Genomic DNA, 54,782 nt, shown 5'->3' on the forward strand with positions numbered 1-54,782 from the left:
GTGGTGGTGGCGGGCAGGGTGATCACGGTGGTGGTCGGCGCGGCGGTGGTGCAGGACGCCGGTACCGGCCGCATCATCCAGCTCACGGTGGCCACCACGGCTACGCCGGTCAGTGCCGTCCACAGCCAGGGCCTGCCATTTCGGACCTCTTCGTGTCCCGTGCGGTGCATGGCCGCTCCCCAACCTCCGAATTGATGTTTGCTGCAACGATGCTGACTGCTATCAGGAAACCAGCCGGACGGGTCGTGCCGGACTCGAATCGGAAACTCGAAAGGCAGGAATCGGCGTGTCACCGGCGTGTCCTGGATCGAACGCAATCGCCCCGAACTGCGTATAACCGGGTACCTGCCCCCTCAGGAAAGCCCCCGACATGACTCAGCTCGCGCCGTTCTATCGACAAGTCCAATCCCACTACGACCTGTCCGACGAGTTCTACGCGCTGTTCCTCGACCCCTCGATGACCTACAGCTGCGCCTACTTCAGCAGCGACGACCTGACCTTGGAACAGGCCCAGCTCGCCAAGATCGACCTCGCGCTCGGCAAACTGCGCCTGCAACCCGGTATGACGCTGCTGGACATCGGCTGCGGTTGGGGCGCGACCATGCTGCGCGCCGCCCAGCGGTACGACATCCAGGTCATCGGCCTGACCCTGAGCCGCAACCAGTACGAGCACACCCGCGCCCGCATCGCCGCCCTCGGCCCCAATGCCGAAGTGCGCCTACAGGGTTGGGAGGAATTCGACGGCACCGCCGACCGCATCGTCAGCATCGGCGCCTTCGAGCACTTCCGTAAGGAGCGCTACACCGAATTCATCACCCGCTGCCACCGCATGATGCCCGCCGACGGCCGCCTCCTGCTGCACACCATCATCGGCCGCAGCCTCGCCGAACTCCGCGCCGCCAACATCCCCGTAACCCGCGAAGACGCCCTCTTCCACATCTTCATCAAACGCGAGATCTTCCCCGGCGGCCAACTCCCCCAAGCCCCCGAAGTCCCCCGCCTGGCCGCCACCGCCGGCTTCCACCTCCAGCGCACCCACTCCCTGCAACCCCACTACGCCCGCACCCTCGACCACTGGGCCGCCGCCCTGGAACAAAACCGAGACCGCGCCATCGCCCTCACCTCCGAGGAGGTCTACAACCGCTACCGTCGCTACCTCACCGGCTGCGCCGACTACTTCCGCACCGGCCACCTCGACGTAGTCCAATTCACCCTCGTCAAGTAACCCGGAAAGCCCGCGAATGCCAGGAATTCGCGGGCACTTCCGCCGCGCCCTCGGTCGGTCGCTCGAACAGCGAGCGGCCCTCGCTCTAGCCAGGCTGCGCCTTCCCTTGCGAGTAGAACGCGTATCGCATTCGAGTAGTCCGGTACGCGTTACCGCAGTGCATCTTTCGTGCACGATCGGTGCTTGTCCAATCCAGGACGGCAAAGGGGGAGGAAGTACTCATGCCAAACAAGATCGACATTCTGTTGAACAATGAAGTGCGCCAATCGGTCAAACAGCCGAGCGTGATCGATACGGTGCACGATCTCCAACGACATCTGGGCGATCTGAAGCCGCTCATCTCAGCCAACGCCCAAACTTCCATCAATGACCGATATGCCCAGTCCCCAGGCCTTTTCGGCTCGGCGATAGGCGGGCTGCGAGAGTTCGGCAGGTTCTACTATCAGGAGTACGAGAAGGGTCTGATCGCGAGCAAGGGCTATCAGATCATCGTCGGCGAACCCGCCGCCACCTCGGTCACCGGCGCGATCTATCAGCATCTGCTGTTCATCGGTGGTATCGACTACTTCGGTCTGCCGACCACGGACGAACAGCCGACCGCGAGCGGAGGACGCTACAACGACTTCGACAAGGGGTCGATCTACTGGCGGGGCGATCTGGGCGCCCATGAGGTTCACGGCTGCATACGAGATCGATGGCTCGCCGAAAACGGACCTCGCGGCAATCTCGGATTCCCGGTATCCGATGAGGAAGCGATGCCACTGGGATCGGGCCTCGACCGCATCAGCCATTTCGAGCGCGGCGCCATCGCCTGGTCGAATGCGGCAGGCGAGTCTACCGTCGTCCCCAATTCGATCCAGGTGTGGTTCATGGGGATTCATTGCCAGACCGAGTCTGACGAGGCGTCCGTATCCGATGAGCCCTATCTGCTCATGAGCTGCATTCCGGTCGGTGCCGACAAGGCACCCGCAAGAGTGGAGTTGGCCGAATTCGATGACGTCGACAGCGGGGGAACTTATTCGAAGACCACACTCCTATATCAGGGACCCGCACGGGATCTGGTGCTGGCCGTGAAGATCCGGGAGAAGGACGAGGGCGATCCGAATGCGTTCAAAGGAGTCTTCGCAGCCGCGATCCAGAAGGGCATCGAAGCCGGAGCCACGGCCGCCGGCGGACCCGCGGGGACAGCGATCGCCAGTGTGGCCGGGCCGGTTGCCGAACTCCTCGGTGGGAAACTCTCCGAACTGACCGGCGCTGCCGACGACGATGTCGATTCCTTCACCGCCATACTGGATTACGGCACACTCGCGCATCTTGTGGCCACGCTGGAAACCGGCGAGGTGCCCCATGACCTCATGTATGTGAAGGGCAGCGATTCCGAGGGCAGATACGAAATCTTCTTCAAGGTTGTCGCGGGCTAGACCGAAAACGTTGTCAGCACGCCACATGAACTCCGGCCGGAATTCGAACTCCGGCCGGAGACGCGCCGTTACGGGACGAAGAAGGTGGCGAGGCCGGGAGTGGTGGTGCCGCCGGTGGCGGGGGTGAGGACGAGGGCGAGCTGGCCGGGGCCCGGGGTGAAGGTGGTTTGGGCGGGAATGCCGTTGAGGCCGTTGGAGAGTTGGGCGGTGCCGGTGGTGCCGGTGGTCAGGTTGAGCCATTGGACGGTGGAGACGGGGTAGCAGCCCCAGCCCGCCGGCATGCCGCCGGTGATGGTGACGGTGCCGGGCTGGTTGCCGACCACGGCTACGCAGTTTCCGGCCATGGAATCGAAGCTGCCGTTGGGGTTGCCGAAGGGGGCGGGGTTGATCTGGAAGCGGATGGTTGCCGGGTCGGCGGTCGCGGTGGTGGCGATGGGGAAGGTCGCGGCGGCGAGGGCGGTGGTGGCGAGGGCGAGCTTACGGGCGAAATTCATGGGTGAACTCCTGCGGCGCTGGGATCCCGACCTGAATGCGGTCGAGGATACCGACTGGTTGCTCGGAGGTCAGGGTTCGGCGCCGAGGGCGGTGCGGAGGAAGTCGACGAGTTGGGCTCGGACTCGGTCCTGGGTGAGGCCGTCGGAGCCGGCGTGGAGGGCGGACATGAGGGCGGAGACGAGGACCGAGAGGAGGACTTCGCCGGCGATGTGGGGGTCCAGGGCGGGGTCGAGAAAGCCTTCGCGGATGCCGTGCTCGACCTTGGTCATGGCTTGGTCGCCGTAGCTGCGGGCGTTGTGGAGGCAGCGATCGATGACGCGGTCGTCGATCGAGGAGGCTTCCAGGAGCAGGAAATTCACCAGGCCGGGTTCGCCGGCGACCAGGTCGTAGCAGCGATCGATGACGCGGGCGTAGCGGTCGCAGAAGTCGGTGAGGGAGTCGGCGGTGGACTCGCCTTCGGGGCCCAGGAGGCGGTCCTTGATGAGTTCGAAGGCGTGGTCGATGACGGCGTCGAGGATGTCGCGCTTGTTCTCGAAGTAGTTGTAGAAGGTGCCGTGGCTGACGCCGGCGGCGGTGGCGATGTCGTCGACGCCGACCACTCGGAAACCGCGGGTGGTGATGAGATCGTAGGCGGCCTGGACCAGGGCGGTGCGGCGGGCTTCGGCGCGGGCGGCCCGGCGGGTCACGGGTTGGGTGCCGGTCATCAGGCGATGCCTCGCACCCGCAACGACTTCTCCAGCAGCGCCAGCACGGCGGTCGCGCTGTGGGCGCGGATCTCCGGATTGCCCGCCCCGCGCAGCTCGCGCATCATCCAGGGCAGCACCAGCATCAGGATGGTGTGGGCCAGTACGTCGGCGTCGATATCGGCGCGAATCCATCCGGCGTCAATGCCGCGGGTCAGCTCGGCGGCGACCAGGCTGGCGGCCATCGCCTCCAATCCGAAGAGCCGCTGGGACAATTCGGCGTCGATGGCGCCCGCCTCCACCAGCAGCAGGCGCATGAACCGCGGATCGCTCTCGATCAGATCCTGCACCCGGCCCAGTCCCGCGCGCACGCCGTCCAGCAACTCGGGGACACTGGACGCGCTGCCCACCAGCAGATCGATCCGGAGCGACGCGAGCAGCTGCTCGACGCCGAAATCGATGACGTGGTCCAGGATTTCGCGTTTGCTGCCGAAGTAGCGGTAGATGGTGCCCTGCCCGACCCCGGCACGCGCCGCCACCGCGGAAATGGCGGTGGCCCCGTAACCCTGGGCGGTGAACACCTCGTAGGCGGCTTCGATGATCTGCCGGCGCCGCCGCAGCGGAAGCTGTCGCTGCGGCGGCCGGCCGGTGCGCGGGCTTATTTCGCGGCCCCGCCCTTCGTGTCACCGGCGTCCTTCGGGCCGTAGTCCACGACCAGCCACTCGCCGCCGTTCTTCGCGACCGTCACGGCGAGCAGATTCGGCTTGGTCGCGGCCTCGGCCTGCTGGATGTTCTGGGTGCGCTGGGTGGCGAAGACGGTGACCGCGTACTGGTCGTTGCCCTTGGCTTCCACCGAGGTGCCGAGGACATTGCCGGTGGCGACCACCTGGGCCTCGGTCATGATCTTGGTGAGGGTGTCGTGGACTTCGGTGTAGCGCTTGGTCAGTGCGTCGGAGGTGCCGCGCTGCACATTGTCGAAGAAGGCGGGCAGGTTCTTGTAGTCGTAGGTCAGCGACCGCAGCGCGTAGTCCTTGGCGACCTCGGCGGCCCGATCGCGATCGGCCTGGGCGGTGCGGGTGGTGTCGAGGTCGCCGGCGGCGCGGAACCAGCCGATGCCGAGCACGATCGCCAGGACCGCGAAGGCGGCGGCCGTGGCCACCAGCACGGGGTACGCGCGATCCCGGAAACTCTTGGTGGGCAAGGATTCCCGCGTCGGCATAGCGGACGCCACCGGCACGGTCGTGCTCCCGGCTTCCGGCACGGGGGGCACCGTCACGGCACCGATCTCCGGCACGGCGGACACGGTCCCGGCCTCGACCTGCGGCGCGACGGGTTCCGTCTCGGCCTTGTCCAGCACCACGGCGGTCTCGGCGGTTTCGGTGACGTCCGGAGTCTGCTCGGTCTCACTCATGATGGTCTTCTCTCTATCGAGGAACGTTGATGCCGATATGCGCCGCCCCGTCACCGGGGAACACCGTGGCCAGCAGATCCACGATCGATCCGGCGTCCACGCGCAGCGGTTTGATCGCGACGGTCGAGGGCTGCAGGGCGGTGGCGATGAACCCCAGATCGGGCCCCGTCAATTGCAGATACGAGTCGATCCGGGTGACCAGCGGCCCCAGCGGATCGTCGAAGATGTTCTCGCCGATGTAGGAGTAGTTCTGGAACGCACCGATGATGTGCAGCAGTTCCGGCAACGCGGTATCGATATCCCCGGCCGCCGCGCTGATGGTCGGCGCGCGCCCGTCGAACCGGTCACCGAGCGTCTGCACGTTCGAGTACAGCCGCGCGATCGCGGCGCGCTTGTCCCGCAACAGATTCGCGGTCGAGGTGAGCGCCTTGGTCAGGTTCGCCACATCCGCGTCGCGCCCCTCGAACCCGGCCGCCACGGTGGTGGCCAGATGCTGGATGCGGCTCGGATCCAGTTGCGCGGTCAGCGCGTCCAGTTTGGCGAGCGCGTCCCCGACGGTGGTGGCGATCTTCACCTGCCGCTGCGGCACGATACTGCCGTCGTGCAGGAACGGCCCCGCGGTCCCGGTCGGCCGGAAGTCGAGGAACTGCTCCCCCGCCGCCGACAGATTGGCGATCTGCACGGTGCTGTCCACCGGAATCCGGTATTTGGCGTCGTATTCCACCCGCACCGCCAAACCCTTTGCGGTGGCGCCGATTTCCCGCACCTTGCCGATCGGCAGCCCGCGCAGCGTCACCTCGGAGGTCTTCATCAGCCCGCCCGAGGAATCGATCAGCACGGTGACCGTGTTCAGGTCGCGGCGCGGGTCCAGATTCAGCACGCCGACGGCCATATAGCTGCCGCACACCAGCGTCAGCACCATGAGCAGGATCAGCGAGACCGGCCCGGAGAGTGAGAGTTTCATGGCACCATCCCGATGGAGCGCAGTGTGGTGACGAGCTGGTCGGCCTGTACGTCGGCGGCGACGCCGCGCACCCGCACATCCGGCGCGTTCAGGAACGGAATCAGCTTCTCGCGCAACAGCGTGTAGAACGCGTCGGTGTTCTCGCGCAGCGTGATGTCCGAGTACGCGATGGTCAGCGCGGTCGGCGCGAGCACCTGCACGATGGAGTGGAAGTCGCCCACGTGCGGCAGCAGCAGCTCCCCGGCATTACCGGCCAGCCCGCCGCCGCTGATGATCAGCTTGACCACGTTCAGCAGCACATCCGACAGACCCGCCGCGCGCGCCGGGCCGTAGGTGAGGATGGTGTCCACCGATCCACGCCCGGCTTCGAGTTTCGCCGAGATCTGTTGTGCCGAAGCGAGAATGCTGTCCAGCTCGGCGGTGTGCCCGGCCATATCGGCCAGCGCCGCCCGCCCCGCCCGGTTGATCCGGTCCAGTTCGGCCGGATCGGCGGGGAAGGCCGCGTTGACGTCGCTGATCAGCTGCTGCATATCGCCCCAGCGCCCGCCGGTGATGATGTTGGACAGCGCCCGCAGAATGTCCTCCACATTGGTGGCGGCCACGGTCTGCGACACCGGAATCACATCGCCGTTGCGCAGGAATCCGGTGTCGGAGTTCTTCGGCGCCTCCAGCGCGATGTGGATATCGCCCAGAATGGTGCTCTGCCGCAGTTCCGCCGTGGTGGTCTTGGGCAGTTTGGCGTCGCTCTTGATCTGCACGGTGGCGACGGCGGTGCTGCCGATCAGGTCGATGTGGTCGAGCATGCCGACCTCGACGCCGTCGGCGATCACCTTGGCGCGGTCGGGCAGGTTCAGCACCGACCCGAATTCGATACGCACGCTGAAGGTTTCACCGCTGGGGTAGGTGCCCGGGATCGGAATGTCGGTGGCCTTCACCCCGCACCCGCTGACCAGCAGCGTCACCGCGGTGAGCGCGGGCAGCAGGCGCAGGGCCAGTCGTGTGTGCTTCATCTATCCCCCCGCCTTCGGCAGCTGTGCGGCCAGCGGCGGCAGCACCGCCAGCAGCGCGGCGATATCGCCCTGGTGTTCCTGGACGAAGCTGTGCGCCTGCGGCAGCCACAGGTCCAGGAACGCGTACACCTGGGTGTCGTATTTGGCGACATTGCGGGCGATCACCGGCAGGAATTCGACCGCGATATCGACCGCGCCGGCGAATTCGGTGGAGAAGTCGCCGATCAATTGCAGTCCGGCGCGCAGATTGTCGAGCACCTGCGCCATATCCGGCCAGTTGGTCACGAACATGGTGGTGAGGGTGTCGAGGTTCTCCACCAGCCGCCGGAACACCACATCCTTCTGCTCCGGGTCGCCGACGATCGCCGAAAGTCGTTGCAGCAGTTGGTTGAACTGCTGCCCGGTGCCGTCGATGGCCTGGTCGGCGGCGGTCAGGGTCTGGTTCAGCAGCGCGTCGGCGGGCTGTCCCTGCCCGGTGGGGCCGCCGGTCAGGTCACCGGCGATCTTGCCCATGGCATCGAGCGCCTGGCTGATGCCGATCGGAGTCTTGGTGCGCTCCAGGGGAATACATTTCCCGGTGTCGAAGCGGTCGCCGCCGGTGTACGGCTTGGTCAGCTCCACGTGCCGGTCGGTCACGATGGAACTCGACATGGTGACCGCCTGGATGTCGGCGGGCAGTTTCACCTTCTTGCCGACGCTCATGGTGACCTTCATGCGGTCGCCCTGCGCCTCGATCTTGGACACGGTGCCGACCTCGACGCCGAGCATGGTGACGCTGTTGCCCTCGTAAAGACCTACGGTGTCGGTGAATTCGGCGCAGACGCTCTGTTTCGCATCGCCCGAGGACTTCGCCCACGTCACCCCGCCGGCGACGGTCGCCGCCACGACGACCGCGGCCCCGGCGGCGAGTGCTGTTCTACCCCAGCTCATGTCAGCACGCCTTGCCCTGGTAGGGAATGCACACCTGCACGCCGGCGGCCGGTTGCGCGACCGAAACCTTGGTGCCCAGTACGCCATTGAGTTTGGTGATCACATCGCGCAGCCCGTTGATCACGATGTCGAGCCGGTTCGGGTCCTCGAACACCTTCGAGAACAGCTGCTCGAACTGGGTGACGGTGGGCTCGATGCTGTCGCCGTAGGCCATGATCGGCCGGTCCAGCACGATGAGCAGCCGTTTGACCAGGTTGAACAGCCCGACGATATCGTCCTTGCGATTGCCGAGCTTGTCGGCGACCTCCCCGAGCTGTTTGACGAAATCGGCCAGCACCGCCTTGTCGTCGGCGATGGCGGCGATGTACTCGTCCGACACCTGCAATGCCCCGTCGAGCTGGCGGGTGCGGTCGGCCAGCAGTCCGGTCAGCTCATTGGCATTGGTCAGCACGCTGCGCAGGGCATCGGGCTGATCGGTGAGCGCCTGGTTCAGCTCGCCGATGGTGGCGCGCATGGTGGTGGCGTCGACCTGGCTGAAGACCGGGGTGCCCTTGTCGAGGATGTCGCTGAGCTCGAACGGGGTGGCGGTGCGCTCGGGCGGAATGTGCTTGCCGCCCAGCGCCTTCTCCCCCGCCGGGGCCAGCGCCAGATAGTGCCCGCCGATCGGCGTCAGCATCTTCACCTCGACCGCGGACAACTCCCCCACCCGCACCTCGGTGCTCACGGTGAAACTGACCTCGACATGGTCATCGACCAGTTCGACGGCCCGGATCTTGCCGACATTGATCCCGGCCACCCGGACCTCGTCCCCGGCCCGGGCCCCGCCGGAGATCTTGAAATCGGCGATGTAGGTGCGCTGCCCGAACGGGATCACATACAGTGCCCCCGCCGCCAGCAACAGCACCCCGCACACCGCGACACCCGCGATGCCCCAGCGCAATTGCCGCGGCTGGTCGCCACGACCGGCCAGCAGTTCCCGAATCAGTTCCCCGAAATAAGCGATCAAGCCCTTCACTTGCACACCACCAGATCTTGGGTCGAGAGCACCGCGCCCACCACGGCCGGCAGCGCGGCTTCGCCATTGGTGCAGGTGATGCGCGGCTGTACGCCATTGCCGGGGACCGCGTTGTTGAGCCCGGTCACCACCTGCGGGGCGATGGCCAGCAGGTCGGTGAGCTGGTTGGTCTGCGGCACCAGGCGGCGGATGAAGCTGTCCATCGGACCGTAGGCGTAGTCGTAGGCGTCGCGGGCTTCCTCCAGCACCGGAATCAGTGGCCCCAGTACGGCATTCGCCCGGTCCACGGCATCGAGCATGGTCTGTTCCTTGCTGGTGAACTGGCGCAGGATGCCGGCCAGCTGTTGCACCAGATCGCCCACGGCCTGGGACTTGCCGCCGAGGGAATCGGCCACCAAGCCCAGGTTGCGGATGAGCAGCACGATGACGGCTTCGCTGTTGCGGGCCTGTTTGGTGAGCTTGTCCAGGTCCGCGAGCACCGGGCCGATACCGGAGCCGTCACCCTGGATGACGCGCAGCAGGTTGGTGCCGAACTGGTTGAGCTGCCCGGGATCCAGTGTCTCGAACAGCGGTTTGAAACCGTTGAACAGCTTGGACACGTCGAAGCTGGCGATGGTTCGCTCCAGCGGAATCGTCGCTCCCACTTTCAGTTTCGCGCCCGGCTTACCTTCGGTGAGCAGCTCGACATAGCGCTGGCCGATCAGATTCTGGTAGCGCACAGCGGCTTTGGTGTTCTCGTAGACGGGCCGCGATTCGTCCACGGTGAAGTGCACGCGGGCGCGGGTGCCGTCCAGTTCGACGGTTTCCACCTTGCCCACCGCGACGCCGGACATGCGCACCGAATCCCCGGCGAACAGGCCCGAGACATCGGTGAACACCGCGTCGTAGGTGACCTTCTCGCCCGGGATGGGCGTGCGCAGGGCGGTCACGATGAACACCGAGCAGGCGGCCACGATGAGCAGGAACACCGTCAGTTTGACGGCGGATTTGCCGACTTCGTTCATTTCCCCCCTCCCAGCGAATCGGCCAGGTACGGCATGTTCGTCGCGATGAGTTCCACCTGCAGCTGGACGTGCCCGTCCACGGTGGGGAACGCCTCGTTCATGGCGCGCAGCAGATTCGGCACCCGGTTGTAGGCCGGGGCCACGGTGCCGATGGAGATCGCGATGGGCACCGCCAGATCCAGCACGCCCGACAGCACCGGCTTCAGGTTCGGGTTGTTGGTGGCCAGCAGCTTCGAAATGCCTTGCAGCACCGCCTCGTCCACGCCTTCGGTGGCTTTGTTGGTGCGCGCCCGGTTCTCGGCCTCGCCGAAGTAGGCGCTCTGTTCCAGCACCGCGAGAATGGCGTGCCCGGCCGACGGCGTCAGATCCCGGAACGCCCCGGTCATATCCGCGCCGATCTCCAGATAGTGCGACAGCGGGGCCTGCTGACCGTCGGCCAGCATGCGTGCGGTCTCGAAGAACGATTGCAGCACCGGGCCGATGGCGGAGGCATTGTCGAGCATGAGATCTACCAGCCGCCGCACGGTCTCGGAATCGAGTACCTGGGTGAGCTTGGCCGCGCGCCGGAACACCCCCGCCACGGTGGCATTGGTGGCGTTCTCGCCGATGCTGAGGATGCTGTGCTCCTTCAGCTGCGCGCCACCGCTGCCGGCCACCAATTCGATGGCGCTGGAACCGAATACGTTCGAGGAGGTGAACCGCGCGGTCACGTCGTCGGTGAGCGCCGACGCCTGATTCCGCTCGATCTCCACCTTGATCCGCTGATGCCCGTAGCCGATGGTCTCCACCTCGCGCACGCTGCCGATGGCATAGCCGCGGAACTTCACCTCCGCGCCCGGCGCGAGACCCTCACCGAGCGTGGCCGCGTCGATGGTCAGCTGGAACCGGTCCGCGAAAGAGCCCTTCGCATAGGAACTCACCACCAGCGTCACCGTCACGATGACCACGGCGATGACGAATCCGCGCACCCGCAGCGCCCACGGTCCGGCCGCGCGGCCGGAATGATCCTTGAATACCGCCATGACTACCCCGAGATCCGGATGCCGACGTCCAGGCCCCAGATCACGATCGTCAGGATCATGTCCAGGATGACCACCAGCACCAGGCTGGCGCGAATGGCGCGACCCGAGGCCCGGCCCACGCCCTCCGGGCCGCCGCTGGCGTAGAAGCCCTGGTAGCCGTGGATGAGAATGATGGTGACCACGAAGATCGTCGCCTTGATCAGCGAGGCGATCACGTCGCCGGGTTGCAGGAAGGCGTCGAAATAGTGGTAGTAGGTGCCGGAGGACTGCCCGTGCAGCACGTTCACCACGGTCGCGCAGGACAGGTACGACAGGATGAGCGTGAGCAGGTGCAGCGGCACGATGGTGATCACGCCGGCGATGACGCGGGTGGTCACCACGAACGGCATGGGCCGCAGGCCGATCGCCTCCAGGGCGTCGATCTCCTCGGAGATGCGCATGGCCCCGATCTCGGCGGTCATGCGGCAACCCGCCTGCGCGGCGAAGCCGATGGCGGCCACCATCGGGGCCATCTCACGAGTATTGGCGTAGGCCGAGACGAAGCCGGTGAGCGGCCCCATGCCGACCATGTTCAGCGCGGTGAAACCCTCCACGCCGATGGAACCGCCGACCGCGATGCCGAGGAAGGCCAGCACCGCCACGGTGCCGCCGCCCACGATGATCGCGCCGGAGCCCCAGGTGATGTCGGACAGGATGAGCATGGTCTGGCGGCGGTACACCCGCAGCGTGTGCGGGACGGCGGCCAGCACCTCGTAGACGAAAGTGGCCTGGTGCCCGAGGGATTCGAAGACGCCCATCGGCGCCTGCACGCTCTTGCCGGCCAGTCGGCCGACCTCGCCGAGCGGTTGATAGCGGGCGGGTACTTGAGTCATCAGCCCACCTGCGTCGGGATGAACATCGAAACCAGCTGGGTGATCACCAGATTCACGCCGAAGGCGGCGATCACGCCGATCACCACGGCCGCGTTCACGGCATTGGCGACGCCCTTCGGACCGGAGGTGGCCTCGAGTCCGCGCTGGCACGAGACGATCAGCACGATCACCCCGAAGATGATGGATTTCACGATGGCCACGGCCAGATCGCTCATTTTCGCGAACGCCGCGAAGGCGCTCAGATAGCTGCCGGGCGTGACGCCCTGGAAGCCGACCGCGATCACGTAGCCGGTGAACACGCCCATGAAGATGATCAGCATGCAGAGCAGCGGCGTGAGCGCGATCATGGCCGCCAGCCGCGGCGCGACGAGCCGCCGGATCGGGTCGATTCCCATGGTGCGCAAGGCATCCACTTCATCGCGGATGGTGCGCGCGCCCAGATCCGAGGCGATGGCCGAACCGGCCGCGCCGCCCAGCAGCAGCGCGGTCACCATGGGCGCGCCCTGCCGGATCACGCCGAGCCCGCCGGCCGCGCCTGAGACAGAGCTCGCGCCGACCTGCTGGGTCAGGCTGCCGACCTGGACGGCGACGATGACGCCGAACGGAACCGCTACCAGCACAGCGGGAATCGCGGTAACGCTGACGATGAACCAGCCCTGTTGTAGCGTCTCACGCCACGGATGCCGCAGTTTCACGATGTCGAGCACCAGGTAGCGGAAGGCCGCCACCGCCAGCTGCAGCGTTCGCCCGAATGTCCGCAGCCCCGAGAGCACGAACTCGACGGCCGGCCGTACGTACGGCTCGGGCCCCCGAATGACCTTGTCGACCAATGTCTACCACCCCACGTCCCCACTGTGGTCGAGGTCGTACCGGCGCTCCTGTCCGCCGGTATCGACTGGCCGAGACAGTAATACACATTTCGGACTGACGTGTCAGTCTTCACGAATATTGTTGCTCGGCTTGACCTTGCGAGCGTTTCTGGTGCAAAATGCCCAGCTCAGCGGGATATGGATGGTGAAATGCGCTGCTTCAGCAAGCGATCAGCAAAAGAGAATGCCGCCGAACCGACTGTCTGGTTCGACGGCATTTCAGTTATTGCGAGGGGTTAGCTCGTCAGCTGTCCCAGAGGGATATCGGCAGCGTCCGGCGCGAGCCCGGCGGTGATCGATTCCCGGGCGGCGCGGAAGTCCGCCGGGCAGCCGACGGCGACCGCGCCGACCACGCGATCCGATCGGGCGGCTAGCACCATGAACTTGCCCTCGGCGACCGAACCACGAAGCAGCAGTTCGTCTTCCGGGGCGATGCGGCCCGCGAACTGGAGGTTGACCCCGTACTGCATGGACCAGCCCCAGGGGATCTCCAGGGGGCCGGGAGCCAGGCCGAGCATCGACCGCGCGACGGCGGCGCCCTGGGCCTGCGCGCTGTTCCAATGCTCCTCGCGCCGATGGCCGCCCAGCTCCGGGTCGAACCGGGCGGCGACATCGCCCGCGGCGAAGACGCCGGGAGCCGAGGTCCGGAAGCGCTCGTCCACGCGGATTCCGTCCGAGACATCCAGACCGGCGGCGACCGCCAGGGCCGTATCGGGAACCGAACCGATGGCGACCAGCGCCGCGTCGGCGGTCCAGGTCCGGCCGTCGACGGCGGTCGCGAGCACGCCCGCGGGGGTGTGCCGGAACGCGTCCACGGGGGCCAGATCGGCGAGCAGGACTTCCGAGTGCAGCTCGACGCCGTTGCGCGCGTGCATATCTCGATAGAACTCGCCGACCACGGCGGGCGCGACGCGATCCAGCGGACGCCGGGCGGCGTCCAGCATCGTCACCCGGGCGCCGAGGGCGCGGGCGGTGGCGGCGACCTCACAGCCGATCAGCCCGGCGCCGACGATGAGCAGCGACTTGTCCGCCACCGGGGCGTCCGGCGGCGCGTCGCCAGGCCCGGCGGAGACATAGCGGCCGGAGGTTCGCCCGGTGATCGCGAACCGCAAGGCGTCGGTGTCCGCACTGCCCCGCAATGTGTGCAGTACGGACCGGCCGTCCGCCGCCACGCCGTCCGACTGCCGGGGCAAGGCGCGCGGACGCGCGCCGGTGGCCAGCAACAGGCTGTCGTACCCGAGCTCGGAGCCGTCCGTCAGCCGCACCCGCGCGCCCGCCACGTCCACGCTCGCCACCGCCGTCGCGGTGCGGATATCGACGGCGTGCGCATGCCAGAAGTCGGCCGTCTGCAACAGCATCCGGCTCTCGGTGGCGGTGCCGGCGAGCAGTTCCTTGGACACCATCGGGCGGCGGTACGGCAGCCCGGATTCCGCGCCGAGCAGGACGATCTCGCCGGTGTAACCCTCGGTGCGCAGGGTGCGGGCGGCGGTCGCGCCCGCCACGCCCGCACCCACGATGACGATGCGCTCACTCACGCGCGACTGACCTCGACCATCTCGAAATCGACCTTGGCCGCGCCGCAATCGGGGCAGGACCAGTCCTCGGGGATGTCGGCCCAGCGGGTACCGGGGGCGATGCCGTCCTCGGGCCAGCCGAGTTCCTCGTCGTACTCGAAGCCGCACTGCAGGCAGCGGAAGAGTTTGTAGTCAGTCATGGGGGTGTCCTGTGTCGGCGGAAACGGATTCGAAGTCGAGCTTTTCCCGCACGCCGCAGTCCGGACAGCACCAGTCGTCCGGAATCGAGGACCACGGGGTGCCGGGCGGGAAGCCTTCGCGGGGTGCGCCTTTCGCCTCGTCGTAGACGTAATCGCAGACGGGGCAGCGGTATTCGGACATCAGTGGGCTCCGTACCGCGCCAGCACGCGATCGCGCTTGCCGGGCTGGATGTTCACGCGGGTGATATCGCCGCTGTAATGCTCGAGCACACGGTGATCCATCACCTTGCGCCAGAGTGGCGGGAGGTATGCCAGACCGATCATGGAGGCGTAACCGCTCGGCAGATTCGGCGCGCCGTCCATACTCCGCAGCGTTTGATACCGACGCGTCGGATTCGCGTGATGATCGCTGTGCCGCTGCAGGTGGTACAGGAAGATATTGGTGACGATGTGGTCGGAGTTCCAGCTGTGCTCGGGCGTGCAGCGCTCGTAGCGGCCGCTCGCCGTCTTCTGCCGCAGCAGACCGTAGTGCTCGAGGTAGTTCACGGTCTCCAGTAGTGAGAAGCCGTAAACCGCTTGCAGCACCAGGAACGGCAGCACCGCCGGCCCGAAGACCGCCGCGAGCACGCCCCACAGCACCACCGACATGAGCCAGGCGTTCAGCACGTCGTTGTGAATCTTCCACGGGCGCTTGCCCAGTCGCTCCAGGCGCTTGGCCTCGAGCTCCCACGAACTGCGCAGGCTGCCCCAGACGCTGCGCGGCAGGAAGCTCCAGAAGGTCTCGGCGAAGCGGGCGCTGGCGGGATCCTCGGGGGTGGCCACCCGTACGTGATGGCCGCGATTGTGCTCGATGTAGAAGTGCCCGTAGAAGGTCTGTGCGAGGGTGATCTTCGACAGCCAGCGCTCGAGTTCGTCCTTCTTGTGGCCGAGTTCGTGCGCGGTATTGATGCCGACGCCGCCCATCACGCCGATGCTGAGCGCGAGCCCGATCTTGGAGAGCAGGCTCAGCCCGCCGTCGATACCGAGCCAGGACAGGTCGCCCGCGGTCCACAGATAGCTCGCGAACACCAGGCTGAGCAGCTGGAACGGAATGTAGACGTAGGTGCAGTACCGGTAGTACTTGTCGTTCTCCAGGTACTCCATCACCTCGTCCGGGGGATTCTGCCCGTCCGGCCCGAAGAAGCGGTCCAGCAGCGGCAGCAGTACGTAGACCAGCAGCGGGCCGATCCACCACCACACCGATGCCAGCGGCGCACTCCAGCTGAACTGGTTGAACGCCCACACCAGGGCGGCGGCGAGAAATATCGCGGTCGGTGGCACCAGGCCGAACAGCCAGAGGTAGCGCTTGCGGTCACGCCACTGCGGTAGTGCGCGCGACTCCTCGATTCGAGACGTCGTCATTGTCGATCTCCTGAGCGTTTACACTTCTTGTCGAAGTGTATCCAGTAGATACACTTGTCCTCGGAATGTCAACGGACGAGACGAAAGGGCAGCTCATGTACGCTCTTCAGGTGGCCGACACGCCGAACTTCCAAACCGAGATGCGTCAATTGCTGCGCGAGCGGATCATCGAGACCGCCCGCCGCGTGGTCGTCACCGAAGGCTGGGGCGCGGTGAACATGTCCCGCCTCGCCAAGGAAGTCGGCGTCAGCCGCCCGGTCATGTACAAGGAATTCGCCAACAAACACGACCTGGCCGAAGTGGTGATCCGTCAGGAGGTCGACGTCTTCCTGCTCGGCATCGCGCAATGCCTGGCCGCGCACCCCGTGGATTCGACCGCCGGCATGATCGCGGCGGTCGACTTCACGCTGCGCACCGGCGCCGACAACACCCTCCTCAAAGCCGTCCTCAGCGGCCGCACCGGCGCCGACACCAGCCTGCTCCCGGTCCTGATGACCGAACCCGAACCGGTCCTAGGCCGCGCCATCGAAGCCGTGGCCGCGGCCCTGCGCCTCCAATACGAATTGGCCACCATCTCCGACGCCGACCTCGCGGCAGCCTCGGAAACCCTTGTCCGCCTGGCCCTGAGCCACCTCTTCCAGCCCATCGGCCCCATCGAGCGCGCGGTCGATCAAATCGCCACCGTCATCAAGGCCGTACTGGCCCCCGCCCTTGGTACTCCGCCAGCAGCCTGAGATACCGAGCCTCCTTCTCCCCCAGCATTTCCCGAGCCTGCCGCAATCGCTCGATATCCGCGTCCAGGATCGCCCCGTACTCACGGATCACCGCCAACCGCTCCGCCACCTGACTCACCGTCAGCGGTTCAGTCATTCACGGCCTGGATGCGCTGGTAGGTCTCGTCTGTGAACACGTAGGTCTCCGGATCGGCGACGGGGTTGGCCCGTCTATTCTCGTTCAGCCCGTCCAGTCTCCGCATCTCGTCGACGCCGAGTTCGAAGCCGAAGAGGTCGGCGTTGGCGCGGATATGCGCTGCGGAAGTCGAGCGCGGGATCACGCACAGCCCATGCTGTACATGCCAGTGCAGGACTACCTGGGCGGCCGACTTCCCGTGCGCTGCCGCGATTCGCTCGACCACTGGATTACGCAACAGCTCGCCGCCTTGCATGAGGGGACTCCAGGACTGCACCGCTATGCCGCGGTCCGCGCAATAGCGCCGCAGGTCGTTCTGTGCCACGAAGGGATGCAGTTCCACCGAATTCACCGCGGGCGTCACCCGGGCTGTGGCTGTCAGTCGCTCTAGCCGAGCCGCGGAGAAGTTCGATACCCCGATGGCCCGCACCAGACCCTCCTCCAGGAGGTCTTCCAGCGCCCGCCAGGTTTCCGCCGCCACCTCATCGAAAGGCCAATGGATCAAATACAAGTCGATCCACTCCAGGCCGAGGCGTTCGAGGCTGGCGCGGCAGCTGTCGACGGTGTGCCGATAGCCTTCGCGGTCCACTACTTTCGTGGTCACGAATACCTCCTCGCGAGGCAATCCGGAAGCGCGCACGGCCCGCCCTACGCCGCGCTCGTTGCCGTACCCGGCGGCCGTGTCGACGCCTCGGTAGCCGGCTTCCAATGCCGTCGCGACCGCTCGCTCCGCGGTCGCCTCGTCCAATTGCCAAGTGCCCGAACCCACCATCGGCAGCTCGCCGCCGTGGTTCAGCTTCACAGTCGGCCCCATCGTGTCCTCCTCGGTCGATGTGGCCGACGGTAGGGGTTCGAGCGCGCTCGAAGTCAACCGTCCGTGCACAATGTCGTGTGCTCGAATCACAGTTGCTCGATGGTGAACCCGGACTGCTCTACGTGTGTGGGCCGCCGGGGAGTGGGAAGACGGGGCTGCTGCGCGAGCTGGCGGCGAGCGTGGCGGATGCGATTCTGGTGGATGCCGCTGGGCGGGACGTGGATTCGGTTGTCGCGGAGTTGCTGGAGGCGTATCCGTCGCGGCGGGCCGGGGTGGATCTGACGGATCTGATCAGCGAGACGCGCAATGACTGGACGGCCCGGACCATTCTCATCGCGAATGCGCATCGGGCGGGCACCTTGTTGTCGGGCGGGACGCCGGGATTGATGCGGCAGGTGGTGCGCTGGTTGCGGATCGCCACGCGGGAGGGGCGGCTGCGCCTGGTCGTCGAGACCGAGACGGCCCCGGATCTGACCGATGCCGTCGAGGCTCGGCGGACCAGTGTGGTCGAGTTGCCTGGGCGCGCCGATGCGGCCTCCGGAGCCGATGGCATTGCGGCGGAGGATCTTCCGGCACTGCGAGCGCTGGCGCACGCCCAGGTGGCGCGCATTCCGGCCGAGGGGTGGGCGTTATTGTGCCGGGCCGCCGGAGTGCCGGTGACCGCCGAACAACTCGCGAAGCGACTGCCGGGGGTTCTGGAGCACGACGGTGACGGGGTCGGGTTCCGTTCCTTCGCCGTGGCGCGTGAGCTGCGCGCGGGCTACGGCGACAGCGCCGGCCTGCACGCCCGCATGACGGAGCTGTTGAAGGCGGGTGAACTGACCTCGGATTGGGAACGCAGCTCGCTGCCCGGGCACGCCGCTGCCGCGGGGCTGTTCGATGAGCTCCTGGCCGACGCCCGTGCGCTCGCGCGCATCCCCTACGACGCGCTCGTCGAGGGCTTCCGCGCCTGCTATCCCGACGGCATCGAGCAAGGTACTCATGCTGCCGCATTGCATTACCTGACCGGCTACGGGCTGGCCGGAGCCACGCAAGGCGAGTGGGTCGCGCACCTGGCGCACGATGCCGTCACGCGCGGTGACCGGGAACGAGCCCGCGTACTGACCGAATTCAGTCCCGAGCCACTGCTTTTCCACACCGTCTGGTCACGGCTGCGGCTTCCGGGCGATCGCACCGTCCCCGGGCCCTGGCACGAGAACGACATCGAAAACGTTGCCGCCCTGGACTATCGGGGCCGGGCCGCCGTGGTGTCCGACGACGAGGACGACATGGGATTCGTGCTGGCCGCCGACACCGGCGAGCTGCTGGCGGGTCCGGTCCCCGACGCGCTCGAGCATCCCGAACTGAGCGCGGCGTTCGAGGACCACGACCCGATCGCCGGGCAGCTCGCCATATCCGGGGAATGGCGGCGCACCACCTTTCTCCGCGACGGCGAGCCGCTCGGCATCCTGCACCATCCCGCGGCGGACTACGCGGCTTTGGTCGGCGATACCCTGGTCGTGGTCGGAAACCAGGGCGCTTACGCCCTGCACGTGGACACCGCCCGGCTGCGCCCCGGCCCCGACAAGGCGCTCCGGCCGATGATCGGCGCGCACGGCCGCATCCTCCCGAAACCGGTCGACCCCACCCTGTTCGCCGATCCCCGCCGTCTGCTCAAGCAAGTCTTCGGCCCCGGGCACATCCATCGCCGCGACGACCCGCCCGCGACCATCACCCACGCCCCCACCCGCCACACGATGACCGGCACCGGCCTCCCCCACATCGAATGGCTGCTCGGCATCACCCTCGACCCCACCGGCGAATTCCCGACGCGCCCTTGGCAATCGATCCCCGAAGCCGCCCAACCCCCGGACAGCGGCCCCTTCCACCTACTGGGCGACTGGCTCGGCGTCCCCCTCCTCCTCGACGGCAGCACCGGCCGGGTACTACGCATGCTCCCCGCGGACTCCCCCGCCTACCTGTTCCCCCGCGACCACCTACTCGGCACCAGCCTCGAACAGTTCGTCCTCATGCTGGCCCTCCTCCAGCACTACCTGCGCATCTACCGAGCGGCGAGCTCGGAACGCGAACAGGTCCTCACCGAATTGCGGGTCCTGCTCCCCGAAGTCGACCCCCTCGCCGCCTCCGACTCCTGGCAGCACGTCCTGCATTTCGACGAATGGCATTGAGACGGATCGTTCAGCCCAGCAGCGCCTGGGTACAGGTGTAACCGAGCAGCGCCGCCCCCAGACCGGCGAACAAGCTGGCGGCGACATTGAGTACGGCGTACAGGTAGGCGCGCTGCTCGGCGAGCCGGACGGTTTCGTAGCTGAAGGTGCTATAGGTCGTCAGCGCGCCACAGAACCCGGTGCCCAGCAGGGTGATCCACGGCGTGGAGAGAGCGGCACCCGTCAGCGCACCGAGGGTCAGGCAACCACAGAGGTTGACGATGAAAGTGCCCCAAGGGAATACGCTGTCATGCCGGGTTTGGACGGCGCGGTCGGTGAGATAGCGCAGCGGCGCGCCGACCATGGCGCCGAGGACGACGAGCAGAGCGTTCATCGCACGACTTCCTCTCGCCGCCACACCTTTCGAGCGACCACGCGAGTGAGCGCGACGGCGACGACGGTCGCGAGCAACGCGCACAGCAGCGTCGCGGTGAAGTACGCGAACGCCGTCAACGCCGAATCCGGTTGCAGCAGTGCGCGAGTGTCGTTGGCGTAGGTGGAGAACGTCGTGAACCCGCCGAGAATGCCCACCCCGAGGAAGGGCCGCACCAGCGGATGCGCGGCCCCGATCTCGGTAACCACGACCATCAGCACCCCGATCAGAAAACACCCGATCACATTGGTGACGAACGTGGCCCACGGAAACCCACCCACCGGCGCAGGCCACAACACAGCGAGCCCGTACCGCCCCAGCGCACCGACCGCGCCACCGGCGGAGATGACCGCCAGCACCGCACCGTGCGTCCGCGACAATTCCGCCCGCTGCCCGGGTTCGTGAACATCGATATCGGGATCGATCGCCCCACCCGCCGGGCTCACCTCACCACTCACAGTCGTCTCCTGATTTCGGATTCGCGGGTCCAGGCGCGCGGCGGGTGCTCGCGGATATCAGTCGGCGGGGAGTTCTTCGCCGGATTCGGCCAGCTTCGTGGCGACTTCGGTGGGGAAGACGTTGCGGAAGAGGAACAGGTCGCGGCCGAGTTTCCAACCGGGGGCCAGGGCTACGGCGTAGCGCTCGAAGTAGCCGAGTTGCTTGCCCATGAGGATGAGCTGCTGGGGGCCGGAAGCGCCGCGGCGTTTGCCGAATTCGAGGAGGCGGGCCGAGACCACGCCGAGGTCGAGTTTGTCGAGGCTGCCGGACAGGACGGGGCCGAGGGCCACGGCGAGCTGACGGCCGATGGTGGCGTCGTCGCCGCTGTCGTCGGAGACCAGGTCGAGTTTGCGCAGCGCCCGGGCTACTGGGCGGAAGTCGTTGTCGATGGCGCTGGCGTAGAAGAGCGCGCGGACGAACTCGCGCCATTCGGTTTCCATCTTGCCGACGATGCCGAAGTCGAGCATGGCCACGCGGCCGTCGTCGAGCAGCCAGAGATTGCCGGCGTGCACGTCGCCGTGGAAGAGACCGTGCACCGCAACCGATTCCATCCACGCCTTGACCAGCCGGCGGATCAGCAGCTCGGAATCGGGGTGGGCGGCGCGGATGTCGTCGAAGCGGTCCAGGGGCATGCCGCGCATGCGTTCCATGCACAGCACCCGGGGGGCCGTGTAGTCCCAATACACCTCGGGGATGGCCACATTCGTGTTGTCGCCGAACGCCGAGAGGTTCTCGCGGGCGCGCGCCTGATTGTCGGCCTCGATGAGGAAGTTCAGTTCGGCGACCGTGGCCTCGTACAGATCGCGCACCACCGCCTGGGTATTGGCGACCCGGGCGTTCTCCGAACGCTTCTCCAGGGTGCGGGCCAGGCGCATGGCGGCGCGCAGGTCCACGATCATGCGGCGGCCGATCTCCGGGCGCTGCACCTTCACCACCGCGGGCCGCCCGTCGCGCAGCACGCAGGCGTGCACCTGGGCGATGGACGCCGCCGACAGCGGTTCGTCGTCGAACTCCAGGAACAGCTCGGAGATCGGCTTGCCCAGGTCGGCCTCGATGATGGCGCGCGCATCGGCCGACGGGAACGGCTGCACATCGTCCAGGCAGCGCAGGCAGGCATCGGCCAGATCGCGCGGGAACGCCCCGGGCGAGGACGCGATGAGCTGACCGAGCTTGACGAACATGGGCCCGAGGGTTTCGAAACCGTTCACCACCCCGTCGGCCACCGCGCGCTTACGCTTGGACGGGCGCAGCCCGCGGCGCAGCACATTGCCGGTGACGGATCCGCCCAGGACCAGGCCCACGATGGCGGTGCGCTTCCACTCGGAGAAGCCGAACGTGTCCAGGTCAGGCCGGATCACCTCGGGCGTCGACGCCCGCGCTGCGGTCGGTGAGCTCACGGGGCGCAGTGTAGCGCTGCGTGCGCCCGGGAGCCGACTGTGGTGGGCGACACTCGAATCCGCCCAGGTGCCCGGGGCCTTGTTACCCAGGAGTTCAGTGGTTGATCGTGAGCCGCACCAGGTACCGTGCATGGTCGGGCCGCGATCCGGCTCGACAGGGCCGCGCTCGGCTCTCCTGATGAAGGCGGAAAGGCAAGACCTAAGTAATGACGGGTACAGCGGAAAAGCTGGCGGAACTGCGCAAGCTCCTGGAGATCGCCGAAGAGCCCACCGGTGAAAAAGGCATCCAGAAGCGGCTAGCCAAAGGCATCCCCAGCGCCCGAGAACGGGTGCACATGCTGCTGGACCCGGGCAGCTTCGTCGAGATGGGCGCGCTCATGCGCCAGCCCGGCAACTCCAACGCCTACTACGGCGACGGCGTGGTCACCGGCCGCGGCACCATCGACGGCCGCCCGGTCGTGGTCATCTCCCACGATCCGACCGTCTACGGCGGCTCGGTCAGCGAGATCTTCGGCCGCCGCGTGCGCCTGGTCATGGACTTCGCCTACAACAACGCCTGCCCGGTGGTCTGCATCAACGACTCCGGCGGCGCCCGGATTCAGGACGGCGTCACCTCGCTCGCCTGGTACGCCATCATGTGCCGGCTGCAGGAGGACCTGTCCGGTTACGTGCCGATGATCGCGGTCATGCTCGGCAAGTGCGCGGCCGGTTCGGTGTACGGGCCCATCAATATGGACGTCCTGGTCGCCACCGAGGACTCCTACATGTTCGTGACCGGCCCGGAGGTCATCAAGGCGGTCACCGGTTCCGTGGTCACCGCCGACGAGCTGGGCGGCGCGCGGGCGCTCGAGCGCAACGGCACCGTGCATCACGTCGCCAAGACCGAGCAGGCCGCCTTCGACTGGGTCCGCGACTACCTGAGCTTCCTGCCCTCGAGCTGCCTGGAGCAGCCGCCGGTGATCAACCCCGGCCTGGAGCCCGAACTCACCGATTCCGATCGCGAGCTCGACAAGCTCATGCCCGACGCCGACAAGACCGGCTACGACATGCACGAGGTGCTGCTGCGCATCTTCGACGACGGCACCTTCCACGAGGTGAGCGAGAAGTCCTCGGCCAACCTCATCACCGGTTTCGCGCGGGTGGACGGCCTGCCGGTCGGCGTCGTCGCCAACCAGCCGCTGGTGCTGGGCGGCGCGCTGGACGCGGCCTGCTCGGACAAGGCCGCGCATTTCATCCGGATCTGCGACGCGTTCAATATTCCGCTGGTCTACGTGGTCGACACCCCGGGCGTGTTGCCGGGCGTGGACGAGGAGCGCAATCACGTGATCAAGCGCGGCGGGCGCATGTTCCGCGCGCTGATCGAGGCCACCGTGCCGATCGTGACCATCGTGACCCGCAAGGCGTACGGCGGCGGTTACGCGGTGATGGGCTGCAAGCAGCTGGGCGCGGACATCAACCTGGCGTGGCCGACCGCCCGGCTCGCGGTCATGGGCGCGGAGTCCATGATCCCGATCGTCGGCAAGCGGCAGCTGGAGGCGACGCCGCCGGAGCAGCGCGAGGCGGTGCGGCAGAACATGATCGACTTCTACAACCTCACCGTCGCCACGCCGTGGACGGCCGCCGAGCGCGGGTACATCGACGCGGTCATCGAGCCGTCGGCCACCCGCCTGGAGATCCGCAAGGCGCTGCGCCTGCTGCGCGACAAGGGTGCGGTGCGCAAGCCCAACCCGCGCAAGCACAACCTGTACCCGATGTGATCGGAAACCTGTAGAGCGACAACGAATCCCGCCCCCGGCCGTTCGGCCGGGGGCGGGGTCGTCGGGTAGGGATGATCACGCCGGGCGAGGCAGCGTTCGGGCGGCGATTCAGCACTCGTTGGGCGCGGGCACGCCTTGCAGGCGCTGATCGAGCCAGTTCAGGGATTCCGGATATCCGGTGACGGCGCCGATGATGTGCTCGCCGAAGACGCTGCGGTAGACCGCCGTCGCGCCCAGCGCGCATTGTTCGGCGTAGAGCTTCTTCGCCCCCTCGGCGGGCACCCACCACTCTTGTTCACCGTTGTAGATGTACAGCGGCACAGCCGATTTGCGCCCCTCGATCCGGCTCAGCTGGTAGATCTCCTCCGCCAGCTCACTGCGCAGCGGATCCGGATAGTTCGCCGCGATATCGATGGGCAGTTGCAGCAGGCCCGGCCACGAGTAGGACGACATGCACAGGTCCTTCAACGCCGAGACCGCGGCCCATTGCGCCAAATGGTTCATGCGGGAGAGGATTTCGGGCCGCTCCCGGCCGATGGCGAAGGTCGCCGCCATGAACACGCCCGAGGCGAGGTTGGCGTTCATGCTCCGGGACAGGATCTCGAAGTCGGCCGGGACGCCGCCCAGCGCCGCGCCCACCACCACCTCGGCCAATTCCGGCGCGTAGTCGTTCATCAGCTTGACCGCGCCGTGGGTCGCGATCGCCCCGCCGGAGTAGCCGACCATCGCGAATCGGCTGTCCCCCAGCTGGATCGGCATATGATTGCGCACCGCCCGGATGCCGTCCAGAATCGCGTGCCCCGCCACGTACGGTTCGGCGTAGGCCATCCGCGGCCCTTCGTGGTCCACGATCAGCACCGCGTATCCGCGCAGGATCGCCAGCTGGGTGGTCGGCAGCAGATACTCCGCCAGGTTCGTCTTGCTGTTGAAGCCGCGCGAGAGCGTGTAGCTCGGATTGCAGTCCCGCCCCAGGGCATTGATCGGCAGGTTGTTCACCAGCACCGGCCGCCGCCCCGCCCCGGTCCACTCGCCGAACGGAAGCACCAGTGTCGCAACCGCATACGAGGGCAGGTCGTGGGAATCGGTGGTGCGGTACTTCAATTGCAGCACCTGCTGCACCGGCGTGATAAGGGTGGGCCCGCCCGTCGCGGTCACATCCCGCCAGGCCACCACGTCACCGGGGGCGAGTTCGTCGAGCCCCGCGGGCCAGTCGTCGACGAACCAGTCACCGATGGCCGCGGGCATGGTGGCGGCACGGAAAGCCGCCAGGTCGGGGGCGATGCCGCCGGCCGCGACCAGCGGCGCTTGCGAGGCGGGCAGCAGCGGCGGCGCGGGCACCAGCAGGTCGATCCACTGTTGCAGGCCGGGCAGGTCGAGCGCCGGCGGATTCGGCGGCTCCGGCGCTTGCCCGCCCGTATCGACCGGCTGTGCCTGCGCCTGTGCCGCGAAACACCCGATCATCAAGGCGGCGAAAAGAATTCGCAGGCAGCGAAGCACAGCACCCCCAACAGATCGACGGTTGGACGTCCCCTCATCCTGAACGCGCACGAGCCTAATCCGGCAGCGCGGTGCGACACTCCGTAGTCGTCGGTTCGAAGCCACATCGAGACCGGTCCGTGCCGATAATGCGACTGCCAGGTATTTGCCGACCGCCGGACCGGGTGCGGCTTCGGGAATCACCGAACGCTCGGGCCGCCGGTCCGGCGCGGCCCACCGGCCCCGGAGCCTGGACGAGCCGTCGAATATCGCCGTTTTCGCCCGAACGACCAGTCCGAATGTCCGATTAATTGCGGTGAGCCGGTGAAAAACTCCGTGCCCGAACAACTTTTGCAGGATTGCCCGGAAAAAGCGGGGGTATCCGACCAATGTGACCAGGACAAGTCTCCGGGAACTGATCGATCGACAGGGTCCGTTCGTCTCGGTGTACTTCGACAGTTCGCAGGCTGTCGGAGACACCGCACGGCAGACCGAACTCCGATACCGGTCTGTTCGCGAAAAGCTCAGCGCCGCAGGCGCGTCCGGGCAGCAACTCGGCGCGCTGGGGATCGCGGTGGCGGCGGGTCCGCCGGCACCCGGACGGTCGGGGCGAGCGCTCATCGCCGATCAGCGCACCGTGCTGGTCGACGAGCAGCTGCCCGTCCCGCCGCCCAGCGACATCGTGCGGGTCTCTCCCCTGCCGCACCTGCTACCGCTGCTGGAACAGCGCGCACCCGTGATTCCGCACGTGGCGGCCCGCGTCGAACGCGCCGGGGCCCGCCTGTACGCCGTGGACCGTCACGGCGACACGGTGGCGCATATGACCGGCTCGCTCGGTCAGCCGCCGTTGCCGGCCCGCGGGGTGCGCGGGCAGCGCGCCATGCGCCGGCACGGGCCGGACACCGTCCGCCGCACCCTCGATATCGTGGCCGCGCGCATGCTGGAACTGGCGAACCGGGTGGACGCCGTGCTGATCCTGGTGGCCGGCGAGCCCACCGTCCGGGCCGGATTGCGCACCGCGGTGGAGATCCGCCTGGGCGCCGGCACCACCGTGGACGGCGATCCGCCCGACGCGCGCCACCGCCGCCTGGTGGAGATCGACGCGGAGACCGAGACCATTCCCGAGCAGGTCCGCAAGAACGTCACCGAGGCCGCCGAAACCCATTGCGACGCGGTCTTGGAGCGCTATCGGACTCAGCGCGCCCGCTTCGGCGGCCCCACCACCGGCGGCCTCGCCGAGACCGCCGCCGCGCTGCGCGAGGCCCGCGTCTCCTGTCTGCTCATCGACGGCGGCGGCCTGGACGATCGCCGGGTGCTGGTGGGCGCGACCCACACCGACGTGGGGACCAGTGCCCACGAACTCGACGATCCGGCCGAGGTGCGCCGGGCGGACGAAGCGCTACCCGTCGCCGCTTTGGCGGGCGGGAGCGAAATCCTGCCGCTCACCGGGCGGCTCACCCTGCCGGACGGCGTCGGCGCGCTCCTGCGCGAGCACTGACCGCCGCATCGACCGAGGAGGAAAACCATGCGAAACCGCCTTACCGCCACGGAACCCGTTACCCCGCAGCCGGACCCCTTGCCCCATCCGCCGCCGAACCCGATTCCGCCGACGCCGCCGCAGCCGCCGCTCCCGCAGCCCGAGCCGATTCCCGGTCAGCCGCAACCGGAGCCGATTCCCCCGCAGCCGCGCCCGGAACCCGTCCCGCCGATCCCGAGTCCCTCGCCGCCGCCGCCGAACCCGGTGTGAGTCAGGAGTTTTCGCGCCGGTCAATCACGCAGTGCCTGCTCGCGCAACCAGCCCAGGGTCTTGGCGAGGATGCGCGAGACATGCATCTGCGAGATGCCGAGTTCGTCGGCGATCTGCGTCTGGGTCTTGGCATCGAAGAATCGCATGATGAGGATGTGCTGTTCGCGCTCGGGCAGTTCGGCGAGGAGCGGTTTGACCGCCATGAACTCGTCCACCCGGTCGTAGCGGGGCTCGACCTCGCCGAGCACCTCCATCAGCGACAGCGGGGTGTTCTCGTTGTCGTCACCGGTGACGGCGTCGAGCGAAGCCAGCTGATAGGCATTGCCCGCGATCAGCGCCTGCGTCACCTCCACCAGGTCCACCTCGAGCTCCGCGGCGATCTCGCGGGCCTTGGGCAGCCGCCCCAGCCGCTGCGCCAGCGTATCGATGGCCCCGCCGATGGAAAGCTGAATCTCCTTGGTACGGCGCGGCACTCGCACCGCCCAGGTATTGTCGCGGAAATGCCGGCGCACTTCGCCCATCACGGTCGGCACCGCGAAGGACAGGAACGACGAGCCGCGGGTGACGTCGAAGCGATCCACCGCCTGCACCAGCCCGACCCGGGCCACCTGCAGCAGATCGTCGAAGGATTCCCCGCGCCCGGAGAACTTGCGCGCGATGTGGTCGGCCAGCGGCATGCAGCGCCCGATCAGCTTCTCCCGCACGCGTTCGTACTGCGGGTCGGCCGGGTCGATGGCGGCCAGCTCCTCGAACATCGGCTCGATATTGTCGTAGCTGTCGCCGCGGCTGCGCGAGCGCGCGGGCGGGCGGGGCTTGGACTCATCCACCATCGGCGACGCCTCGTAACCGGCTGAATTCGACCAGCACCGGGTATCCGCCGGCGGCCGGATCGAAGGGATGACGATGCGCGGTGAGATTCTCGGTGATGGTGTCGAGCACGTGCCAGCCGAAACCGTTCTCGTCCAAGGCATCCGCATCGACCGTGGCGCCGCCCACCCGCACCAGCATGCGCTGCTCGTCGAAGTCGAAATCGCAGGCGATATGGCTGCCCGGCACCGCCGCCACGATGAGCGCGGTCGCGACCTCGTCCAGCGCGACCCGGATATCGGTGACCTCGTCGAGGGCGAAATCGGCGATGAGCGCCACGGTCTCGGCCAGCGCCCGCAGCATGGTCAGTTGCTCGAGTTCGGCAGGTACCCGCAGGCCGACGGTGCTGGTATCGGTGGCCGGCCGGGAAATCCACTCTGTCATGCGCATCTCCGCTAGTCCATTGCCGAGCGACCGTGACGAGATACGCCGCGCCCGGCCGTTGTTGTATCCGTTCGTCCCTCGCATTATCGCCGCGATACCCACCGCGACGGCGGGGAAACCCCGCCGCCGTCGTGGATCGCCCCGGGCCGGTTACGACTCGAGCCGCTGATGGACCGTCAGCAGCACGTGATCGAAACGCGTGCGCAGTTCGACCGCGGTCCCGCCCATGGCGGTCACCTCGGCTACCAGTTGCTGGGCCAGGGTGCGCAGTTTGGTGTTGGTCTCCTGCGAGCGCCAGGTCAGCACCCGGAAGGCCTGTTCGGCATTGATGCCGTAGACGAGCATGAGCGCACCCTTGGCCTGTTCGATCACCGCGCGCGCCCGGTACAGCTCGGGCAGGGTGTCGTCCAAGGTCTCCTGCCGATGTTCGGCGAGAGTGTCGGTCACATCGATGTAGTAGCCGGTCGTGCCGACCACATTGTCTTTTTCGTCAACCATATGGTCACCCACCACGATCACGTGGTGCACGTCGCCATGGGTGTCGATGATCCGGTGCCGGCTGGAGAAGGGATCCCCGTTCTCCACTGCCCTGGCGAGGAAGGTGGCCACCTGCTCTCGATCCTCGGGATGCTTGTGCTCGAGCAGCAGTTCGGTGGTGGGTTGCACGGTGCCGGGTTGGTAACCGTGGATCGCGGCCACTTCGTCGGACCATTCCCAGCGCTGATCGGCGAACCAGAAACGAAAACTGCCGACGTGCTGTGCGTGCCCGCTGCCGATCACCTGGTCGAAAGCCTGAGCCTCATCCGCCGAGAGCTCACCACCTGTTGTCACCTCACGAGTATCCGCTCCGGAAAGGCGCTCCGGCAGTGGATCGGTGGGACCGGAACCGGTCCGATCCCACCCGACCTCCATCGACAACTATGCCTCCAGCGCGGCCTGAACCGAAGAGTGATAGCGGAACAACGGCCGCACACCGGTCACCTCGAGCACGCGCTCGATTTCCCGGCGGCAGGCCACCACTCGCAGTTCCACGCCGACCGCCTCGGCGGACTCCTTCGCCCCGGCCAGCGCCGAGGCGCCGCCGATGCTCAGGAAACTGGTCTGACGGAAGTCGACGACCACGGCCGCCGAACCGGACGTCATCGCCCGTTCCAGGGCCTCGGTGAATTCGGGCAGAACCGCGGCATCGAGTTCACCCTCCACCCGCACGACGGCGCACGAGTGCGCCGGATCGGTTACGGGCGGCGAATGCTGTTCGGGGCGATCGCGTTCGGCACCGGAGGCGATGGCGTCGGCTTCGACGCCACGCTGGAGTACGGCAATTGCGGACATGACTACCTCCTGGGGAGGGGATGTCCGGTTCCTGCGCACTGGGGAACCACACCGACGGTGTCGGAAAAAAAGAGGCGCGACGGCGATACGCCGGAAGGCGATACCACTACCACGCTCGCCGATGCGAGCGATCCCCGGCAAGAACCGGGCGGCTGTAGTCTCAACCTGAAGACATTCTGTCACGGTCCGGTGGATCTGTCACAGACTCCCCCGGAACCGGTCTAGATACGCGCCGACACCGCAATATCCAACTGCGCGTTGCTGATCTGCCGGCCGGCATTGGACACCGAGGTCACCATGGCGCTGCCGAAGGACCCGCGCCGGTCGAACAGGGTCGCGGTGCCGACCGCCATCCCGCGTTCGCTGAAGTGGCTGTCGGCCTCCACCCCGATCTCGTAGCCCTCCGGCATGCGCACCAGGGCCAGCGTCATATCGGTATTGATGAACCCGATCCCGGCATCGCCCCAGTTGGTCATCATGCTGGTGGCCTCGCCGACGATGGCGGCCCGCACGAACGGCGACAGCTCCTCGCCGGTGACGGTACGAATCGGGTTCTGCCAGGTCCGTTTCCGGCTGTCGTTCTCGTGCTCGGTCGGCAGCGGCGACCACTCGCCCGCGCTGCCGAACAGCGGCACCCTGGGCAGCGCCGACGGGGGCGCGACCGCGAGCGAGGGCGGCTCCGGTTCGCGGTCCCGCCGCCACAGCGCCCCGGGCGGCTGTTCGGAGGGCTGCAGCAGGACCGCCGAGGCCCGGGCCGCGACCTTCCCGCCCTGCACCACGCTCACGTCGGCGACCCGGATCCGTTTGCCGTCGCGCACCCGCACCGTCGGCAGGGTGGTGTGCTCGAAACGGGCCGCGCTGAACATGTCGACGGTCAGCCGCACCGGTACGAAGCCGTCGGTGGCGTGCGCCCGTTCGAGTTCCCGGGCCATCAGCCCGCACAGCGCCGGGCCCACCACCTGCGCCGCGGACCACTGACTGGCCGCGAAGCGAGTCGGCTGGAAACCGCCGTCCACCTCGTCGAAATACGCGGGCACATCCATCACGGTGTACGGCTCCTGTCCGGTGCAGTCGATCGAAACCACTGCTCCCAGACCTAACACACCGCTGAAACCGGTTACAACAATGAGTCCCGTCCGCACCGGGTGGCATTTCCCACAACCGGCCCGGAACCCGCGCGATTCAGCTCTGCTCGCTCTGCCGCCGCCAATCGCGCACGGCGTCGCGCACCCGGTCGAAGACGGCCAGCGGCGGGCCGAACGCCACATTGGACAGCGCGGACTCGCCGCCGACTGTGTGCGGCCGGGTCGGGGCGACGGCCTCGGCGACCCGGACCGCGGTGGCCAGGCTGGCCCGCTGCGCGGCCGAGGAGTGCTGCAGGAGCGGCCCGAACTCCTCTTTCTCCTCCATCTCGGCGTGCTCGACGACCCGCTCGGCGAAGGCCCGGAAGCGCTGATCGAACTCCCGGTGCTCGGGACCCATCTCGAAGAGTTCGGCTAGTTCCCGCTTGGCCTGCTGCTCCTCCTGCAGTCGGGCGTCGACGATCTGATCGTTGACCGCCACCCGGCGCGCGGTCGGATGGATGACCTCCTCCTCGGCGCTCTCGTGCACGGCCAGCAGCCGCACCAATTCCTCGAAGGGTTCGCGTTTGCTCAGCCCGGGCGCGGCCTGCACCTGCTCGAGCAATTGTTTGATCTGATTGTGCTGGGACATCAGGAGTTCGACGACATCCTGATCGTGTGCGCTGCTCCTGAAAAGCTGCTCCTGAACGGGCGAAATGCCCGGCGGACCGACCGCCGGGCATTTCCTTGCTATGGGTTATCGATTGCCTTCTTGGTAGGCACGCTGCCGCTTTTCCTCCGCTTCGGCCTTGGCGCGTTCCTTTTCGGCCTCGGCCTCGTGCTTGGCGGCATCGAGTTGGTCCTCCGCGCGCGACTGCTGGGCACGGCCCTCGTCACGCAGGTTCTCATTGCCGAAGACGGTGCCGGCGGCTTCCTTGGCCTTACCCTTCGCGCCTTCCACGGTGCCTTCGAAGCCCTCACGGAATCCGCTCTTCTCGTGCTCGGACAAGAGATTCACCTCCACGGTGTCGGTGTTCGACTGACAATGCGGCGATACCCGGCGATTCGGACCCGAAACATGCTGCGGTACTTGGACATCCGAGTTTCCGGGGCGCCAGCGCGGGCTACCGGCACGCCGCCGCCAGGGCAGTACCACCCAGCACAGGGCGAACAGGAAACCCAGCCCGCATCCCGCGCTCGCGGCCGCGAGCGGACCGGCCACCACATCGAAGATCAGCACCGCCACCATCACCAGCGCCGCCGCCAGCAGCACCAGTCCGGTCATGGCGTAGCGGTGCGCGGAAAGCACCACGGTGTCGATTCGATGGCGGCGGAAAAGAATTCGATGCGCCGATACCGGAGCGACCAGGAAAATGGTGGCGCAGATCGAGGCCAGCACCGTCGCGAGATACAGCCCGCGCTGCCAATCCGACAGGGTCTGGAAACGCGCCTGGAAAGGTACGGTGAGCAGAAATCCGGTGAGCAATTGCACGCCGGTTTGCACCACCCGGGTTTCCTGGATCAGGGTGTTCCAATTCCGGTCGAGCCGTTCGATCTCCGTTTCGTGGCGCGCCGCCATATCCCATTCCCGATCCGCACCCGCCGGCATATCGACCTTCCCTTCCTGGGCACGCCCTACCCGGTCCGCGGCCGATCAATCACGCCCGATTAGCGGGCGGCGGCACGGGTATGCCCCGGGTATGGTCCAGACGATCGACCGCCTCCTCGACACGCTCACCCGCGTGGTGAACACGCTGCTGGACAAGGAGATTCCATTCGCGGTCGGCGGCGGTTGCGCGGTCTACGCCCGCGGCGGGCCGGCCTCGGATCACGATGTGGACATCTTCGTCAAGCCGCGGGACGCGCAGCGGGCCCGCGCCGCGCTGACGGCGTGCGGGCTGCGGCCGGTGGATCCGGCGGAGGACTGGCTGACCAAGGTCTACGACGGGGACACCCTGGTGGACTTGATCTTCCGGCCCAACTACCGGACCGTCACCGACGAACTGCTGGGCCGGGCGGGCTGGTTGCGTATCGGGCCGACCGCCGCGCCGGTGATCAGCGGCACCGATCTGCTGGTGGACAAACTCATGGTGCTCGACCCGCACCGGCTGGACTTCACCCGGCTGCTGCACATCGCGCGGGATCTGCGCGAGCAGGTGGACTGGGCGCGGGTGCGCACCGAAACCGAGATGTCGCCGTACGCGCGGGCCTTCCTGGGCCTGCTCGGCGATCTGGGCATCAGCGAGCAACGAGAGGCTGGGGACATGACCGATCCGACCGAGCGGCGGACCGAGGCGATCCTGCCGCAATATCTGGTGGCCAATCTGCGCCGCGCCTTCGCCGAGGATCCGCGCACCGCCGAGCTGGGCGTGCAGGTCACGCTGCGCGGGGATGTGGTGGTGCTCAGCGGCGAGGTGATGGGCACCGCCCGCCGCCGCGAACTGGAGGCGGTGGTGCACGAGCTGGCGCCGAAACTGCGGGTGCACAACGACGTTCGGGTGATCCACGCGAACGCGCCCACCGAGCACGAGGAGCTGAACTGAACGGGGCGGGCGCGGACGGGACCGGCATGCACGGCGACGGCCCGCGGCCGCCGACGGCCATCGAACCGACCGCCCGGGTTCGAATAGCGGCCGTCGGCGATGTGCATCTCGGCGAGGATTCCGGCGGCTCGCTGCGGCCCGCGCTCGAGGAGCTGCCCGACTGCGCCGACGTCCTGCTGCTCGCCGGCGATCTGACCCGGCACGGCACCCTGGCCGAAGCGCGGGTGGTGGCCCGGGAATTCGCCGAGCTGGCAGTGCCGGTGATCGCGGTGCTGGGCAATCACGACCATCACGGCGACGTGCCGGAGGAGATCACCGCACTGCTCACCGACCACGGCATCACGGTGCTGGAGGGCTCGGCGGTGACCGTGCCGGTGGCCGGGATCCGGCTCGGCGTGGCCGGGACCAAGGGCTTCGGCGGCGGCTTCGCGGGCAAATGCGCCAGCGTGTTCGGCGAACGGCAGATGCGCGAGTTCGCCGGGCACACCGTCGATCTCGCCGCCGCCCTGCACACCGCGCTGGCCGGTCTGGACACCGAGGTGACGGTCGCGCTCACCCACTACTCCCCCATCGGCGACACGCTGCACGGGGAACCCCTCGAGATCTACCCGTTCCTGGGTTCCTATCTGCTCGGTGAGGCCATCGACGCCTGCCGCCCGCAACTCGCCGTGCACGGGCACGCCCATCACGGCTGCGAGCGCGGCACCACGCCCGGCGGCACCCGGGTGCGCAATGTCGCCCAGCCGGTGATCCGGGCGGCCTTCGCCGTCTACGAACTGCATCCGGCGGTCCTGACCGGCTGACCCGCCCGTGATTGGCCCGTGCCGGTCCGGGTATGCGCCTGTTATCAGGCTCCGCAGAGAGAGGACAGCGATGATGCCTGCCGCGCACGACGATTCACGCCCCGGAGCACTCCGCTATTCCGCGAACAGCACCGGCGACTACCGCCCCGACGAGCACCGCACCACCCGGCCGCACGCCGGCGAAGCCCTGGAGGACACCCGCAATTGGCCGGGACTGATTCTGTCCGCGCTCGGCATCGTGGCCGTGGCATTGACATTGACGGCCGCCGGCTACGGATTCGTCGGCTGGGCGGTCATCGGCACGGTGGCCAGCGTGGCGTTGCTGAGCCTGGGTATCGCGCAGATGGTGCTCGAACACCGCCGGGTCGAACGCCGGGATAAGGAGGAGTCATGAGAATTCGAGGCATGGCCGCCGGAGCGCTGCTCGCGGCCGGGCTGCTCACCGGAGCGGCCGCGTGTTCCAACAGCACCGAATCCGGCTCGCCCGGAAGCACCACCGGGGAAAACCGCGGACCCGTCTTCACTTCCGAAGGCGCCCCATCCATTTCGACCGAGGCGGCCCAGCAACTGTGCGAGATGATGAAACCGGAAGTCTCCAAGTGGCGCGATCAGGGACCGACCATCGGGCGGGTCGCATTCAACGGCACGGTGCACAACTGGGCCATGCGCAATAACGGCATCAATGCCGCCGTTATGCGCGATCGGGCGGTGGTGGACCAGGTGACCACGAGTCAATGCCCGGACGTACGCCAGGACGCCATTGCGGCCCTGGAAATCGACAGCCTGGCCGCCGGCCTGGCCGGGTTCTAGGAACGGACGTCATGCGCACTCTTCCCCGGCCCGCGGCGGGGCTCGCCCTCGCCGCCGGACTCGCCGTCGCCGCACTGTCCGGCTGCTCCGAGGCCGAGCAACTCGTGAACAAGGGCGGCGACACACCCTGTAGCGAATTCGTCCAGCAGGACACTGAAAAGCAGCGGGTGACCACCCGCAAATTCCTGGAACAAGAGCAGAGCCGGACCCCCGAACCGGACTCCGACACCGTCGATACGGCCATCGCCACCATAAAACTCATGTGTGAGGCGCAGGCCAACCCCGATACGCCGATCAAGAAGGCGGATCTCACCGGAGTATTCGTTCCGAAATAGCGCTCGCCGCCCCGTCCGTGCAAACTTTTAGCATCCCCAAAACAGCCCTCTGCCTGCGTATTCGAGGTTGCAGATGCACTTGCATTTGCGCATAGCACGGTCATAGACTCGTTCCTGCAAGTGCAAGGCATCAATAGGGGACAACCAGAGCGCCGAGCGGTGAATCACCGGCGATTCCTCGCCATCGCTTAGCCGTCGGCCTGGCGTCAGGGGCGTTCGCATGAACCAGCCAATCAACCTCAGCCGACTTGGGTTTGCCGAAAGAAGCACGCCGGCACAATCCTATTCTCGGGAGACGGCAACCGCTTTCGTCATCAGGCAGGTCGAATCCACCGGAGCGGCCACTCGGTACGATTTCGATATCGACCGAATCGTCACGACCGCTCATGCCATGGTGAACGATTGGGATCTGCACATGATGCAGCCCGAGGCATTCTGGCGGATAGCGTCGAGTTTCATTCGGCAATGAGGTCGTAACCACCAGCAGGGGCCCCACCCGGGGCCCCGTTATGCCGTGTTCACCGCCGGCAATGCCAGCCTCCCCCTTGCCAATTCACTTGCATTCACGCAGTCACATTCCATGGCGCGCGCTTTCGTCCGAAAATTCCGCGCACACGACTGTGCCGCGTCTATCGCCACTCGGGCTCAGACGCGGCTGATTCCCCCTGCTGCGACCGGTTATTCGGCTGCCGCGGCGGCCTCCGCGGCCAGTTTCTCCATGAGCTGGCGCGAACGCTCCGGCGGTTCGGCCTGCACGCTGAGCTGATCCATGACCTGCCGGTAGAGCTCGAGATCCTGACGGCGATCCAGGTACAGCGAACTCGTCAATTGCTCCAAATACACAATATCGGGCAATTCGGGCTCCGCGAACCGCAGCATGGTGAACGAACTCCCCGCTGCCGCATGACCACCCGCCGAGAACGGCAAGATCTGGATGGTGACATTGGGCAGGTTCGACACCTTGATCAGCTGATTGATCTGATCGCGCAGCACGCCGTGCCCGCCGATCGGCCGATGCAGGACCGCCTCGTCCAGTACGGCCCAGAAGCTCGGCGCGCCAGGACGTGTCAACAGCTCTTGGCGCCGACGGCGTAGCGATACGCGTCGCTCACCGTCGGCGTCATGGCCGAGCGCCACCATCGAACGGGCGTAGTCCTCGGTCTGCAGCAGGCCGGGGACCAGTTGGCCCTCATAGGTTCGGATGGACTTGGCCGCATGCTCGAGACCCAGATAGGTCTCGAACCATTGCGGCAGGAGGTCACTGTAGCGATGCCACCAGCCCGGCTCGTTGGCCTTGCGAACCAGATCCATGATCTGGGCGCGCTCGCCGGGATCGTTGACCTCGTAGAGGCTCAACAGATCCCGGATGTCACGCTCCTTGAATCCGGTCCGGCCGAGTTCGAGTCGGCTGATCTTGGCATGGGATCCGCGAAGTGGTCACCCGCGGCTTCCCGGGTGATGTTCTTGGATTCCCGCAACTTCCGCAATTGACTGCCGACCGCGATCCGTACTGCGGTCGGACCGCGTTCGGCGACAGCGGAATCCGCCAGTCCGTGGGCTACGGGTTCTGCGACCATGAGTTTCCACTCCGTTGCTCGGGTTTGCCGGCAGTGGACTCACAACCGCAACGTCGGAACCACCGCGCCGATTGCCAATGCTACCGCTCAGCGTGCCAAGTAGTCGAACTCTCCGCTCTTGGCGCCTTGCAAAAACGCATCGATCTCCGGGCGGGTGTAGACCAGCACCGATCCCAGCGGGTCGCGCGAGTTGCGCATGGCCACTTGACCATCGGTGAGTTCCGCCAGTTCCACGCAGTTACCACTGGGATTACTGAAAGTGCTCTTGCGCCACGAGAGTGTCGCCGGGTCGATCCGGGTTGCCGATGAATCGGTCATTTCAGACTCCTTGCCAGTACCGCCCGCAGACGGTGGTCCAGTACTTGCAAACGTTCGGTCAAATGTACTTACAGTTGCAACCGCAACAAGAACGATAGCACGCAGATAGCCCGGCATCGATCCCTTGTTTGCGGCACATCCTTTGCAACACAACAGCTTTGATCTTGGAAAACCCCAGGTCCGTGCGAAGTTGCGAAGCGAAAACGACATATCCGACTGGTCGGTTTGATAAATTCCACGGTTCGCCAACCAAGCGCCGGATGCCCGGCGAACGAATCTTGTACTGTCACTTGACAGATCGGACCTAACACGCGCGCAAGCAGTCGTCGAGGAGTTCCCCTATGCCTGAAACCCATCACCCCGCGATTCGGACCGATATCCCGCACTCGGCGCGCGTCTGGAACTACTGGATGGGCGGCAAGGACAACTACGAGATCGACCGGATGGTCGGCGATGCCAGCCTCGCCATAGATCCGGACATAACGACCATGGCGGTGGAATCCCGGCGCTTCCTGACCCGCGCGGTCCGTCTGCTCGCCGGCGAACTCGGCATCACCCAGTTCCTCGATATAGGAACAGGACTGCCCAGTACGGACAACACCCACGAGGTGGCCCAGTCGCTGGCGCCCGCGGCCCGGGTGCTCTACGTCGACAACGATCCGCTGGTGCTGGCGCACGTGCGCGCCCAGACCAGCGGCGCCCAGGGCGTCACCGCCTGCCTGGAGGCCGACTTCCACTCCCCCGGCCGGATTCTCACCGAAGCGCACGCCGTCCTGGATCTCACCCGGCCCGTCGCCGCCATGTTCATGGGCGTGCTCGGGCACGCGGACAGCACCGCCGATCTGCTGCGCATCGTCCGCGAGACCGTGGCCGCGCTGCCGTCGGGCAGCTATCTGGTCTTCTGGGACGGCACCGTGGACAGCGACGCCTACGTCAAGCTCTGCCTGGAGTACGCCAAGTCCGGCGGCCTGCCCTACCGGCCACGCCCCGAGGAAGAATTGCGCGCGGTCTTCGACGGCCTGGAATTACTGGAGCCCGGGTTCGTCCCGCTGCCGCGCTGGCGGCCGGTAGTGTCGTCCACATCGGAGTCCACCGCGCCCGTATCGGACATTTCGGCCTATGGCGGCATGGCGCGTAAACCCTGATGTCACAACAACACCGAATGGGACCCGAAGCCTCCCGACGCGGCTGACCGATCGTGCAGATGTACTTGCATTTGCACGATGCGGACTCCTAAACTCGGATCACTATCCCATCGGCCAGAGGCATCAAATGACCCAGATGCTCGCCCCTTGTACAGATATCTCCGGTGACGATTGCGAAATCGAACCGCGTGGTCTTACTTATCGCTCGGCGCGCGCCATTCTGCGCAAACATGATCAGCATTTCGCCTGCCGGCAGTATCTAGCCGCCATCGCGTACCTGTCCGCGGACAACGACGTCGACTGATCGTCCGAATCCGCTTGCGCAAGTGGGTGAATGGCGGGTACCCCGGATAGGGAACTGCCGTCACACGGAAGAGCGCCGAGATGCTTCTCACCGCTGCCACCACCGCGCACGACCTGTTGGCCCAGGTCTTCGATCCGACCCCCGAGACGCCGCCGGCCGCGGACAAACTGCTGCGGCTGGTCCGTTATTTCACCTGGTTCGTGCTCTTATCCGGCACGCTCGCGATTATTTATGCGGGCGGTCGGTTTGCTTGGGAGAAATGGCAGGGCGGTGCGCTGCAATCACCGAAACAGGTGGCCGGAGCGCTCATCGGGGGAATCGTCGCCACCAGTGCGGGCACCATTATGAATGCCGCCATCGGCGTCTCCTGAGCGCCTGCACCCGGGCGCATGGCGTCTGAGACGAAACCGATCCGTCGGTTATCCCCGGCGGATCATCGAAAACCTCAGGCGGACACCACGTGCGGGAGCACTTCGGCGCCGGCCACGTCCACGCCGACCAGCTCCTCGAAGCGGGCCACCACCTTCTGGTGGTACATGCCGAACAGGTCCTCGAACAGGGCCAGCTGCGCTTCGCTCGGCCCGCCGTCGGATTCCCAGACGGCGACCAGCGCCCGCCACACCAGCACGTGCAGGTCCGGCGATACCGCGAAGTAGGCCTGCACCGCCTCGGGCACCTCCAGGACCATTTCACCGATCGAGTTGAGCACCGCCCGCTGCACCGAGAGCCCGAGCGCGGTCAGCAAGCGCCGCAGCAGGCCGAGTTCCAGGCGCAGCATGCGCTCGGGATCCGGATCCGCGCCGCGCGCAAGGGTTTCCAGCTCGTCGATATCGGACTTGAATTCGGCCGGGTCGATCTCGCGGTCACTGCCGGTATAGGCCAGCAGCGCCTCCAGCGCGATACCGCGTTCCTCGTCCACGATGTGGCCGAACATCTCCGCGGCCGTTTCCGGATCCGGCATGGAGAGCCGGAACAATCGCCGGTACACGTCCACGCCGCCTTCGGCGCGCACATCGCGAATCACGAATCCCTTGCCGCGGTGCGCGTCCACGAAACCGTAGGACTCCAGGCGCCCCAGGATCAGCTGTGCCGTAGCGCGATTCAATTCGAACTCGTCGGCCACCTGACGAACGGACGGCATCAATCCGCCGGGACTGTACTGCCCGGATGCCACGCGACGCGCCAGCTCGTCGGCGACGTCGGCGACTACCGTCCGCTCTCCCATCGTGCACCTCTCCAAACCTTGTTTACGTCCCAGACAGTGTATGTGCTAATTAGGTCAACTGCACAGTTCTTGGCATTCGCCGGACATCGGCTATATCCCCGGCAGCTTCGAAACCGTGACGAAGCGGTACCCGCGCGCGGTCAGTTCGGCCACGATGCGCGGAATGGCGGCGAGCGACGCGGCGCCGGTGTCGTACATGGCGTGCAACAGGATGATGGATCCCGGGCGGACCCGGTCCAGGGTCTCGGCCACGATCTCGTCGGTGCTCGGGCGCTTGCCCGAATCCGGTTCCACATCCCACATGACGGTGGTGCGATCGTGCTCGGCCAGGTAGCGCGGCAAGGCGATGAGCTTCTTGCCATTGGGCGGGCGGAAGGTGATCGGGCCCTGATAGCCGGTTTTCGCGATCTCGGCGTCGGTGCGCTCGATCTCCTCGCGCACCGTCCCCGGGGTCACGAACACCATGCGCCGGTGATGGTAGCTGTGATTGCCGATCTCGTGCCCGGCCGCCGCGATGGCCCGGCCCTGTTCGGGATGGTCGGCCAGTTCGCTGCCGATCAGATAGAAGGTGGCGGGAATCCCGGCGTCCGCCAAGGCTTTCAGAATCTCCGGGGTGTGCCCGGTCGGCCCGTCGTCGAGGGTCAGCGCGACCACTTTGTCCGCGGTGTCCGCCCGCGAGATCAGCCGTCCCGCCACCTGATAGGTGCGCGAGTTCATCAGCACGTACAGGCCGGTGGCGACGACCAGCAGCGCCGCCAGCACAACGGCGGTCCAGGCGAGCGGCCGCCGCAGCCGTCCACGTTTCACAGGCGCTCCCGGGCCCACTGCCACACCGGTTCCAGGGCCGTCGCGAGTTCCCTTCCGGCCGTGGTCAATTCGTACGCCTTGTCCTCGCGTTTGACCAGCACGCCGGCTTCCTGGAGCCGCTGCAACCGCACCGACAGCATGCTGGACGAGCAGTTGTCCATGCGCCGGCGCAGGCCCAGGAATCCCTGCGGTCCCGGCTCCAGCTCCCAGACGATGCGCAGCATCCACCGCTGACCGAGCAGGTCCATGGCCGCGAGCGGCGGCTGAGTTGCGCTTCTCATTTCGAACCACCATATTGGTTCTGAATTAGAAGCGGTCGGGTGGGTAGGAGGAACGGTATGAACGACGGCGGCGCACCGAGGGCAGGCCTACGCCGAATCGTGCTGATCACCGGGGCATCTCGCGGGATCGGCGCGGAAACCGCCCGGGTACTGGCGGCCCGCGGCGACCACGTGATCGTCAACTACCGGGAGAAGCGCAAACGCGCCGAAACCCTCGCGGCCGAGCTCATCGCGGCGGGCGGGAGCGCGTCGGTGGCGGGCGCGGACATCACCGACGCCGAGGGCGCCCGCACGCTCGTCGACACCGTGGTCGCCGAATTCGGCCGCCTGGATGTGCTGGTGCTCAACGCCTCCGGCGGCCTCGAGCGCGACGCGGCACCGGATTACGCCATGTCGATCAACCGCGATGCCCAGGCCCGCCTGGTCGAACTGGCGCTCCCCCATCTCCCCGCCGGCGGGCGGATCGTCTTCGTCACCAGCCACCAGGCCCACTTCTCGGCCACCCGCCCGGTCCCGACCGGCTACGAGCCCATCGCCGCGAGCAAACGCGCGGGCGAGGACGTACTGCGCGGCATGATCCCCGAATTCACCCGGCGCGGAATCGGTTTCGCCGTCGTCTCCGGCGACATGATCGACGGCACCATCATCGTGCGCCTCCTGGAGCGCCGCGACCCGGACGCCGTCACCGCCCGCCGTGACGAGGGCGCGCTGCCCACCGTCGAGGAGTTCGCCACCGCGGTAGCCGACGCCACCCGCGACGACCTCGAACCCGGGCACACCGTGTACGTCGGCGGCACGGACTTCCTCACCGCAGGCCGCGCCTGACACCGATTCGGCGGAAAACCGGTGGTCGGGGCGGCGACGACCATGGCAGCATCGGGTGAATGCCGCACTGGGTCCATGTTCTGCCCGCCTTCATGCTCGCGTGCTTGATTCTGGCCGCCATTCCCGGGCCCGCCACCGCCCTGTTTCTGCAACGCTCGCTGCGGGACGGGCGAACCGCCGGGCTGGCGGCGGTGGCCGGGAACGAGATCGGCGTGTTCGCGTGGACGCTCGCCGGGGGCGCGGGATTGTCGCCGCTGCTGGTGGCGAACCGGGTCATGAACCAGGCGGTGCATCTCGTCGGTGCGCTGGTGCTGATCTGGCTCGGGATTCAAGCGTGGCGCGGATCGCGACGGGATGATGCCTTCGGTGCGGCGCTGACCTCGGCATTGCCCGGTGGGCGCACGCCCGGCGCGGCGTTCCGGGCTTCGCTGATCTCGATCGCCGCGAACCCGAAGGCGGCCGTGTTCGGGCTGACCATCCTGCCGCAGTTCCTGCCCGAGTCGGGGCCGGTTTTGGGCACGGTGATCGCACTGGCCGTGGTGCAGCTGGTGATCGACACGGCCTGGTGCGTAGGCGTGGTACTGGCCGCCGACCGGGCCGGGGAATGGTTGCGGCGCACCGGGATCCGGCAGCGGATCGAGCGGGCGCTGGCGGCGGTCCTGGTGGCGCTGGGATTGGGCCTGGCGGCCGACGCGCGTTGAAACCTGCCTGCCGGTTCGGAACGCGCTGAGCGGGTACTTTCTCGGCGAGGAGGTGTGGCGGGTGTCCAATGACGTGGGCAAGAGCTGGAACGATCCACCGGCGTTCCGCCGGGCGGCGCGCTATGTGCTGAGCATTCTGGCCCTGGCGGCGCTGGTCGCGGTCATCACGCTGGTGTGGGCTTCGGCGCGCTCGCAATGCCTGGACGACACCACCTTGTGCGACACCGCCTCGCGACTGGTCGTGGGTCTCGGCCCGGGGCTGGTGCTGCTGTTCGGCGGGATCGGGGCCTTCGTGATGACCTTCCGGGAGTGGCGGGCCGGGCGGACCTGGCCGATCTGGCAGGGCGCGGGCTGGTTCCTGTTCACGCTCATGGTCGTGTACCTGAGCATCGAGGGCGGCGCGGGCGCGTAGCGCGAACCTCGGACGGCGTGCTCGGACCGGGCAGTGCGCCACCACCGACCGGCGCGATCAGACCGGGCAGCGCGGCACGCTGTCGGCCGAGACGTCGTGGTGGTCGTACGGCGTGCCGCGGATGCCGACCCGTCCGGCCAGGAAGCGGGCGACGCGGGTGTTGCGCTCCCAGAACGGGTCGATGCGCTCGGCACGACGAGCGCGGCGGCCCCGCGCACCGGGCAGATGATCGTCGATGACCCGCAGGCGCACCGCGGTATCGGCGGCCAATCCGGTGAGCGCGGACCACGGCTGCACCGGAACCGAATGTAAAGGCGTGTCCGCGAGCAACGTTCGAACCAATCCGGGACTGCTGTAGTACGCGAACATGCCGAACAGCGGTGCCGTGGCGGCGATCCGGAGCCGGCCCGCCGGTGAGGCGGCGGTGAAGCGCGCGGTGGCCGCGCCGGTCATGTTCGCCGTCCATTCCGGCGCGACGCCCGCGGTGGCGACCATGTAGTCGGCCATCTCCATTCCCTCGGCCGCCGAATGCGGGATCAATTCCTCGGAGACGCCGAAGACATAGGCGATGTAGGCCCAGTAGTGCATGACCGCATCCAGTTGCGCCGTGGTGGAACGCCTGCCGTGCACATGGTCGAAGCAGATGGGATTGAGCCCGAAGGTGACCGCCGCGCCCATGGTGGTGGCGTTCGAGATGGGACTGCCGTGCCGCGCGAAATGCTCGTCACCCCAGCGGCGGCGCAGCATGGCGCGCACCTGCGCGTGCATGAGCCGCACGCGAATCGTGTCGGCGAAGACCGGCGAGCGCCGTTCCATGGCGCCGGGTGCGGTGACATTGCGGAACCAGACGGCCGATTCGAGGCCGCGGCGGTAGGGATCGCGGACGAACCGGCCGGTCGCCCCGACCGCCGAGGCGACTTCCGCACCCACGAAGGTGCCCATGAAATCCTGCACGCCCATGGCCATCTTCCCGGCGGTGGACACGTTGATCCAGCGCCGCCGGCCGTACTCCCACAGCTCCGGGTCGTACCAGTCCGGCGGATTGTCCAGCCGTTCGAACAAGTCCACCAGTTCCGGCGTCGGCGCCGCCACCCTGTCGATGCCGTGCGCGAGCGCCTGATTCAGCATGCGCCGCCCGCCCGCCGCACCGAGCTGCCGGAACGAGGCCACCACCCGGTCCATCGGTTCGTCGCCCTGCCACAGATGGTCGGCCATCAACCGGGTGCGCGGCGTCTCGACGGGTTCGCGGCGCACGTCGATCCACGGCGACAGCATCGCCCGGCGCGGTTCGAGCCAGAGATCGGAGGCCACGGCCCGGGGCGGCGGCGGCCGCAATGCCATGCCGGGGCGGTAGTAATAGTCGTACTCGTGCATTGTCAGAACCCTGTCAATTGCCGGAATGTGGTGACGGCATCACGGCCGCCGCTCGCGTGCACCGGGCAGTAGTGCTTGGGGTCGTCGCGGTGTTCCGGTGCGGGCCAGAGCGATTCGGGCGCCTCCGGCGGCGGCATCCACGCCGGTCGCTTCCCGGTCACCCGCCGGCGCGCCGCCCGCACTCGCGGCAGGGCGTAGCGCACCTCGTCGGGCGTCACCCGGTTGAGCGCGGTCAAGGCCCGGCAGATCCGGTCGAACATCCACTGATCCCGGGCGGTCCAGGTGAATCCCATGGTGCGCCGGATCGCCGGATCGCACATGCCCACCGTGACGAACTGGTAGAACCGCGCCCCCGACGGCCGGATCACCCAGCGCCATAAGGGTTGCGGCAGCTGCCGCAGCACCGGGAACGGCGGCACCGGCGCGTTCTCCGCCAGCCGGTACACCTCCCACGCCGCCTTGGTCGGTTCGAGAGTATTGCGGCACATATCATTCCAGTACCGCTGGAACTCCGCCCAGCTCGCCGGCACCACCCGCATGCTCATCCCGTACAGCTCGTACCACTGGCAGTGCTCCCGCCAGAGCTGTTCGCGCTCCCGATCATCCAGCCCGCCCATGAACAGTTCCGCGGCCCGCACGGTCTGCATGAAGAACACCGCGTGCGCCCAGTAGAACGTGCCCGGGTCCAGCGCGTGATACCTGCGCCCCTGCCCGTCGACCCCCTTGATGGTGCGGTGATATCCCACGATCTCGCGCGCGGTCTGCCGCGCCCGCGGCCCGTCGTACACCACCCCCGCGATGGGATACAGCGACCGCATCACCCGCTGATAGAACTCGTCCTGGATCTCGGAATGAAACTCGACGCCCGCCCCCAGCCCCGGATGCATGTTCTGCACCATGCCGATGAACAGCCCGGTCGGCGCGTAGAACACCGAACCGAAGATCCGCCACGTCAGCGAGTCCGGGCCGAGCGGCTCCGGATCCGGTCGTGGGTCGCGCGCCATTGCGCTGTATGCCACCATGTTTTCACGCTGACACGAATGATCGCTCGCATTCAATTCGCATTCCGAACCGCCGCTGGACCGCAATGACACCGCAACGCCGCACCCCGAAATCGCCTGCTACGGCGCGGAAGTCACCGGCTCCGCCGCGCAAGACGCCGCAGCAGGAGCGCTCGCGCGCCATGGTGGCGCGGATCATCGACGCCGGGCAGGCGGTGCTCATCGCGCACGGCTACGACGGCGCGTCCACCAATCGCATCGCGGCGGCCGCCGGCATCAGCCCGGGTTCGCTGTACCAGTACTTCCCGGACAAGGATTCGATCATCTCGGCGGTGATCGAACGCTATACCGCCGGGGTCGCCGACCGAGTCCGCGCCCGGGTGCTGGCGAATCTCACCCGACGGCCCGAAGTCGCTGTGCCCGAGACGATTTCCGAACTGCTCGATGCCCTCGGCGACGACCGGGAACTACTGCGCGCGGTGGTCGAGCAGACGCCGCGGCTCTCGACCGGGGTGACCGTCCTGGCCTTCGAGCAGCAGATCGGCGAACTCGCACGGGCGGCGCTGCGCATGCGCGCCCGGGAGGTACCCGCCGACGTGGATTTCGACGCCGCCGCCTGGATGCTGGTGCGCGCGGTCGAGCATCTGACGATCCGCTATATCCTGGACGCACCGCCGATCCCCCGCGAACGCTTCCTCGCCGACGTCACACGCTTGGTACTCAACTACTTCCGCTGATCACGGCGCAGGCGAGCCCCGGGGTCCGCTGCCACAGCACTGACCGGCAGACCGGCCTGCCGAGTCGCACATCTGTCGCCGGAACGGGACCGTTCATTCCCCCGGACGGTCGTGCGAGTCGAATGCGAGTGCCGGGGCGGGCAGTTTCAGGAGCAGGTCGACCGCGCGGGCGGCGCTCTGGGCGGCGCTTTCCATGGTGGCCGACCAGTCGGTGCGGGTCCAGTCGCCCGCCAGCACCAGCGTCGGTACCGAGGTGCGTTGCGGCGGGCGCAGGCCGTCGGTGCCGACGACCTGGGAGAAGGTGGCGCGGGGCATCGGAACCACTTGGGCGTGCAGTACTTTCGCGTCCGCGGCTTCGGGGTAATAGCGCCGCAGCAGGGCCATCTGCTCCTCCACCACCACGTCGTGGGGTTTGTGGATCTGCTCGTAGGCGCCGCTGGTGGTCAGGCAGTACAGCCAGCCGTTGAGGGTGCCGCGGCCGTGCATGCGCTGGCGGTCGAACACCTCGTCGATGATGCCCGCGCCGCCGATCAGCGCTTCCATCGCGCCCTCGGTGCCGAGCGGGCGGTCGAGGTAGAGGTTGGTGCTCACGATCGGCGTGTAGCCCAATTTGTCGGCGGCCGCGTAGATCTCGTCGTGTTCGGGCAGCTGGTCGAGCAGGCCGCCGAGATAGGAATTGGGGACCGCGCACACCACGGCGTCGGCGGGCACCACATCGCCCTCGACCAGGCGCACCCCGGTCACCGTGCCGTCCTCGATCAGAATGCGCCGCGCCACCGCGCGATACTGCACCTCGACGCCGTAGCGTTCGAACACCCGGAGCGCGCCATCGACGAAAAGCGTGTCCAGATCGGTGGTCGGATAGCCGATGCTCACCGGTTCGCGATGCTTGACCCCCAACCGGATTCCGGTGGCCAGCACATCCGCGAACACCTTCGCCGATTCCTGCCGCACCGGTTCGGCGGCAATCCCCAGTGCCAGCCAATCCCACAGCGCCTCCCGCGCGGTGGCGGGCATGCCGATGCGCTGGAACCACTGCTCGGTACTGATCTCCGCGAGATCCGCGGGCTGGCGCAGGCATTCGTAACCGAGCCGCGCGGTAGCGGCCGCGGCGCGCAGCTTGTCGCCGAGGCTCGCGTCCGGATGCGCGCCGAACAGGCTGCGCAACGCGCGAATCCCCTTGGTACCCATGGTCGTGGTGCGCCCACCCGGCCAGCGCAGCACGCCCCGATGCGGGAAGGTCACGTACTGCCGCGTGCCGACACTGGTCAGGTACCGGAACAGATGGTCGTATCCGCTGGCGATCACATGCTGGCCGTTGTCCGGAATATCGCGCAGCGACGGCACTTCCAGCGCATGCGTGCGCCCGCCCAGCCGCCCCCGCCGTTCCAGCAGCGTGACCCGCTTCCCCGCCTCGGCCAGCCACACCGCGGACGCCAGGCCCGCGAGCCCGCCCCCGATCACCACATACCGTCGTGGATCGTTCATGCGCGCTCCTGCATCGCTTCCGCAGAGGGCCCGCGCAGCCGAACCCTCTGCAAAGCAAAGTACGCCCGCCGCAATGGCGGGCGTACTCTTTCGCGCGAATCGCGCTGAGCGGCAGGCGGTTACGCCTTGGCGTGCTTACGCGAGAGCAGCGGGTAACCGATGCACACCAGCACCGCCCACACCAGGCCGACCACGATGGCGGTGCGACCGGACTCGTTGAAGAACAGCAGCACCACGACCAGCGCCAGGAACGCCAGCGCCAGGGCGGTGGTGAACGGCGCGCCCGGCAGGCGGTAGTCACTGGCGGGCAGCAGGCCCTTGGCCACGCGGGCCCGGTACATGAGGTGGCAGACCAGGATCATGCCCCACACGAAGATGATGCCCATGGTGGACACCGAGGTGACGTAGCCGAACGCCTTCTCGGGCGAGAAGTAGTTGACGCCCACGCCGATCACCATGACCGCCGCCGACACCGCGATGCCGGTGGCGGGCACCGACCGCTTGCTCATGGTCGCCAGCCCGGCCGGGGCCTCCTCGCGCTGGGCGAGGCTGCGCAGCATGCGGCCGGTGGAGTAGATGCCGGAGTTGCAGGACGACAGCGCCGCGGTGAGCAGGACGAAATTGATGATGCCGGCCGCGCCCGGAATGCCGATCTGCTCGAACACCTCCACGAACGGGCTGCGCCCGGCATGGAAATTGCGCCAGCTCGACACCGACATGATGACGATCAGCGCGCCGATGTAGAACAGGCCGATGCGGAAAGGCAGCGTATTGATCGCCTTGCGCAGCGTCTGCTTCGGATCGCGCGCCTCTCCGGCCGTGACACCCACCAATTCGACGCCCACATAGGCGAATACCACGATTTGCAAGGCCAGCAGCGCCTGCCCGAATCCATTGGGGAACACGCCGCCGTCGGCCCACAGGTTGGTGACGGTCGGATTGGCCGCGTGCCCGAAATGGAAGAGCAGCACGCCGATTCCGATCAGGATCATGGCGACAATGGCGGTCACCTTGATGGCGGAGAACCAGAATTCGCCCTCGCCGAACAGCTTCACCGACACCAGGTTGGCGATGAACATGATGCCCAGCACCACCAGCGCGGTCACCCACTGCGGAATGTCGAACCAGTACTGCACGTATTTGCCGGCGACGGTGATCTCGGCCATGCAGGTGCTCACCCACACCGCCCAATAGGTCCAGCCGGTGGCGAAGCCCGCGAAGCGGCCCAGGAATTCGTTCGCGTATTCGGCGAAGCTGCCGGTGACGGGCCGGTAGGTGAGCAGTTCACCGAGTGCCCGCATGATGACGAAGATGGCCAGGCCGGCGGCCAGATAGGCCAGGATGAGCGCGGGGCCGGCCTGCTCGATGGCCCCGCCCGCCCCGTAGAACAGGCCGGTGCCGATGGCCCCGCCGATGGCGATCATCTGAATGGTGCGCGGCGACAGACCCCGGGAGTACCCCTCGTCCTCGGGCGTCGCCGGACCTAGGTCCGGTGCCGTTTGCTGCCTGTCAAAGGCTGTCATGCTGTTCCCTCTCGCGTGCGTACGGCCGCACAGCGTCCGTGCCGTCGTGGGCCGGATACCGGGGCCGCGCCGAGCTTGCCGGCGGATTGCCGAGCTCGGCCCAAGGCGTGTCACGCTACCGGAAGGTATCGGGCGTCACAGTCAGCCCCCGGCGGGTGTCAGCCGCGCGCCGCCGCCATCGGTTCAGCTCCAGTCGTCGACCAGTTCCAGCCCGGTCACCACTTCGGTCTCGATCCGGATGACATGATCGGTCGGCAGTTTGATCCACGGATCCAGCAGCGACTCGTACCGCCGCACCTGGTCCGGATCGTCCACCACGCGCGCCACCCCGGTGACGATCACGCTCCACCCGCGCCGGGTCTTCTCGTCGAATGAATCGACCTCATAAGCCACCACCTGCCCGTCGCCTCGCAATATGCCTGCGCCCAGATGCGCCCGCACCACCACCGCGTCTTCCTCCACAATGTGGTTGACCGGCCGGATTATCGGAGTTCCGCGCCGCGCGTACACAATTCGTCCGTAGTTCGCGCTCGCGAGCCGGCGTAGCGAATCGGCAGCCGAGAGCGCGCGCAGCTTTCGAGCCCCATCGCCACCCATTCCTCCGATTGTGGTCGAAACCATCCGAATTAGCCAATTGTGTTGCCGCAACCCGTGGTTGGCGTGGCCAGCCAATCGTGTTCCAGCCGCCCGAGTTCGGTGCGCGGCGCATCGCCGTAGAGCCATTCGCGGGCAATGCGATGCCAGTTCCCGGTGGCGCGCAGCTTTCCGAGCAACGCCAGCGTGCCGTATTCGACGCGGCGGGCGAAGGCATGTTCGGCCGGGGCGTATTCCTGGCGCAGGCTGTCGAAGTAGCCGCGGCACGGATCCACGAAGGCCAGCAGCGCGGTGGCGGCGGCGTCCTCGGCGATGCGGATGTCGGCGTCGGTGAGCAGCCAGCCCGACACCTCGTGGAACAGGCGCAGGCAGGCGTCGGCGGTGGCGGGCGAATCCGGTTCCAGCACACCGTAATCGACCAGCAGGGCGCGCAGGTCCGCGCCGCGGTATTCGGCGGCCGCGCGGGCGCAGGCCGATTCGAAGTCGACGGCGGTCGCCGCCATGTGCTTGAACAGGCCGAAGTCCAGGAACGCCACCTGCCCGCCGGGGGTGAGCAGGATATTGCCCGGGTGCGGGTCGCCGGTGAAGCGGCGCTCCCGCAGTATCGAACCGATGTAGAAGCGCAACAGGATCTCCCCTGCCCGATTGCGTTCGGCCGCGGGCAGTTCGGTGATCTCCTCGAAGCGCCGGCCTTCGATCAGCTCGGTGACCAGCACCCGCGCGGTGCACCATTCGCTCACCACTTCGGGGATGCGGATGAACGGGTGGCCACGATAGATGTCGGCAACGATCCGGTGATGCTCGGCCTCGGCGCGATAGTCGGCCTCGTCCGCGAAATGCGTGGTGAGTTCCCGGAACATGGCGTGATCGGCGACGGCCGGGGCGATGGTGCGGGCCATGCGCATGAGCAGTGACAGGTTCTTGAGGTCGGCCCGGATGGCCACGTCGATGCCCGGGTACTGCACCTTGACCGCAACCGCGCGCCCGTCGTGCAGTCGCGCCCGGTAGACCTGGCCGATGGAGGCCGCGCCGATCGGCTCGGCGTCGAATTCGGCGAACACCGCCGCCAGCGGCTGCCCGTGATCGCGTTCGACGACCGCGCGCATCCCGGCGAAGGACACCCGCGGCGCCTGGTCGTAGAGTTCGGCGAGCTTGCGCCGGAAGCGATCACGCTGCTGCGGCGGCAGCGAGTCACCGCCGGCCACGGTGAGCGGATCGAACATGGACAGCAGCTGCCCGGCCTTCATGGCCAGGCCCTTCATGCTGCCCAGCACGCTCACGATGTCCTCGGCGGCGTCGGCGAGCGCGCGTTCGGTGCGCGCGAGATGTTCCTCGTCGGTGTCGCGCAGCCCGGACAGCGTCACCCCCGCCCCGCGAACCGCCTGGTGGGCAACGAGTTTGCCCAGCTTCGCCCCGCGGTGCACCCGCGAGGTGGGTATCTGCTCGGCCATCCGGCGACCTCTCCCGCGACGATCGCCCCGAGATTAGCAGACACCGCCGTCAGCTATTCCGGATCCGATCCTGCCTGCCACATGCCCGGCCCGAGCACCGCGAGCACCGTCTCGGTGTAGCCGCGCCGTCGAATCGCGTCCTCGCCCTGCAGGGTTCGCATCACCGGCGGGATGGTGAGCGCGAGCAGCATCCAGGCCAGTTCGGTGGTGTCCACGTCCGCGCGCAGCACCCCGGCGTCGGCGGCGCGGGCCAGGAAGCGGCCCACCGTGGCCGCGAAAACCCCGCCCAGCCCGATGATCCGGGCATTGAGCTCCTCGTCGATGCCGGGCAGCTCGAACAGCAGCGAATGCATGAGCGCCGGATCCGATTCCGCGATATGGCACATGCGCTCGACCGCGGTGACCCAGGTGGCGACCAGTTGCGCGGCGCTCAGTTCGCGCTGCTCGAGCAGCACGGGTTCGAAGACGTCCCCGGCGATCTCGCCGAGCAGCCGGTCCAGCCCGTAGTCGACCACCTCGTCGAGAATGGCGCGCTTGCTGTCGAAGTAGCGGTAGAAGGTGCCGTAGCCGACGCCCACCTCGGCGGCGATATCGGCGGCCGAGGCGGCGGCATAGCCCTTGGTGGTGAACACCCGGTAGGCCGCCGCGATGAGTTCGCGCCGGCGTCGCTCGGTGCGCTGTTCGTCGCGCGGCCGCCCGGGTCCGCGGGCACGCTTGGCTGCTTCGGTCATCCAGCACATCGTAGGCGGGCCGCGCCGCCGGTCCGGACGCGCAGGCGAACCCGGGCCCACCCTTGCGCTTCTGTCCCAGACACCTTATTTTATGACATACGCGTCATCTAATTGATGGCCGGTCATACCGGTATTCGGCGCGTTCGGCATCGACCGACAAAGGAGTCGTTCCATGGTCCAGTCACCGTTCCCGCCACACCCTTCCCACTCCACCGGGAAGTGAGCCCGAGATGACCATCCACGCTGAACCACCGGTGCGGACAGCCGCACCGGGCACAGTGCACGTCGAATTGCGCGGGCGGGCGAGCATCCGGCTGCGGCTGGCGCACGCCCTGTTGCGGGTGACCGTCCGGCCGGCGCTCGAGGGGCTGACCGTGGTGGCCGGGCACGGTCCGTGGCGCGGCGCTCCGGCTTTCCGGATCGCCAATCAGGCCGACCGGCTGGCGTTTCCGCTGCTGCCCGCGCGCGGCACCCGGCGCGAAGCCGTGCGTTTCGACGGCTTTCGCGCCGAATGGCTCTGGCACCGGGACGATCCCGGGCCCGACGACACCGGAAACGGGGCGATCCTGTACTTCCACGGCGGGGCGTTCCTGGCCGGCGGGCTGAACAGCCATCGACGGCTGGCCGCGCGGATCGGGCGGGCGGCGGGTGTCGCGCTGCTCAATGTGGACTATCGGCAGCTGCCCGCCGGGCACCTCACCGATACCATCGCCGATGCCGTCACCGCCTACCGGTATCTCCTGGAGCGCGGATTCGCGCCCGGGCGGGTGGTGTTCGCCGGGGATTCGGCCGGCGGAGGGCTGGCCTTCGCGGCGGCGCTGGCCGCACGCGCGCAAGGGATTCCGATGCCGGGCGCCATTGCCGCGATCGCGCCGTTCGCCGATTTCGATCCCGTGGTCCGGCGGGATCACCCCAACGAGCCCCGCGACGCGATGCTCCCGGCTCGTGCCCTGGAGCTGCCCGCCCGGCTCGGTTTCGCCCGCGACGGCGTCCTCGACCCCGCCTGGTCGCCGGTCAACCACGACTTCACCGGTATGCCGCCGGTGCTCATTCAGGTCAGCAATACCGAAGTGCTGCTTCCCGATTCGGAGAGCCTGGCGGCGCGCTGCGCCGAGGCGGGCGTGCCGCACACCTTGCAGGTTTGGGACAACGCGATCCACGTCTTCCAGGCCGGCGCGGACCTGCTGCCCGACGCCCGCGCGGCGATCCGCGAAATCGGTTCCTTCATCCGGCGCCATCACCATCGATCCACCACCACGAGGCGGTCATCATGAGCATCACATCGTTCCTGCACACCCAGCACGACGCCGTCCAGCCGGTCGACGACACGGTATTCGACACCGCCGCACTGGTTTTCACCATCGAACGCACCTTCGACGCGCCCCGGGACGCGGTGTGGACCGCGCTGGACGACGACCAGGCCTGGAAGTGGTTGCCGTTCCCGCTGCTCGGCGTGCGCTATCCCTCCCCCGCGCGCGGGGCCGGCGTGATCCGCGAGATGGGTTCGGTGTTCGACCCGCTGCGGTTCCTGTGGGTGGAGCGCGAACGGTTCTGGCGGTACGAGCCCGGCCGGCGCATCACCTTCGGCGTGGTGAGCGGGACCCTGGTGCAGTACCTCGCGGTGCGGCAGTACGCGGAGGACATGACGTTCTCCGATCTCGGGCCGGATCGCAGCAAGCTGGTGTGGACGGTGGCCGTGACTCCGCGGCTGCCGCTGCGGTTCTCGACGTGGTTCCCGCCCGCGTGGAAGCTGGCGTATCGGGTCGGGGGTATGGGGCCGCTGCTGACGCGGCGGGTGAACCAGGTCGCGCGCACGACCGCGCCGGCTCCGCTCACGGCCGTGACCGCGGAACCGGCGCGGCGGAACGCGGCGGTCCGGGACGGCGCCCGATGAGCCGCGGGACCGCGGCGGGCGGACCGGACCACGAGGTCGTCGTGATCGGCGCGGGCATCGGCGGCATCTGCGCCGGGGTGAAGCTGCGCGAGATCGGCATCGAGGACTTCCTCATCGTCGATCGCGTCGGCGGGCTCGGCGGCACCTGGTACAGCCATCACTATCCGGACGCGGGCTGCGATATTCCCAGCACCACCTACCAGTTCTCGTTCGCCCGCAAACCGGACTGGGATCGGCTCTTCGCCAAACGCGATCAGATCCTGGAATACCTCGAGCAGGTGGCCGCCGACCACGATCTGCCGCGCCGAATGCGGTTCCACACCAGTATCGTTCGCGAGGAATGGGACGAGGACCGGCAGCTCTGGCGATTGCAGGTCGATTCCGGCGAGGTGATTACCGCGCGGTTCGTGATCAGCGCCGTCGGCGCATACATCAATCCCAAGACCGCGCCGGACATTCCGGGGCTGGCGAGCTACGCCGGGGTGTCGATGTACCCGGCGGACTGGAATCACGACTACGACTTCACCGGCAAGCGGGTCGCCGTCATCGGCGTCGGGGCCAGCACCATGCAGATCGCGCCGAAACTGGCCGAACAGGTGCAGCGGCTCGACATCTACCAGCGCACGCCGCAGGTGTATCTGCCGAAACCCGATTTCGTGCTGCGCCCGTGGATGCAGCGACTGCTGGCGCTGCCCGGCGGGTCGGCCGCGGCGAACGGGGTCGCGCAGGCCGTCGTCGATTCGGCGCTGCGGGTCGCGGTCTACACGCCCGCCCCGCTGTGGAAGGTCGGGGCGCGGGCGGTCGATGCCGTGGGCGGGCGCGCCTATGCGGGCTGGCTGCGGATCAAGGTGAAGGACAAGGAGACCCGGCGGCGGTTGCGGCCCGGGTTCGGCATCGTCTGCCTGCGCGGCGGCGCGGGCGGCGGCTATCTGCCCATGCTGAATCGCGAGAACGTGGAGCTGATCACCACCGGCATCGCCGAGATCACCCCGGGCGGCATCCGCGACGCCGACGGCGTGCACCGCGAGATCGACGCGCTGGTGCT

General features: G+C 67.5%; 62 protein-coding genes and 1 pseudogene (2 of these 63 only partly in view). 22 read left to right on the forward strand and 41 right to left on the reverse strand.

All coding sequences use genetic code 11. The features are described from left to right. Positions 1–170, reverse strand: partial view of an expansin EXLX1 family cellulose-binding protein gene (locus NY1_RS07700; protein WP_067709839.1) — the start only. The gene continues 736 nt to the left of window position 1, outside the view; the window shows 170 of its 906 coding nt (coding positions 1–170); it begins with the start codon at positions 168–170; its stop codon lies off the left edge, out of view. 200 nt (positions 171–370) lie between these two features. Between NY1_RS07700 and NY1_RS07705 the strand changes: the two genes are divergently transcribed. Together NY1_RS07705 and NY1_RS07710 are read left to right on the forward strand one after the other, a co-directional pair. Next, entirely contained in the window at positions 371–1,225 is an 855-nt protein-coding gene (locus NY1_RS07705) for a cyclopropane mycolic acid synthase family methyltransferase (protein WP_067709841.1), read from the forward strand. 221 nt (positions 1,226–1,446) lie between these two features. Next, positions 1,447–2,646, forward strand: a complete 1,200-nt coding sequence (locus NY1_RS07710; RefSeq protein WP_067709843.1) for an LGFP repeat-containing protein — start codon at positions 1,447–1,449, stop codon at positions 2,644–2,646. Positions 2,647–2,714: 68 nt separating this feature from the next. Here the strand turns inward: NY1_RS07710 and NY1_RS07715 are convergent, their stop codons facing one another. From NY1_RS07715 to NY1_RS07790, 16 genes are all read right to left on the reverse strand, one after another. Continuing rightward, on the reverse strand, positions 2,715–3,140 hold the full coding sequence (locus NY1_RS07715) for a hypothetical protein (protein ID WP_067709844.1): 426 nt from the start codon (positions 3,138–3,140) through the stop codon (positions 2,715–2,717). A gap of 69 nt (positions 3,141–3,209) precedes the next feature. Beyond that, entirely contained in the window at positions 3,210–3,845 is a 636-nt protein-coding gene (locus tag NY1_RS07720) for a TetR/AcrR family transcriptional regulator (RefSeq protein WP_067709846.1), read from the reverse strand. Next, complete coding sequence (locus NY1_RS07725) at positions 3,845–4,486, reverse strand: TetR/AcrR family transcriptional regulator (RefSeq protein WP_084534741.1); 642 nt, start codon at positions 4,484–4,486, stop codon at positions 3,845–3,847. The genes NY1_RS07720 and NY1_RS07725 overlap by 1 nt, the downstream gene beginning before the upstream one ends. Next, complete coding sequence (locus tag NY1_RS07730) at positions 4,483–5,235, reverse strand: Rv1363c family protein (RefSeq protein ID WP_084534742.1); 753 nt, start codon at positions 5,233–5,235, stop codon at positions 4,483–4,485. The genes NY1_RS07725 and NY1_RS07730 overlap by 4 nt, the downstream gene beginning before the upstream one ends. A gap of 13 nt (positions 5,236–5,248) precedes the next feature. Further along, on the reverse strand, positions 5,249–6,199 hold the full coding sequence (locus NY1_RS07735; RefSeq protein ID WP_067709850.1) for an MlaD family protein: 951 nt from the start codon (positions 6,197–6,199) through the stop codon (positions 5,249–5,251). Beyond that, complete coding sequence (locus NY1_RS07740) at positions 6,196–7,209, reverse strand: MlaD family protein (RefSeq protein WP_067709851.1); 1,014 nt, start codon at positions 7,207–7,209, stop codon at positions 6,196–6,198. Before NY1_RS07740 ends, NY1_RS07735 begins: the two co-directional genes overlap by 4 nt. Next, positions 7,210–8,139 (reverse strand): MCE family protein, encoded by a 930-nt coding sequence (locus NY1_RS07745; RefSeq protein WP_169815315.1) that lies wholly within the window; start codon positions 8,137–8,139, stop codon positions 7,210–7,212. It abuts the gene before it with no gap. A 1-nt stretch (position 8,140) separates the two neighbouring features. After that, the gene (locus tag NY1_RS07750) at positions 8,141–9,154 is read right to left on the reverse strand and encodes an MCE family protein (protein ID WP_233434244.1); all 1,014 of its coding nucleotides are present in this window, start codon (positions 9,152–9,154) and stop codon (positions 8,141–8,143) included. Continuing rightward, entirely contained in the window at positions 9,151–10,158 is a 1,008-nt protein-coding gene (locus NY1_RS07755; protein ID WP_067709855.1) for an MCE family protein, read from the reverse strand. Before NY1_RS07755 ends, NY1_RS07750 begins: the two co-directional genes overlap by 4 nt. Further along, positions 10,155–11,180 (reverse strand): MlaD family protein, encoded by a 1,026-nt coding sequence (locus NY1_RS07760; RefSeq protein WP_067709856.1) that lies wholly within the window; start codon positions 11,178–11,180, stop codon positions 10,155–10,157. The genes NY1_RS07755 and NY1_RS07760 overlap by 4 nt, the downstream gene beginning before the upstream one ends. A 2-nt stretch (positions 11,181–11,182) precedes the next feature. Further along, on the reverse strand, positions 11,183–12,052 hold the full coding sequence (locus tag NY1_RS07765; RefSeq protein ID WP_067709858.1) for an MlaE family ABC transporter permease: 870 nt from the start codon (positions 12,050–12,052) through the stop codon (positions 11,183–11,185). After that, positions 12,052–12,882, reverse strand: coding sequence for an MlaE family ABC transporter permease (locus NY1_RS07770; RefSeq protein ID WP_084534745.1), 831 nt, complete (start codon positions 12,880–12,882; stop codon positions 12,052–12,054). Before NY1_RS07770 ends, NY1_RS07765 begins: the two co-directional genes overlap by 1 nt. A 275-nt stretch (positions 12,883–13,157) precedes the next feature. After that, positions 13,158–14,456 (reverse strand): NAD(P)/FAD-dependent oxidoreductase, encoded by a 1,299-nt coding sequence (locus tag NY1_RS07775; RefSeq protein WP_067709860.1) that lies wholly within the window; start codon positions 14,454–14,456, stop codon positions 13,158–13,160. Then, on the reverse strand, positions 14,453–14,635 hold the full coding sequence (locus NY1_RS07780) for a rubredoxin (protein ID WP_067709868.1): 183 nt from the start codon (positions 14,633–14,635) through the stop codon (positions 14,453–14,455). The genes NY1_RS07775 and NY1_RS07780 overlap by 4 nt, the downstream gene beginning before the upstream one ends. Next, positions 14,628–14,816, reverse strand: a complete 189-nt coding sequence (locus NY1_RS07785) for a rubredoxin (protein ID WP_067709870.1) — start codon at positions 14,814–14,816, stop codon at positions 14,628–14,630. Before NY1_RS07785 ends, NY1_RS07780 begins: the two co-directional genes overlap by 8 nt. Then, entirely contained in the window at positions 14,816–16,036 is a 1,221-nt protein-coding gene (locus NY1_RS07790; RefSeq protein WP_067709872.1) for an alkane 1-monooxygenase, read from the reverse strand. Before NY1_RS07790 ends, NY1_RS07785 begins: the two co-directional genes overlap by 1 nt. A gap of 65 nt (positions 16,037–16,101) precedes the next feature. Here NY1_RS07790 and NY1_RS07795 point away from each other — a divergent pair, with 65 nt between their 5' ends. After that, the gene (locus NY1_RS07795; protein ID WP_233434245.1) at positions 16,102–16,770 is read left to right on the forward strand and encodes a TetR/AcrR family transcriptional regulator; all 669 of its coding nucleotides are present in this window, start codon (positions 16,102–16,104) and stop codon (positions 16,768–16,770) included. Between the two features lie 128 nt (positions 16,771–16,898). Here the strand turns inward: NY1_RS07795 and NY1_RS07800 are convergent, their stop codons facing one another. Next, positions 16,899–17,759: an aldo/keto reductase gene (locus NY1_RS07800; RefSeq protein ID WP_067709874.1), complete on the reverse strand. Its 861-nt coding sequence runs from the start codon at positions 17,757–17,759 to the stop codon at positions 16,899–16,901. A gap of 77 nt (positions 17,760–17,836) precedes the next feature. Between NY1_RS07800 and NY1_RS07805 the strand changes: the two genes are divergently transcribed. Beyond that, complete coding sequence (locus NY1_RS07805; protein ID WP_067709875.1) at positions 17,837–19,927, forward strand: SUKH-4 family immunity protein; 2,091 nt, start codon at positions 17,837–17,839, stop codon at positions 19,925–19,927. Positions 19,928–19,937: 10 nt separating this feature from the next. Here the strand turns inward: NY1_RS07805 and crcB are convergent, their stop codons facing one another. From crcB to NY1_RS07820, 3 genes are read right to left on the reverse strand one after another with little or no spacing between them, the layout of a single operon-like run. Beyond that, positions 19,938–20,300: a fluoride efflux transporter CrcB gene (gene crcB / locus NY1_RS07810; RefSeq protein ID WP_067709876.1), complete on the reverse strand. Its 363-nt coding sequence runs from the start codon at positions 20,298–20,300 to the stop codon at positions 19,938–19,940. Continuing rightward, positions 20,297–20,797, reverse strand: coding sequence for a fluoride efflux transporter FluC (locus tag NY1_RS07815; RefSeq protein ID WP_067709877.1), 501 nt, complete (start codon positions 20,795–20,797; stop codon positions 20,297–20,299). Before NY1_RS07815 ends, crcB begins: the two co-directional genes overlap by 4 nt. Before the next feature lie 57 nt (positions 20,798–20,854). Beyond that, positions 20,855–22,234, reverse strand: a complete 1,380-nt coding sequence (locus NY1_RS07820) for an ABC1 kinase family protein (RefSeq protein WP_067709878.1) — start codon at positions 22,232–22,234, stop codon at positions 20,855–20,857. 206 nt (positions 22,235–22,440) lie between these two features. On the opposite strand from NY1_RS07820, the gene NY1_RS07825 reads away from it, so the two are divergent. After that, a complete protein-coding gene (locus NY1_RS07825; protein WP_067709879.1) occupies positions 22,441–23,991 on the forward strand; it encodes an acyl-CoA carboxylase subunit beta in 1,551 nt (516 codons plus the stop codon). Between the two features lie 108 nt (positions 23,992–24,099). On the opposite strand, the gene NY1_RS07830 is transcribed toward NY1_RS07825, so the two are convergent. Next, on the reverse strand, positions 24,100–25,452 hold the full coding sequence (locus NY1_RS07830; RefSeq protein WP_084534747.1) for a lipase family protein: 1,353 nt from the start codon (positions 25,450–25,452) through the stop codon (positions 24,100–24,102). A gap of 406 nt (positions 25,453–25,858) precedes the next feature. Here NY1_RS07830 and NY1_RS07835 point away from each other — a divergent pair, with 406 nt between their 5' ends. Continuing rightward, positions 25,859–26,965 carry a baeRF2 domain-containing protein gene (locus tag NY1_RS07835; RefSeq protein WP_157762103.1) on the forward strand — a complete coding sequence of 369 codons (1,107 nt, stop codon included), beginning with the start codon at positions 25,859–25,861 and terminating at the stop codon, positions 26,963–26,965. Positions 26,966–27,234: 269 nt separating this feature from the next. On the opposite strand, the gene NY1_RS07840 is transcribed toward NY1_RS07835, so the two are convergent. The 7 genes from NY1_RS07840 to mbp1 all read right to left on the reverse strand — a co-directional run bounded on the left by NY1_RS07840 (position 27,235) and on the right by mbp1 (position 32,467). After that, positions 27,235–28,044 carry a SigB/SigF/SigG family RNA polymerase sigma factor gene (locus NY1_RS07840; protein ID WP_067709889.1) on the reverse strand — a complete coding sequence of 270 codons (810 nt, stop codon included), beginning with the start codon at positions 28,042–28,044 and terminating at the stop codon, positions 27,235–27,237. Further along, positions 28,034–28,465 (reverse strand): ATP-binding protein, encoded by a 432-nt coding sequence (locus tag NY1_RS07845; protein ID WP_067709893.1) that lies wholly within the window; start codon positions 28,463–28,465, stop codon positions 28,034–28,036. Before NY1_RS07845 ends, NY1_RS07840 begins: the two co-directional genes overlap by 11 nt. Positions 28,466–28,615: 150 nt before the next feature. Further along, a complete protein-coding gene (locus NY1_RS07850) occupies positions 28,616–29,296 on the reverse strand; it encodes a PAS and ANTAR domain-containing protein (RefSeq protein WP_067710164.1) in 681 nt (226 codons plus the stop codon). An 87-nt stretch (positions 29,297–29,383) separates the two neighbouring features. Continuing rightward, positions 29,384–29,797 (reverse strand): STAS domain-containing protein, encoded by a 414-nt coding sequence (locus NY1_RS07855; protein WP_067709894.1) that lies wholly within the window; start codon positions 29,795–29,797, stop codon positions 29,384–29,386. Positions 29,798–30,018: 221 nt separating this feature from the next. Next, positions 30,019–30,882 (reverse strand): acyl-CoA thioesterase domain-containing protein, encoded by an 864-nt coding sequence (locus NY1_RS07860; RefSeq protein WP_233434246.1) that lies wholly within the window; start codon positions 30,880–30,882, stop codon positions 30,019–30,021. A gap of 97 nt (positions 30,883–30,979) precedes the next feature. After that, positions 30,980–31,576 carry a hemerythrin domain-containing protein gene (locus NY1_RS07865; RefSeq protein ID WP_267888401.1) on the reverse strand — a complete coding sequence of 199 codons (597 nt, stop codon included), beginning with the start codon at positions 31,574–31,576 and terminating at the stop codon, positions 30,980–30,982. Between the two features lie 39 nt (positions 31,577–31,615). Further along, the gene (gene mbp1, locus NY1_RS45370) at positions 31,616–32,467 is read right to left on the reverse strand and encodes a microaggregate-binding protein 1 (protein WP_067709903.1); all 852 of its coding nucleotides are present in this window, start codon (positions 32,465–32,467) and stop codon (positions 31,616–31,618) included. A gap of 91 nt (positions 32,468–32,558) precedes the next feature. Between mbp1 and NY1_RS07875 the strand changes: the two genes are divergently transcribed. The 6 genes from NY1_RS07875 to NY1_RS07900 all read left to right on the forward strand — a co-directional run bounded on the left by NY1_RS07875 (position 32,559) and on the right by NY1_RS07900 (position 35,818). Next, positions 32,559–33,401, forward strand: coding sequence for a hypothetical protein (locus NY1_RS07875; RefSeq protein ID WP_067709904.1), 843 nt, complete (start codon positions 32,559–32,561; stop codon positions 33,399–33,401). Between the two features lie 26 nt (positions 33,402–33,427). Beyond that, positions 33,428–34,204 (forward strand): metallophosphoesterase family protein, encoded by a 777-nt coding sequence (locus tag NY1_RS07880; RefSeq protein WP_067709906.1) that lies wholly within the window; start codon positions 33,428–33,430, stop codon positions 34,202–34,204. Between the two features lie 73 nt (positions 34,205–34,277). Beyond that, positions 34,278–34,598, forward strand: coding sequence for a hypothetical protein (locus NY1_RS07885; RefSeq protein ID WP_067710168.1), 321 nt, complete (start codon positions 34,278–34,280; stop codon positions 34,596–34,598). After that, positions 34,595–35,014, forward strand: coding sequence for a hypothetical protein (locus NY1_RS07890; RefSeq protein ID WP_067709907.1), 420 nt, complete (start codon positions 34,595–34,597; stop codon positions 35,012–35,014). The genes NY1_RS07885 and NY1_RS07890 overlap by 4 nt, the downstream gene beginning before the upstream one ends. An 11-nt stretch (positions 35,015–35,025) precedes the next feature. Beyond that, positions 35,026–35,349 carry a hypothetical protein gene (locus tag NY1_RS07895; RefSeq protein ID WP_067709908.1) on the forward strand — a complete coding sequence of 108 codons (324 nt, stop codon included), beginning with the start codon at positions 35,026–35,028 and terminating at the stop codon, positions 35,347–35,349. 220 nt (positions 35,350–35,569) lie between these two features. After that, the gene (locus NY1_RS07900; RefSeq protein ID WP_067709910.1) at positions 35,570–35,818 is read left to right on the forward strand and encodes a hypothetical protein; all 249 of its coding nucleotides are present in this window, start codon (positions 35,570–35,572) and stop codon (positions 35,816–35,818) included. 209 nt (positions 35,819–36,027) lie between these two features. On the opposite strand, the pseudogene NY1_RS07905 reads toward NY1_RS07900, so the two are convergent. Further along, positions 36,028–36,926, reverse strand: a pseudogene (locus NY1_RS07905) (Sco1979 family transcriptional regulator). Between the two features lie 87 nt (positions 36,927–37,013). After that, the gene (locus tag NY1_RS07910) at positions 37,014–37,244 is read right to left on the reverse strand and encodes a DUF397 domain-containing protein (protein ID WP_067709911.1); all 231 of its coding nucleotides are present in this window, start codon (positions 37,242–37,244) and stop codon (positions 37,014–37,016) included. A 341-nt stretch (positions 37,245–37,585) separates the two neighbouring features. On the opposite strand from NY1_RS07910, the gene NY1_RS07915 reads away from it, so the two are divergent. The 3 genes from NY1_RS07915 (at position 37,586) to NY1_RS07920 (ending at position 39,064) form a co-directional block, all read left to right on the forward strand. Then, positions 37,586–38,389: an SAM-dependent methyltransferase gene (locus tag NY1_RS07915; protein WP_067709915.1), complete on the forward strand. Its 804-nt coding sequence runs from the start codon at positions 37,586–37,588 to the stop codon at positions 38,387–38,389. A 127-nt stretch (positions 38,390–38,516) separates the two neighbouring features. After that, on the forward strand, positions 38,517–38,693 hold the full coding sequence (locus NY1_RS42675; protein WP_157762104.1) for a hypothetical protein: 177 nt from the start codon (positions 38,517–38,519) through the stop codon (positions 38,691–38,693). A gap of 80 nt (positions 38,694–38,773) precedes the next feature. Beyond that, complete coding sequence (locus tag NY1_RS07920; protein WP_067709918.1) at positions 38,774–39,064, forward strand: hypothetical protein; 291 nt, start codon at positions 38,774–38,776, stop codon at positions 39,062–39,064. Positions 39,065–39,138: 74 nt separating this feature from the next. On the opposite strand, the gene NY1_RS07925 is transcribed toward NY1_RS07920, so the two are convergent. The 3 genes from NY1_RS07925 to NY1_RS42685 form a co-directional block, all read right to left on the reverse strand. Next, positions 39,139–39,918: a winged helix-turn-helix domain-containing protein gene (locus NY1_RS07925; RefSeq protein ID WP_067709919.1), complete on the reverse strand. Its 780-nt coding sequence runs from the start codon at positions 39,916–39,918 to the stop codon at positions 39,139–39,141. A gap of 90 nt (positions 39,919–40,008) precedes the next feature. After that, positions 40,009–40,725 carry a polysaccharide deacetylase family protein gene (locus tag NY1_RS42680; protein ID WP_439956000.1) on the reverse strand — a complete coding sequence of 239 codons (717 nt, stop codon included), beginning with the start codon at positions 40,723–40,725 and terminating at the stop codon, positions 40,009–40,011. After that, complete coding sequence (locus NY1_RS42685) at positions 40,722–41,006, reverse strand: winged helix-turn-helix transcriptional regulator (protein WP_067709920.1); 285 nt, start codon at positions 41,004–41,006, stop codon at positions 40,722–40,724. The genes NY1_RS42680 and NY1_RS42685 overlap by 4 nt, the downstream gene beginning before the upstream one ends. Before the next feature lie 57 nt (positions 41,007–41,063). Here NY1_RS42685 and NY1_RS07940 point away from each other — a divergent pair, with 57 nt between their 5' ends. The 3 genes from NY1_RS07940 (at position 41,064) to NY1_RS07950 (ending at position 42,944) form a co-directional block, all read left to right on the forward strand. Further along, the gene (locus NY1_RS07940) at positions 41,064–41,831 is read left to right on the forward strand and encodes an SDR family oxidoreductase (protein WP_067709922.1); all 768 of its coding nucleotides are present in this window, start codon (positions 41,064–41,066) and stop codon (positions 41,829–41,831) included. A 59-nt stretch (positions 41,832–41,890) separates the two neighbouring features. Next, the gene (locus tag NY1_RS07945) at positions 41,891–42,532 is read left to right on the forward strand and encodes a LysE family translocator (protein WP_067709925.1); all 642 of its coding nucleotides are present in this window, start codon (positions 41,891–41,893) and stop codon (positions 42,530–42,532) included. A gap of 61 nt (positions 42,533–42,593) precedes the next feature. Next, positions 42,594–42,944: a hypothetical protein gene (locus NY1_RS07950; protein WP_067710172.1), complete on the forward strand. Its 351-nt coding sequence runs from the start codon at positions 42,594–42,596 to the stop codon at positions 42,942–42,944. 57 nt (positions 42,945–43,001) lie between these two features. Here the strand turns inward: NY1_RS07950 and NY1_RS07955 are convergent, their stop codons facing one another. Together NY1_RS07955 and NY1_RS07960 are read right to left on the reverse strand one after the other, a co-directional pair. Beyond that, positions 43,002–44,318, reverse strand: coding sequence for an oxygenase MpaB family protein (locus NY1_RS07955; protein WP_067709927.1), 1,317 nt, complete (start codon positions 44,316–44,318; stop codon positions 43,002–43,004). A gap of 2 nt (positions 44,319–44,320) precedes the next feature. Beyond that, the gene (locus tag NY1_RS07960; protein ID WP_218028325.1) at positions 44,321–45,340 is read right to left on the reverse strand and encodes an oxygenase MpaB family protein; all 1,020 of its coding nucleotides are present in this window, start codon (positions 45,338–45,340) and stop codon (positions 44,321–44,323) included. 65 nt (positions 45,341–45,405) lie between these two features. Between NY1_RS07960 and NY1_RS07965 the strand changes: the two genes are divergently transcribed. Then, a complete protein-coding gene (locus NY1_RS07965; protein WP_233434247.1) occupies positions 45,406–46,056 on the forward strand; it encodes a TetR/AcrR family transcriptional regulator in 651 nt (216 codons plus the stop codon). A gap of 93 nt (positions 46,057–46,149) precedes the next feature. Here NY1_RS07965 and NY1_RS07970 read toward each other — a convergent pair whose 3' ends face one another. The 5 genes from NY1_RS07970 to NY1_RS07990 form a co-directional block, all read right to left on the reverse strand. Further along, positions 46,150–47,544 carry a hydroxysqualene dehydroxylase gene (locus NY1_RS07970; protein ID WP_067709935.1) on the reverse strand — a complete coding sequence of 465 codons (1,395 nt, stop codon included), beginning with the start codon at positions 47,542–47,544 and terminating at the stop codon, positions 46,150–46,152. Between the two features lie 119 nt (positions 47,545–47,663). Continuing rightward, complete coding sequence (locus tag NY1_RS07975; RefSeq protein WP_067709936.1) at positions 47,664–49,067, reverse strand: amino acid permease; 1,404 nt, start codon at positions 49,065–49,067, stop codon at positions 47,664–47,666. A 183-nt stretch (positions 49,068–49,250) separates the two neighbouring features. Continuing rightward, positions 49,251–49,664 (reverse strand): pyridoxamine 5'-phosphate oxidase family protein, encoded by a 414-nt coding sequence (locus NY1_RS07980; protein WP_067709939.1) that lies wholly within the window; start codon positions 49,662–49,664, stop codon positions 49,251–49,253. A gap of 29 nt (positions 49,665–49,693) precedes the next feature. Continuing rightward, complete coding sequence (locus NY1_RS07985; protein ID WP_067709942.1) at positions 49,694–51,112, reverse strand: ABC1 kinase family protein; 1,419 nt, start codon at positions 51,110–51,112, stop codon at positions 49,694–49,696. 53 nt (positions 51,113–51,165) lie between these two features. Next, on the reverse strand, positions 51,166–51,843 hold the full coding sequence (locus NY1_RS07990; RefSeq protein ID WP_067709944.1) for a TetR/AcrR family transcriptional regulator: 678 nt from the start codon (positions 51,841–51,843) through the stop codon (positions 51,166–51,168). 230 nt (positions 51,844–52,073) lie between these two features. Here NY1_RS07990 and NY1_RS07995 point away from each other — a divergent pair, with 230 nt between their 5' ends. The 3 genes in view from NY1_RS07995 to NY1_RS08005 are tightly spaced (each overlapping or abutting the next) and all read left to right on the forward strand, a layout consistent with a single transcriptional unit that may run on beyond the window. Continuing rightward, positions 52,074–53,117: an alpha/beta hydrolase gene (locus NY1_RS07995; RefSeq protein ID WP_067709946.1), complete on the forward strand. Its 1,044-nt coding sequence runs from the start codon at positions 52,074–52,076 to the stop codon at positions 53,115–53,117. Continuing rightward, positions 53,114–53,737, forward strand: a complete 624-nt coding sequence (locus NY1_RS08000) for an SRPBCC family protein (RefSeq protein WP_067709947.1) — start codon at positions 53,114–53,116, stop codon at positions 53,735–53,737. Before NY1_RS07995 ends, NY1_RS08000 begins: the two co-directional genes overlap by 4 nt. Beyond that, positions 53,734–54,782, forward strand: partial view of a flavin-containing monooxygenase gene (locus NY1_RS08005; RefSeq protein ID WP_067709949.1) — the 5' portion only. It continues 580 nt past the right edge of the window; the window shows 1,049 of its 1,629 coding nt (coding positions 1–1,049); its start codon is at positions 53,734–53,736; its stop codon lies off the right edge, out of view. The genes NY1_RS08000 and NY1_RS08005 overlap by 4 nt, the downstream gene beginning before the upstream one ends.

The organism is Nocardia yamanashiensis NBRC 100130 (genome assembly GCF_001613325.1).
Taxonomy (GTDB): domain Bacteria; phylum Actinomycetota; class Actinomycetes; order Mycobacteriales; family Mycobacteriaceae; genus Nocardia; species Nocardia yamanashiensis.

Excerpts from the sequence above, each read along its gene's own strand:
- NY1_RS07760 (WP_067709856.1), bottom strand. The coding sequence starts at position 11,180 with ATGGCGGTATTCAAGGATCATTCCGGCCGCGCGGCCGGACCGTGGGCG.
- NY1_RS07840 (WP_067709889.1), bottom strand. The coding sequence starts at position 28,044 with ATGGTGGATGAGTCCAAGCCCCGCCCGCCCGCGCGCTCGCGCAGCCGC.
- NY1_RS07735 (WP_067709850.1), bottom strand. The coding sequence starts at position 6,199 with ATGAAACTCTCACTCTCCGGGCCGGTCTCGCTGATCCTGCTCATGGTG.
- NY1_RS07990 (WP_067709944.1), bottom strand. The coding sequence starts at position 51,843 with ATGACCGAAGCAGCCAAGCGTGCCCGCGGACCCGGGCGGCCGCGCGAC.
- NY1_RS07910 (WP_067709911.1), bottom strand. The coding sequence starts at position 37,244 with ATGACCGATTCATCGGCAACCCGGATCGACCCGGCGACACTCTCGTGG.
- NY1_RS07715 (WP_067709844.1), bottom strand. The coding sequence starts at position 3,140 with ATGAATTTCGCCCGTAAGCTCGCCCTCGCCACCACCGCCCTCGCCGCC.
- NY1_RS07920 (WP_067709918.1), top strand. The coding sequence starts at position 38,774 with ATGCTTCTCACCGCTGCCACCACCGCGCACGACCTGTTGGCCCAGGTC.
- NY1_RS07960 (WP_218028325.1), bottom strand. The coding sequence starts at position 45,340 with ATGGTGGCATACAGCGCAATGGCGCGCGACCCACGACCGGATCCGGAG.
- NY1_RS07755 (WP_067709855.1), bottom strand. The coding sequence starts at position 10,158 with ATGAACGAAGTCGGCAAATCCGCCGTCAAACTGACGGTGTTCCTGCTC.
- NY1_RS07915 (WP_067709915.1), top strand. The coding sequence starts at position 37,586 with ATGCCTGAAACCCATCACCCCGCGATTCGGACCGATATCCCGCACTCG.
- NY1_RS07830 (WP_084534747.1), bottom strand. The coding sequence starts at position 25,452 with ATGATCGGGTGTTTCGCGGCACAGGCGCAGGCACAGCCGGTCGATACG.
- NY1_RS07890 (WP_067709907.1), top strand. The coding sequence starts at position 34,595 with ATGAGAATTCGAGGCATGGCCGCCGGAGCGCTGCTCGCGGCCGGGCTG.
- NY1_RS07985 (WP_067709942.1), bottom strand. The coding sequence starts at position 51,112 with ATGGCCGAGCAGATACCCACCTCGCGGGTGCACCGCGGGGCGAAGCTG.
- NY1_RS07705 (WP_067709841.1), top strand. The coding sequence starts at position 371 with ATGACTCAGCTCGCGCCGTTCTATCGACAAGTCCAATCCCACTACGAC.
- NY1_RS07925 (WP_067709919.1), bottom strand. The coding sequence starts at position 39,918 with ATGGGAGAGCGGACGGTAGTCGCCGACGTCGCCGACGAGCTGGCGCGT.
- NY1_RS07740 (WP_067709851.1), bottom strand. The coding sequence starts at position 7,209 with ATGAAGCACACACGACTGGCCCTGCGCCTGCTGCCCGCGCTCACCGCG.
- NY1_RS42685 (WP_067709920.1), bottom strand. The coding sequence starts at position 41,006 with ATGAGAAGCGCAACTCAGCCGCCGCTCGCGGCCATGGACCTGCTCGGT.
- NY1_RS07800 (WP_067709874.1), bottom strand. The coding sequence starts at position 17,759 with ATGGGGCCGACTGTGAAGCTGAACCACGGCGGCGAGCTGCCGATGGTG.
- NY1_RS07745 (WP_169815315.1), bottom strand. The coding sequence starts at position 8,139 with ATGAGCTGGGGTAGAACAGCACTCGCCGCCGGGGCCGCGGTCGTCGTG.
- NY1_RS07765 (WP_067709858.1), bottom strand. The coding sequence starts at position 12,052 with ATGACTCAAGTACCCGCCCGCTATCAACCGCTCGGCGAGGTCGGCCGA.
- NY1_RS07780 (WP_067709868.1), bottom strand. The coding sequence starts at position 14,635 with ATGACTGACTACAAACTCTTCCGCTGCCTGCAGTGCGGCTTCGAGTAC.
- NY1_RS07720 (WP_067709846.1), bottom strand. The coding sequence starts at position 3,845 with ATGACCGGCACCCAACCCGTGACCCGCCGGGCCGCCCGCGCCGAAGCC.
- NY1_RS07900 (WP_067709910.1), top strand. The coding sequence starts at position 35,570 with ATGAACCAGCCAATCAACCTCAGCCGACTTGGGTTTGCCGAAAGAAGC.
- NY1_RS07880 (WP_067709906.1), top strand. The coding sequence starts at position 33,428 with ATGCACGGCGACGGCCCGCGGCCGCCGACGGCCATCGAACCGACCGCC.
- NY1_RS07980 (WP_067709939.1), bottom strand. The coding sequence starts at position 49,664 with ATGGGTGGCGATGGGGCTCGAAAGCTGCGCGCGCTCTCGGCTGCCGAT.
- NY1_RS07965 (WP_233434247.1), top strand. The coding sequence starts at position 45,406 with ATGACACCGCAACGCCGCACCCCGAAATCGCCTGCTACGGCGCGGAAG.
- NY1_RS07955 (WP_067709927.1), bottom strand. The coding sequence starts at position 44,318 with ATGCACGAGTACGACTATTACTACCGCCCCGGCATGGCATTGCGGCCG.
- NY1_RS07895 (WP_067709908.1), top strand. The coding sequence starts at position 35,026 with ATGCGCACTCTTCCCCGGCCCGCGGCGGGGCTCGCCCTCGCCGCCGGA.
- NY1_RS07825 (WP_067709879.1), top strand. The coding sequence starts at position 22,441 with ATGACGGGTACAGCGGAAAAGCTGGCGGAACTGCGCAAGCTCCTGGAG.
- NY1_RS07995 (WP_067709946.1), top strand. The coding sequence starts at position 52,074 with ATGACCATCCACGCTGAACCACCGGTGCGGACAGCCGCACCGGGCACA.
- NY1_RS08000 (WP_067709947.1), top strand. The coding sequence starts at position 53,114 with ATGAGCATCACATCGTTCCTGCACACCCAGCACGACGCCGTCCAGCCG.
- NY1_RS07940 (WP_067709922.1), top strand. The coding sequence starts at position 41,064 with ATGAACGACGGCGGCGCACCGAGGGCAGGCCTACGCCGAATCGTGCTG.
- NY1_RS07845 (WP_067709893.1), bottom strand. The coding sequence starts at position 28,465 with ATGACAGAGTGGATTTCCCGGCCGGCCACCGATACCAGCACCGTCGGC.
- NY1_RS07855 (WP_067709894.1), bottom strand. The coding sequence starts at position 29,797 with ATGTCCGCAATTGCCGTACTCCAGCGTGGCGTCGAAGCCGACGCCATC.
- NY1_RS07785 (WP_067709870.1), bottom strand. The coding sequence starts at position 14,816 with ATGTCCGAATACCGCTGCCCCGTCTGCGATTACGTCTACGACGAGGCG.
- NY1_RS07975 (WP_067709936.1), bottom strand. The coding sequence starts at position 49,067 with ATGACAGCCTTTGACAGGCAGCAAACGGCACCGGACCTAGGTCCGGCG.
- crcB (WP_067709876.1), bottom strand. The coding sequence starts at position 20,300 with ATGAACGCTCTGCTCGTCGTCCTCGGCGCCATGGTCGGCGCGCCGCTG.
- NY1_RS07885 (WP_067710168.1), top strand. The coding sequence starts at position 34,278 with ATGCCTGCCGCGCACGACGATTCACGCCCCGGAGCACTCCGCTATTCC.
- NY1_RS07875 (WP_067709904.1), top strand. The coding sequence starts at position 32,559 with ATGGTCCAGACGATCGACCGCCTCCTCGACACGCTCACCCGCGTGGTG.
- mbp1 (WP_067709903.1), bottom strand. The coding sequence starts at position 32,467 with ATGCCGGCGGGTGCGGATCGGGAATGGGATATGGCGGCGCGCCACGAA.
- NY1_RS07710 (WP_067709843.1), top strand. The coding sequence starts at position 1,447 with ATGCCAAACAAGATCGACATTCTGTTGAACAATGAAGTGCGCCAATCG.
- NY1_RS07790 (WP_067709872.1), bottom strand. The coding sequence starts at position 16,036 with ATGACGACGTCTCGAATCGAGGAGTCGCGCGCACTACCGCAGTGGCGT.
- NY1_RS07945 (WP_067709925.1), top strand. The coding sequence starts at position 41,891 with ATGCCGCACTGGGTCCATGTTCTGCCCGCCTTCATGCTCGCGTGCTTG.
- NY1_RS42675 (WP_157762104.1), top strand. The coding sequence starts at position 38,517 with ATGACCCAGATGCTCGCCCCTTGTACAGATATCTCCGGTGACGATTGC.
- NY1_RS07795 (WP_233434245.1), top strand. The coding sequence starts at position 16,102 with ATGTCAACGGACGAGACGAAAGGGCAGCTCATGTACGCTCTTCAGGTG.
- NY1_RS07730 (WP_084534742.1), bottom strand. The coding sequence starts at position 5,235 with ATGAGTGAGACCGAGCAGACTCCGGACGTCACCGAAACCGCCGAGACC.
- NY1_RS07970 (WP_067709935.1), bottom strand. The coding sequence starts at position 47,544 with ATGAACGATCCACGACGGTATGTGGTGATCGGGGGCGGGCTCGCGGGC.